The following is a 55,465-nucleotide window of genomic DNA, read 5'->3' on the forward strand; positions in this document are numbered from 1 at the left end:
CCCTTGAAATACCGCCCTTTTGTTTTTTGATATCTAACCGCGGCCCGTGATCCGGGTCCGGGACCCTGCATGGCGGGTAGTTTGACTGGGGCGGTCGCCTCCCAAAGAGTAACGGAGGCGCGCGAAGGTAGGCTCAAGCTGGACGGAAATCAGCTGACGAGTGCAATGGCATAAGCCTGCCTGACTGCGAGGCCGACAGGCCGAGCAGAGACGAAAGTCGGTCATAGTGATCCGGTGGTCCCGCGTGGAAGGGCCATCGCTCAACGGATAAAAGGTACGCCGGGGATAACAGGCTGATACTCCCCAAGAGTCCACATCGACGGGAGTGTTTGGCACCTCGATGTCGGCTCATCACATCCTGGGGCTGGAGCAGGTCCCAAGGGTTCGGCTGTTCGCCGATTAAAGTGGTACGTGAGCTGGGTTTAGAACGTCGTGAGACAGTTCGGTCCCTATCTGCCGTGGGTGTTCGAGACTTGAGAGGAGCTGTCCCTAGTACGAGAGGACCGGGATGGACGCACCTCTGGTGGACCTGTTGTCGCGCCAGCGGCACAGCAGGGTAGCTAAGTGCGGAAAGGATAACCGCTGAAGGCATCTAAGCGGGAAGCCCCCCTCGAAACCAGGTCTCGCCGAGAACCGTGGAAGACCACCACGTCGATAGGCCGGGTGTGGAAGCGTGGCAACATGTGAAGCTAACCGGTACTAATCGTTCGATCGGCTTGATACATAACTCATACAGAACCAAATACCGGACCGAAGGGCACTGCCCTTCGCCGAAAGCAGACATCCAACACGAACCCCGTTCCATTCTTCGCATCGATGACCTGGTGGTCATGGCGAGGGGCCCGCACCCGATCCCATTCCGAACTCGGCCGTGAAAACCCTCCGCGCCAATGGTACTTCGGCTTAAGCCGCGGGAGAGTAGGTCGCCGCCAGGTCATCTATGCGAAAAATAAAAAAGCTTAACCTCTTCGAACTGCAAAAAGCCCGTCCTCGTGACGGGCTTTTTGCATGTCTGAACGGGCATTCGGACCTGGCCTGACGGTCATACCCCCTGGCGGTCATACCATTGTGCGTACGCGGTTGAGGAAACCGCCGACGATCTCGCGCAGGGAGGCGGCCTGCCCGGAGAGGGTGGTTGCAGCGCCATTAACTTCTTCAGCGGTCCGACTTGTCTCCTGGGCGGAAGCAGTGACGGCGGAAATGTTTTCGGTCACCTCAGATGTCCCGGCCGATGCCTGCTCGATATTGCCGGCGATCTCTCGGGTCGCAGCCGATTGCTCTTCCACAGCCGCGGAAACCGCCGAATTGGCCTCGTTGATCGTGTTTACCTGCTTTTGAATGGCCCGGATGCCTTCGATCGTCTGCTGGCTGGCTTCCTCGATGCTGCGCACGAAGCCGTTGATCTCGTCGGTAGCGCCGGAGGTCTGGTTGGCCAGTGCCTTCACCTCGCTGGCGACGACCGCGAAGCCTTTTCCGGCTTCGCCCGCCCGCGCGGCCTCGATGGTCGCATTGAGAGCGAGCAGATTGGTCTGCTCGGCAATTTCGCTGATGATCTTAAGCGCTCCGACAATGTTGCCGGTCGCCTGTTCGAGATTCCCGACCCGGTCTGAGACCTGGCTGGTGAGAGCGGCGGCCTCGTTGGCGACAGTCGAGGCGTTGGAGACCTGGTGGCTGATTTCGGCAATTGACGCGGAGAGCTGCTCGGAGGCCGAGGCGACGGATTGCACATTGACGGAGGCCTCCTCCGCCGCGGCCGCGACAGAGGTAGCCCGCTCGCTCGTATCCGTGGCAATGCTTCTCATGGAATCGGAGGATGCGGTCAATTGACCGGAGGCGGCCGCGACTGCCTCGACGATCTGCTGTACGGAGGTTTCGAATTCCTCCGTTACACCGGAGAATTGTTGTACCCGGGTGTCGATCGCGGCGAGGGCGCCATTCACCTTGCGTGACGCTGCGAGGAAGTCGCCATGCATCCCGGTCTCGATGATTTTCCGGTAGTATTTGTTCTCGCTGACATGGGTCATGCAGGCGGCGGATTCCCGGATATAGGCATCGCAGCGATCGACGAGATCGTTGACCAGATGCAGAAGCTCCGCTGTTTCGGAGTTCCCGGAAATTTGGGTGATGCGTCTCTCGAAGTTGCCGCGGGCGAGCTCTCTCAGGATCGGGATCGCGGCTTTGATATCGGCCTTGCCGGAAGAAACGAACATCTCTCAAACCCCCAGTGCGAACATGAGTTCGTTGAAGGACATGCCTTTGGACTGCAGCAGTTCGTGAACTTGCCTTTCCCCGGCCGCAAGCGCGTCCTTCGGGCTTCCGCTCGTACGCTCGATCTCGAGCAGGGCGGCATAAAGCGGCTCGATATGCTCGTGGATCACGGTCTTGTTCGGCGCGCGCCGGTTGCTGTGGTACCCGACTATCTTTCCGGCTTCGTTCCAGCTTGGCGTCACGTGCGCGAAGACCCAGTAATTGTCGCCGTTCTTTGACCGGTTGTTAACGTAAGCGAAGACCTCGTCGCCGGTCTTGATCGTGTCCCACAGAAGCTTGAAGACCGTCCGCGGCATCGCCGGATGTCGGATGATATTGTGCTGGGTGCCGACGCATTCCGCCGGGCTGTAACCCGCGAATTTGTAGAAAGTCCTGTTGCCGTAGCGGATCTTGCCGGAGAGGTCGGTCTTGGTGACAATCAGTTCATCCGGGTCGAGCGACCGCTCGACATTCGTGAGGGAGAGGTCTTGCTTGCGCATAGGTTCACCTGTTGCCAGTCGGCATCAGGATTAGCCGCAAGCCGGGGTGCGTTTCAACTCCTTACATTCATGGCATTCGCCATGAAAAAATGATGTATTTCAATAAATTAACAGAAATCAACATGTTGCGATCAATGGCCTTGCATCCATTGCGGGATGAGCGTGCCTGCGACTCTTTGGCCTGACCGTCGCCAAGCGCGCTCCAAAACTACGGGAGCGGGGCTTGCCAGGCTCTTCGGGCGGATGCCGGATCTCAACCCCATGGCGATTGTGCCGCCGCGTTCCGTCCCGCGATTCGGCCGAAGCCGAGGCATTCCCCGATATTGCCGGTGCCTTGATAGAGATAGCTGAAAATCGAGCCAAGCTCGCCCGCGCTGTAGAGGCGGGGGATAGGGGTTCCGTCCGGCCGGAGAATTTCGGCCTGCTCGTTGCGCCGCGGCCCGCCCTGGGTGTTGATCATGGAGGGTGACAGTTCGACGGCATGGAAGGGCGGTTCGGCAAGTGGGGCCAGCATCAGCTTGCGGCCGAAATCGGGATCGCCGCCCGTGGAGACCTGGCCGTTCCAGCGTTCGACGGTGACCCTCAGGGCAGCGGGATCGAGGCCGACCGTCTCCGCCAGGGCCTCCAGCGTGTCCGCCCGCTTGATCCATCCCCTTTCCAGCTCGGCCGAATTGTCGTCGCTCCAGTCGTAGCGGTCGATCATCGCCGTCCAGCCGCGGTTCGGCTCCTTGTTGTAGAGGGGGCCGGCCTCCATCAGCGGGCGGTCGAAGATCATGTACATCGGGCACGGGACCTGCAGCGCCCGCCAGGTGCCGTTCGCTGGGACCTTGCCGTGGCGGGTCTTGAACTTCTCGTCGCCGAAGCGCCGGGCGTCCGGGCCGACGACGATCATCCCGCCGGGAAACTCCTTGGAGAAATGCAGCGGCTGCATCGAGAGCGTGGCCGGGAACTCCGGCACCTTGAGTGCCATGGACGGCCCGGCGAAGTTGTTCATATGCCAGAGATCGGCGCCGACCGCCTGGGCCATCGGGATGCCGTCGCCCTCGTTGTAGGGCGTGCCGGACGGGTAGCAGTAGGGCACGCCCGTCAGATAGGTGCGGATGAGCTCCTGGTTGTTCTCGAAGCCGCCGCAGGTGAGCACGACGCCGCGTCTCGCCTTCACGGTGAAGGGGCGACCGTCCTTCTCCGCCCTGACGCCGAGGATCTCCTTGCTCTCCGGGTGCTGTATCAACTCGCGCGCCGGAGCTTCGTAATGGACCTTGATGTCGCGCTCGTGGACGAAACTCTCGAAGCGCTGCCAGGTGAGGCCGTAACCCAGTTTCGGGCCGTCATGGAACTTGTGCGAGCTGAAGGCGCCCGGCAACTCCGGGAATTCGATGCCGGCCGGCGGGTGCTGGTGTTCCTGCGGATCGCCGCCGAGCCCGGCGAGCCATTCGTTGTTGCGGCACATCTCGTGCGCCCAGACCAGGACCATCTCCTCGGGGACCGGATAGCGGCCGCAGAGGGCGCGAAGATAGGTCGCCGCCTCCTCCTCCGAGGAGGAGTTGAGATAGCCTTGCGCCGCCACGCGGGTATTGCCGCCATGCAGACCCTCGGGTGCTTTCTCGAGGATCGTGACTTCCGCGCCGAGATCGAAAGCTGTGACGGCTGTTGCGACCCCCGCGCCGCCGAAGCCGATGACGACGACGTCGGTTTCCTCGTTCCAGGTCTCGGGAATCATGGCGGCGGTCCTTTCAAATGAATTCTGTCTGGTGACGGTCAGCCGAGAGGCCAGGGCAGGCGCACCATTTCCTGTAGCAGGCCGGGCGGAAAATCGCGGTTGAGAACGTACGCCATGATGCAGAGCAGGCCGATCCCGGCGCCGCTGAAGAGCAGGATCCGATGCCATCTGAGCCGAGCCCTGAAAGCGAAGAAGGCAACAAGGAAGATTCCCAGCGCCAGGATGAAGCCGATCAGCGAAGAGAGCAGGAGCAGGGCGCCGAACCAGGCAAGCGTGCCCCAGAGCCCGTGGGTCGCATGCGCGTCCTCGCCCGACTTCTCCCGGTCGGCGAAGACTGCATGGCTCTCCGGCGCGCGCATCATCTGGATCAGGAGGGCGAGGCAGCAGATCAGCGAGACCGACGAGATGGTCAGCGGGAAGATCTTGTCGCTCACGAGATCGATCTGCAGCGCATCGACCCAGGCGACCGCGAGATAGGCCGTAACCGCGAGCAGAAAGACCAGCGGCGCGCGCTTGCCACCGGTCTGCAGTTCGCCTTCGGGCAGAAGCTGTTTCGCCTGCCGGATTCCGATCACGACCGAGACTATTGTCATGGCGAGGATCACCAGGACGATCGGCGAGGCGATGTAGCTGAAGCCGGCCTCGAGACCGATGCGGAATTTCGCTCCAGCGACCTGGTTCGCCATGTTGGTGAAGTTCTCGGTCTGGTGCGAGAGCACGAAACCGATCAGGAAGGCGGGGCGCGACCAGTCGAAGCGCCGCAGGAAGATCCCGAGCAGGCCGACGGCGAAGAGAGAGACCAGGTCGCCGAGATCCTGGCGCGACTGGAAGGCCGCGAAGGCGATCATCATGAAGAGGAAAGGCGCCAGCAGCGTGAAGCGGATCGTGGTCAGCCTGGCGATGGTGCCGGAAAGCATGATGCAAAGACCCGCGCCGACCACATTGGCGATCGCGAGCGACCACATGATCGTATAGGTGATGTCGAGATCGTACTGGATCAGCTGCGGACCGGCATCGTAACCGAGCAGGCCGAGCCCGCCGAGAAAGACCGCCATCGAGCCGCTGCCGGGAATTCCGAAGATGATGGTCGGGACGAGGCCGCCGCCTTCCTTGGCATTGTTGGAGGATTCCGGGCCGATGACACCGCGGATGTCGCCGGAGCCGAAGCCGGACTTGTCCTTCGTCGACTGTACGGTGTGCCCGTAGGCGATCCAGTCGACCACCGCGCCGCCAAGGCCGGGAATGACGCCGACGATCACGCCGATCACCGAGCAGCGGACGGAGAGCCACTTGTTGCGCCACCAGTCCCGGACGCCGTGCGCCCAGCCGGCGCCGAGGCCGCCATCGGAGGAAATCGGGCGGGCGTGCCGGAGCAGGCCGACGATCTCCGGGATGGCAAAGATGCCGAGGCCGACAATGACGAGGCTTAGCCCGTCGATCAGGTAGGGGATGTCGTAGGTCGACATGCGGAGACTGCCCCCGGCTCCGGCCTCGCCGATGGTGCCGACCATGAGGCCCAGACCCGCAGCCGCAACGCCCTTCAGCGGCACTCGCCCGGCGAGGATCGCGACGACCGAAAGCCCGAGGACCGTGATCATCAGCATTTCCGGCAGCCCGAAAGCGAGCACGATCGGGCGGGCGATCAGGATGAAGACGGTGAGCACCGCAGCGCCGAGCAGGCCGCCGAAAAGGGAGGAGGCGAACGCGGCGGACAGCGCGCGCGCGGCTTCGCCCTTCTTGGCGAGCGGAAAGCCGTCGAGGACAGTCGCCTGGCTCGCCGAGGAGCCCGGAATGCCCATCAGCACGCTGGCGAAGGTGTCTGAGGTCGGAATGACCGCGATCAGGCCGACCATGAGGGCGAGACCGGAGACCGGATCCATGCCGAAGATGAACGGCAGAACCATTGAGAGTCCGGCAATGCCGCCAAGTCCCGGGAAAACGCCGACGGAAAGGCCGAGCACCACGCCGAGAAAGAGATAGCCGAGCTGCTCCGGCTGCAGAATCAGGGAAAACGCTTCGCCCAGGGCAGGAAGCGCCGTCGACAACAGGTCCATCGGTCGGTCCGTGATGCTTGAAAATGGACGCGCCCCCGAGCTTAACCGGCTCGGGGGCGTTTCCGAAGAAGGCTTAGTTGAGCTTCACGCCGTAGCGTTCGTTCAGCCAGGTCTTCACGAAGGTCTTCGCCTTCGCCGGAACCTGGGTGCCGAGCTTGAGCGTCGCATCGGCCTGCTTGCCGGTCAGCTGCGGATAGATCCCGAGCCGGGCGGCGGCCATTTCCTTGAAGTCCGGCCGTGCGATGACAGCCTCGAAGGCCTTCTTGTAGGTGTCCATCGCCTCCTGCGGCGCACCCTGCGGCAGGAAGACCATCTTCTGCGCCGGGAAGCCGGCGATGAAGAAGGCTTTCCAGGCATCCCAAACATCGCCGGACGTCTCGCAGGCCGCGGTCGCCTCGCAGACTTCCTTGAAGGTCGGCATGTCCGGGAAGGTCGGGTCGCGCACGATGTCGCCATTGGCGTCGAGCACGCCCCAGCTCATCATCGGTACGGCCTTGCCGCCTTCGACCAGCGGAACGACGGCCTTCAGATAGGCCGGCGATGTCTGGTAGTCGATATTGGCCTCGCCGCGTTCGAACATCAGGCGGCCGGCGCCGCGGCCCTTGATGCCGAAGACCGGTTCGACCTTCATGCCGAGCATCTCCCAGGCCAGCAGAGGGACGAGATCGAGACGGGTCGCGCCCTGGGAGCCCCAGATGAAGTCGATATCGCCGAGATCGTCCGCGTCGCCGTCGAATTTCTTGGCGATGTCCGGCGGCAGATAGGCAACGCCGCCGACGCCCGAGGCGAGCACCACGTTCCAGTCGTTGTATTCGTAGCGTACCCGCGGATCGTCCAGCATGTAGGGGAACTGGGTCGAGCCGGAAGAGCCGAAGATCAGCGTGCCGTCCTCGTATTTCTGCTTCTGGAACCAGTTGGCGCCTTTGGTGGACCCGGCACCGGGCATGTATTTCACCGCCACGGTCGGTTTGCCGGGCAGGGCCTCGCTCAGCAGAGGGGCGTAGAAGTTGGCCCATTTCGCGGAGCCGCCGGATTCCGAGAACGGAATGACGAAATCGACGGTCTTGCCGGAAAGATCGAGATCGGCGGCGGCCGGGCTCATAGCCCCGAAAGCGCAAATGCCGATAGTCGCCGCGCTGGCCGCAAGGCTGCGCACGCGTGAAATCAGTCTCATACCCTGAACCTCCCTGTCCTTCGGTATAGGTTTTTTGAAGCTGTATCAGCGCCGCATTCGCTCTGCTTCTCTGGCAGAATTCGGCCCACTGACTGGATGCGACGAACTTGCGGGGAGTTTTTATTGATGTCGGTCAGGCTTCAAATTCAATAGCGGCATACTCGTATAAGAATTATGCATCGCATTTCGGGGCGGGGTGTTTTGGAGCCGGGTCTGAAAGACCTCATTCGTCGCCATGCATCGGGAAACGGGCGAGGGGGCGAAAGCCGGAAAGTGGACGGGGTTTGTCACCTGCATGCAGCGCGTTTGCTAGCGCCTCGGCGAAGCCGCGCGATGAATTGGCCTCGGCGAGCTCTCTGGTATCGCTGGCTTTTCCAGAGGCTGCCGCACTGTTTGCCGCGCGGATCGCCGCGAGTTCGGTCTTGAGGGCGGTTGGTAGGGAGGCCTGCTTGAACGCCTCCGCCTGTTGAATGGTGGAATATCGGGCAATGCCGCTTCGATGCGTCGTGGGGGCTGCCATGCCTGCCTCCGGGGATCTGTGATACCCCCGTAACGCGCCCACCTCCGCGAGCCGTCGTGGCCACACGGGAAATTACCTAACTTTACAAACTGCCTCCCGAGCGCAGTCAGGGACTGTGCGATCTCGGGGTCTGCCCGTAGGTGCGCCGGAACGCCCGCGTGAAGGCGCTGGCGTCGCCATAGCCGCAACGGACCGCGATCTCGGCGATGGCGAGATCGCCCTCGCGCACGAGGCGCAGCGCTTCCGCCATCCGAAGCTGTTTATAGACGGTGCGCGGGACCGTGCCGAAGGCGCGGCGGAAGCGGGTCTCCAGATCGCGCTGGCGGCAGCCCGCGGCGCGGGCGATCTCCGCTATGGGAAGCGGCGCCTCGAGATTGTCGCGCATCAGGGCGACCGCGCGCTGCACCCGGCGGTCGCCGGCGGCAGTGCCCGCCAGGGTCCGGACGGTCTCCTCCCCCTGCATGAACAATCCGGCGATCTCGATCGAAACCGCGCTGCCGTGAGCGGCGGCGATGAGATGCTGCATGAGCTCGAACGCGGTCGTCGCGCCACCCGCGCTCATCCGGTCCCGGTCGATAATCCAGCGCTCCCGGCGGGCATTCACTTCGGGGAACTGCTCCGAGAACCGGTCGAATTCGTCAAAATGGATCGTGGCGGCATAGGCGTTCAGCAGCCCCGCCTCCGCGAGCAGCCAGCTGCCGGCGTCGAGGCCGACAAGCGTCTCGAAGCGGCGCGCGGCGGCCCTGAGCGCGCCAAGGCAGGCCGGGGTTCCAAGCTTCCTGTAGCCATAACTCGGCAGGACGAAGAGCGCGTCGCCGCCGGGCTCGTCAGCCAGCTTTCCGTCCGGCATCAGCCGGATGCCGCTGGAGGAGACGACCGGTGACCCGTCGAGGCTGACCAGACGCCAGCGATAGGCAGCCCCGCCGAGAAAATCGTTCGCCGCCCGCATCGGCTCGATGGTGTTGGCGAGGCAGTAGTTGGAGAAGCGGTCGAACAGAAGGACCGAGACCTCCTGGGTGCCGCCGCGCTGATTGATCCAAATCGGCATGCAAAGCAGCTAATTTGGCATGATGGCGTCTGTCAACGCATCTTAGGCTGACGCCGATCGATTGAATGACCGCCTTCGGGAGATTGGGATGCCTCTTGAGATGAACCGCGAAGTCTTCGTGACCTGTGCCGTGACCGGATCCGGAGGCACGCAGGACCGCAGCCCGCACGTACCGCGCAGCCCGCAGCAGATCGCCGAGAGCGCCATCGCCGCCGCCAAGGCCGGTGCCGCCGTTGTGCACTGTCATGTGCGCGATCCCGAGACCGGCACGCCCTCGCGCGACCTGAAATATTATCGAGAGGTAACCGACCGGATCCGCGACGCCGAGGTCGACGTGGTGCTCAACCTGACCTCCGGAATGGGGGGCGACCTGGTGTTCGGCAGCCCCTCGAAGCCGCTGCCGCTGGTCGAGGGCACGGACATGGTCTCGGCCGAGGAACGCGTCGCCCATATCGCCGAGTGCCTGCCGGAGATCTGCACGCTCGATTGCGGCACCATGAACTTCGCCGAAAAAGACTACGTCATGACCAACACGCCGGGCATGCTCGACGCGATGGGGTCGATGATGACCGAGCTCGGCGTGAAACCGGAGATCGAAGCCTTCGATACCGGGCATCTCTGGCTCGCGAAGAAGCTGGTCGAGGACGGTGTGCTGACCTCGCCGGCGCTGGTGCAGCTCTGCATGGGCGTTCCCTGGGGCGCGCCGGACGATCTCAACACCTTCATGGCGATGGTGAACAATGTCCCGGCGGACTGGACCTGGTCGGCCTTCGCGCTTGGCCGCAACCAGATGCCCTATGTCGCCGCTTCCGTACTGGCCGGCGGCAATGTCCGTGTCGGACTGGAGGACAATCTCTGGCTCGCCAAGGGACAGCTCGCGACAAACGCGCAGCTTGTCGAGAAGGCGGTCACCATCATCGAGAATCTCGGGGCGACGGTGATCGGGCCGCAAGCCGTCCGCGACAAGCTCGGCCTCGTGAAGCGGGCGCCGAAATGAGTTCCGCGAAAAAGACGGCCGCCATCATCGGCGGCGGCGTCATCGGCGGCGCCTGGGCGGCGCGCTTCCTGCTGAACGGCTGGGACGTGCGCCTGTTCGACCCCGATCCCGAGGCCGAGCGCAAGATGTCCGAAGTGCTTGGCAATGCCCGTCATGCCCTGCCGATGCTCTACGAAATCGCATTGCCCGAAGAAGGAACGCTGACCCATGTCGCGACGATCTCCGAGGCGGTTGCGGGCGCGGTCTATATCCAGGAGAGCGTGCCAGAGCGGCTGGACCTGAAACACAAGGTCTTCGCCAAGATCGAGGCCTCGGCCGCCATGAAGACGCCGGTCGGCTCGTCCACCTCAGGCTTCAAGCCGTCGGAGCTCTCCGAGGGCGCCAAGCATCCGGGCCGCATCTTCGTCGCCCATCCCTTCAACCCGGTCTACCTGTTGCCGCTGATCGAGGTGGTCCCCGGACCGGGCGCGGACGAGGCGGCCGTGGGCGCGGCGGAAGCTATTCTGAAATCGGTCGGGCTCTACCCCCTCCGCGTGCGCGCGGAGATCGACGCCCATATCGCCGACCGGTTCCTCGAGGCCGTCTGGCGCGAGGCGCTCTGGCTGGTGAAGGACGGCGTCGCGACAACGGAAGAGATCGACAACGCGATCCGCTACGGGTTCGGTCTCCGCTGGGCGCAGATGGGGCTGTTCGAGACCTACCGGATCGCCGGCGGCGAGGCCGGGATGGCGCATTTCATCGCCCAGTTCGGTCCGGCCTTGAAATGGCCCTGGACCAAGCTGATGGACGTGCCGGAGCTGACCGACGACCTCATCAAGCAGATCGCCGACCAGTCGGACACCCAGTCCGGCGCACTCACGATCCGCGAGCTGGAGCGGCTGCGCGACAACAATCTGGTCGCCATGATGCGGGCGCTGAAACAGCAGGGGGCGGCGGCCGGAAAGCTGATCGCCGAGCATGAGGAGACATTGGCCCGGCCGGCGGCCGAGGGCGCGCTGGTCCGCACCATCGACCGCACCGTGCCCGTCGACTGGACGGACTATAACGGGCACATGAACGAGAGCCGCTACGGTCAGGTCTTCTCGGACGCCGCCGACGCGATGATGCGTCTCGTCGGCGCCGATCCTGCTTATATCGAGAGCGGCAAGAGCTACTTCACCGTCGACAGCCGGATCCGCTATCTGAACGAGACCCTCGCCGGCCAGCGCATCCTGGTGGACAGCCAGGTGCTTGAAGGCAAGGGCAAGAAGTACCGCGTCTTCCACCGCATGAAGAACGAGGCGGGCGAGGAGCTGGCGACCGGCGAGCAGCTGATGATCCATGTTGATCTCACGACCCGCCGGTCCTCCGTGCCGGACGATGCGGTGCTGCAGAAGGTGGAGGCGCTCGCGGCGGCCCATGCCGTTCTCCCGCAACCGGACGAAAGGGAGCTGCTCTGATGCATTTCGGCTTGAGCGAAGAACAGGAGATGATCGTCTCGACCGTGCGCGAGTTCGTCGAGACCGAGATCTACCCGCACGAGGCCGAGGTCGAACGCACCGGCGAGGTCCGGCCCGAGCAGGCCGACGCGATCAAGCAGAAATGTCTCGATATCGGCTTCTATGCCTGCAATTTCCCCGAAGAGGTCGGCGGCGGCGGGCTTTCCCATCTCGATTTCGCGCTGGTCGAGCGCGAACTCGGCCGCGGCTCGATGGCGCTCAACCACTTCTTCGGCCGCCCGCAGAATATCCTGATGGCCTGCAAGGGCGACCAGATCGAGCGCTACCTGACGCCCGCGGTGAAGGGCGAGAAGATGGACGCGCTGGCGATGACCGAGCCCGGTGCCGGATCCGATGTGCGGGGCATGAGCTGCGCTGCGAAGCGCGACGGCGGCGACTGGGTGGTGAACGGCACCAAGCATTTCATCTCCGGCGCCGACCATGCGGATTTCATCATCGTCTTCATCGCGACCGGCGAGGAGGAGACGCCGCGCGGGCCGAAAAAGAAGATCACCGCTTTCCTCGTCGACCGGGGCACACCCGGCTTCACCATCCGCGACGGCTATAAGTCTGTCAGCCATCGCGGCTACAAGAACATGATCCTGGAATTCGACGATTGCCGACTGCCGGACGCGCAGGTGCTGGGCGAGGTCGATGGCGGCTTCGCGGTGATGAACGAGTGGCTCTACGCGACGCGCATCACGGTGGCGACCATGTCCGTCGGGCGGGCACGCCGTTGTTTCGACATGGGTCTTGCCTATGCGGCCGAGCGCAAGCAGTTCGGCCAGCAGATCGGCAAGTTCCAGGGCGTCAGCTTCCAGCTCGCCGACATGATCACCGAGATCGACGCCGCCGACTGGCTCACGCTCTACGCCGCCTGGCGGCTCGATCAGGGACTGCCGGCGAACCGCGAGATCGCAAGTGCCAAGGTCTATGCCTCGGAGATGCTGGCGCGGGTGACGGACGCCACCCTGCAGATCTATGGCGGCATGGGCCTGATGGACGATTTCCCGATCGAGCGCTTCTGGCGCGACGCGCGGGTCGAGCGGATCTGGGACGGTACCTCCGAGATCCAGCGCCACATCATCAGCCGGGAACTGCTCCGGCCACTCGGCGCCTGAGGCCATGCGTCCAGGGCTCGAACGCCTGTTCCGGCCGAAGTCTATTGCGGTCATCGGTGGCGGTGCCTGGTGCGCCAACGTGGTCTCCGAATGCGCCAAGATCGGTTTCGGGGGCGCGGTCTGGCCGGTGCATCCGAAGCGGTCCGAGGTCGCGGGGCGTACTGCCTATGCGTCCATCGAGGATCTGCCCGGAGCGCCGGACGCGACTTTCATTGGCATCAACCGTCATGCCACCGTCGAGGCGGTCCGGGCGCTCGCGGCGCGCGGTGCCGGTGGAGCTGTCTGTTTCGCCAGCGGCTTCAGCGAGGCGCTGGCGGAGACCGGCGACGGCGCCGACCTGCAGGCGGAGCTGATCGAAGCCGCGGGTGAGCTGGCGGTACTCGGGCCGAACTGCTACGGCATTCTCAACTACCTCGACGGCGTGGCGCTCTGGCCCGACCTGCATGGCGGCCGGCATGTAGAGCGCGGGGTCGCGATCGTCGCCCAGTCCTCCAACATCGCCATCAACCTCACCATGCAGCAGCGCGGCCTGCCAATCGCCTACATGGCGACGGTCGGCAACCAGGCGCAGACCAGTCTCGCGGAGATCGCCGAGGCGCTGCTGGCGGACGATCGGGTGACGGCGCTCGGTTTCTATATCGAAGGCGTGGGCGATCTCGCCGCCTTCGCCGCGATGGCGCGGAAAGCGGCGGAGCTTGGCAAGCCGCTCGTGGCGCTCAAGGTCGGGCGGTCCGAAGAGGCGCGCGCCGGAGCGGTTTCGCATACGGCATCGCTTTCCGGCGGGCACGCGGGTGCCTCCGCTCTGTTGCAACGCCTCGGGATTGCCGAGGTGCGCAGCCTGTCGGCGTTCCTTGAAACCCTGAAGCTGCTGCATGTCGCGGGGCCGCTCGCCTCCAACCGGATCGCCTCCATGTCCTGCTCCGGCGGCGAGGCGGGGATGATGGCGGACACCGCGCTCGGTTTCGATCTCGGCTATCCGCCGCTCATGGGGGACCAGATGCGGGACCTCGGCGAGGCGCTCGGCCCGAAGGTCGCGCTCGCCAATCCGCTCGACTATCACACCTATATCTGGGGCGACACGGACGCGACCGCGCGCACCTTCAGCGCGATGATGCGCGGCGCGGCGGATTTCGGCCTCGCCGTGCTCGATTTTCCGCGCGCCGGGCTCGGCAGCGTCGCCGACTGGGAGAAGGTGATCGACGCGGTCGAGATGACGGTGGCGGAAACCGGCAAGCCTATGGGGGTGCTTGCTTCCCTGCCGGAAAACCTGCCGGAAAAAATCGCGGAAAAGATCATGGCCCGCGGGATTGCTCCTCTGGCCGGGCTGGACGACGCGCTGGCAGCCGTGGAGGCGGCGGCTTTCGTCGGCCGGGCGCGGCTCGCCGATCACGCGCCGCTGCCGCCCTTGCCGCCGAAGGACAGCCGGGTCGTCGGTGAGGGTGACGCCAAGCGTCTGCTCGCCGGTTTCGGCGTGCCGGTACCGGGCTCTGTCGAAGCGGCTTGCGGCGGGCTTGCGACAGCGGCGGCCGAGGTCGGTTACCCGCTGGTGCTGAAAGGTCTCGGACTGGCGCATAAAAGTGAGGCGGGTGCCGTCGCACTCGGTATCGACGGCGAGGCGGCGCTGATGGACGCAGCGCGCGGGATGAGCGCGGATCGCTTTCTCGTCGAGCCGATGATCGGAGGCGCGGTGGCGGAGCTACTGGTTGGCGTCACGCTGGATCCGGCACACGGATATCTGCTGACGCTCGCCGCCGGCGGGACAAAGACGGAGATCCTCGACGACAGTACCTGCCTGCTATTGCCGGTGACCGCCGAGGATATTGATACCGCTTTGTCATGTTTGCGCATGGCGCCGCTGCTGGACGGCTATCGCGGCGCGTCCGCGGCCGACCGCGGAGCGATTGTCCGCGCGGTCCTCGCGGTGCAGGATTTCGTCACGGCGCATGCCGAACGGATCGAGGAAGTCGAAATCAACCCGTTGCTCTGCCTTGAGAACGGAGCGATGGCGGTGGACGCCCTGATCAGGATGGGAGATGAAGAATGAGCGAAGGCCCGATCAAGACCCGGCGGGACGGGCATGTCCTCGAGGTCACCCTCGACCGGCCGAAGGCGAACGCGATCGATCTCGCGACCAGCCAGATCATGGGCGATACCTTTGCCGCGTTCCGTGACGATCCGGAGCTTCGGGTCTGTATCGTCACCGGCGGCGGCGAGAAATTCTTCTGCCCGGGCTGGGACCTGAAGGCGGCGGCTGCCGGCGACGAGGTCGACGGGAACTACGGCGTCGGCGGGTTCGGCGGGTTGCAGGAGCTGCGGGGTCTCAACAAGCCGGTGATCGCGGCGGTGAACGGGATCTGTTGCGGCGGCGGACTCGAGCTCGCGCTTTCGGCCGACATCATCCTTGCCGCCGATCATGCGACCTTCTCCTTGCCGGAAATCCGCTCGGGCACCGTGGCGGACGCGGCGACGGTCAAGCTGCCGAAGCGCATTCCTTATCACATTGCGATGGAGATGCTCTTCACCGGCCGCTGGCTCGAGGCGGAGGAGGCGGCGCGCTGGGGCTTCGTGAACCGCATCCATCCGGCGGCCTCCCTGATGGAGGAGGCGCGCAAGCTGGCAAAGCATCTCGCCTCAGGTCCGCCGCTGGTCTTCGCCTGCATTAAGGAGATCGTCCGCGAGGCCGAGGACATGACCTTCCAGGACGCGATGAACCGGATCACCAAGAGGCAGTTCGAGACTGTCGACCGGCTCTACGATTCCGAGGACAATCGCGAAGGCTATACTGCGTTCGCGGAGGGGCGCGATCCGGTCTGGAAGGGACGCTAGGGGGCCTCGTCGCGCAGCCGGCTCTCCGCGATCTGCCCGGTCGATTCCAAAATCGGGTAGGCGACGGAGGTTATGTGGCTGTTGATCCGCTTCAGGTCGCGCAATACGTCCAGATGCAGGGAGGAACTACCGAGCGACTCCGCCTTGCCTTCCCTGATACGGGTGTAGTGTGCCTCCGAGAACCTCTGTTCAAGTTCGCGGATATGGACCTTCTGTTCCATCAGGCGCCGCGCCAATCGATGATCTCCGGTCATGAAAATACTGAGCGCGAGCTTCAGATTCGCGAGTACCTCGGCATGAAACGCCTCCAGTTCCTCGAGGCCGTCATGAGAGAACACCGCGCCGTCCTTGAGTTTCTTGGCGGCAAGCTCCATCAGGTTCTTATCTATGATGTCGCCGATATGCTCCAAGTTGGTGGTGAAGCTGAGAATCTCGACCACCCGCTGGCTCTCCGCCGGGTCGAGCTCCTGACGCGATAGCTTCGTCAGATAGAGTTTCACGGCCTCGTGCAATGCATCGACAACGTCGTCTTCGCGCTCGATTTCCTTGATCTGTTCGGGGGTTCCCCCGCGTAGCACGTCCATCGAGCGCAGGAGCATCGACTGAACCGTATCCCCCATGCGCAGGGTTTCCCGCGCCGCGGCCGAAAGCGCAACGGTCGGGGTGTCGAGACTTTCTTCTTCGAGATGCCGGGGGGCGAGAAGGTCCTCCGCTCCCGGGCGATCCGGGAGGATCCGAGTCACGAAACGGGCGATCCCCCCGATTACCGGCAGGAACACAAACGCGACGGCGAGGTTGAAGCCGGTATGGATGTTCGCGATCAGATGGGCGGAATCGACGGAATAGTCCGAGAAGGCCGGAACTATCCACGGAATGAAGGCGAACAGCGAGATGACGCCGGCCGTGCGCATCAAGAGATTGCCGACAGGCACGCGCCGCGCCGCCGGTTCCGCCCCCCAGTTCATGGCAACAGGTGTGATCGCGCTACCGATATTCGCGCCCAGTACAAGCATGATCGCGACCTGAAGTTCGACCACGTTGAGCGAGACCAGGGTCATGATCAGCACGATGACTGTCAGGCTGGAATGGGCCATCCAGGTCAGAAGCGCGGCGAAGAGGATGGCGAGCACCGGTTCGCTTCTCAGCGGGGCCAGCAGCATCGAGATCGTAGGACCTTCGCGCAAGGGAACGGACGCAAGCATCACGAGCTTGATGGCCAGCAGCATCAGGCCGAGCCCAATGAAAATCCGGGCGATGGCTTTGCGGCGCGAATTCTCCGACGAGAGGAACGTGGTGACCCCGATAAAGAGGAGGACCGGGGACATCCAGGTGACGTCGAATGCCAATACCTGAACCACAATCGTGCTGCCGACGTCGGCGCCCAGCATGATGGCGAGCCCAGCGCTGACCCCGATCATCTTCCGGCTGCCGAACGAACTGACAATCAGCGCGGTGGCCGTACTGCTCTGCAGGACAGCTGTGACGCCGAGGCCGGTGACGAAAGAACTCAGCCGGTTCCGTGTGGCGGCGGCGATCCCGCGCCGGATGCTGGATCCGAATGCCCTCGTAACACCGGTCCGCACCATACGTACGCCCCAGAGGAGCAGGGCAACCCCTCCAAGTATATTGATGAGAATTTCCATAGCCTCGATCGCGACCGCTGGTGGCCGCCGTCAGATGATGGCGTGCCGCACCTTGGCGGACACCCACTCGCTTACCAGAACGGTTATCAGAATAAGGATGAAGATCACCGTGACCTGGGGCCAGGCGAGAACATTCAGGGATTCTTGAAGACGAAGCCCGAGCCCTCCGGCGCCGACCAGTCCGAGCACGGTCGACTCCCGGATGTTGATGTCCCAGCGGAACACGGTGATCCCGGCGAAGGCCGGCAGGATTTGCGGTACGACCGCGTAATCCATGATTTGCGCCTTGCTCGCGCCGGTGGCGGAGACAGCCTCGACTTGGACCGCGTCGATCTCCTCAATGGCCTCGTAGAGCAGCTTGGCGACGAAGCCGATCGAGCGGAAGGCGATCGCGACGATCCCCGCCATCACGCCGGGCCCAATGATCGCGACCAGCAGCAGTGCCCAGATGAGGGAATTGATCGAGCGGCTCGAGACGATGATGAGCAAAGCGATCGGGCGCACGAACCGGGTGCTCGGCGTCGTGTTGCGGGCGGCCATGAAAGCTACCGGAACAGCCATGAAGAGCGCCATAAGCGTGCCGAGCGTGGCGATCGCGATGGTGTCCCAGAGCGGTTCCATCAGGCTCGGCAGATAGTCCCAGCGCGGCGGTACCATGCGCGAGCCGATATCCATCGCCTGTCGGGGCGCGTCGGAGACGAAGGCCCAGATTGTGTTCTTGTTCATCACCTCCCAGCAGAAGACGAAGAACGCGACGAGAGCCAGCCAGCCGAGCCAGAGCGCGAGTTCCTGTTTGCTTGTCCGCTTCCGCCAGGACTTGTCGAATTGGGTGTCACTCATTACTGGAGCCACTTCCGGACATAGCCAGAGGAATATTCCGCCGCCATCACGATCAGGATGATCAGGATCAGGATCGCCGCCGCCGAGTCGTATTCGTAACGGTCCATGGCGGTGTTCAGCGTGGCGCCGATGCCGCCCGCGCCGACGATGCCGATCACGGCGGACTCGCGGAAATTAATGTCGAGACGGTAGAGGCTGAGGCCGATCAGGCGCGGCATGACCTGCGGCTGGATCGCGTAATTGACGATCTGCCACCAGCCGGCGCCGGTGGCGCGCACCGCCTCGGCCTGGCTCTCGTCGATATCCTCGATGTCCTCGGCCAGCAGCTTGGCGAGGAAGCCGATGGTGGCGAAGGAGAGGGTCAGAAACCCGGCGAGCGGTCCGAAGCCGAACATCGCGACGAACAGGATGGCGACGATGATCTCCTGGAAGCTGCGCGAGAGGGCGATGATCGCCCGGCAGACGGCATAGATCGGCAGGGGAGCGATGTTACGCGCGGCGCCGATGCCGATCGGGACCGAGATCGCGACGCCGACCACTGTCGATGCAACGGTCATTGTCAGGCTTTCTTCCATGCCGATGAGGATGTCTTCCCAGCGGCTGGTGAAGTCGGGCACGAGGAAGCCCTCGATGAAGCGCAGACCGCGGTCGAGGCCTTCCCAGACGCGCACCCAGTTCACCTCTACCGACCCGACCGAGAGGATCAAATAGGCGAGCGCGCCGAGATAGAGCGTCCAGCGCAGCCAGGCGCGCTTCACGAAAGGTGGGCGCGACCAGGTTCGCAGATAGGAGGTTGCGCCGCTTGCGCTCATGTCAGGCCCGCCATGCGCTCGCGGTCGAGTGCGGCGACATGTTCTTCCGAACCCGCATCGTCGTCTTCACCATCCTCCTCGCCGTCTTCATCGACCTTGCGGATGGTCGCGGACCAGTCCTCTTCGCCGTAGATCCGGGTGAGGACGTCCGCATCGAGTTCGTCCGGGCTACCGTCGAACACGACCTTGCCGGCCTGCAGCCCGATGATCCGGCGCACGAATTGCTGCGCCAGAGCGACGTCGTGGATGTTGATTATCGCGGGCAGTCCGCGCTCGTCGCAGATCTCGACGATCAGGCGCATGATCTGCCGCGAGGTCTTGGGATCGAGCGAGGCGGTGGGCTCGTCGATCAGCAGCAGGTCCGGGTCCTGCTCAAGCGCGCGGGCGATACCGACGCGCTGGCGCTGGCCGCCGGAAAGCGCATCCGCGCGCTTGTTCACATGCGCGCTGAGCCCGACCCGGTCGAGCAGCCGGTAGGCGTTCTCGATCGCCTCGGGCGGAAACTTGCGGAAGAAACTGCGCCAGAAGCCGACATAGCCGAGGCGTCCGGAGAGCACGTTCTCCATCACGGTCAGGCGCTCGACCAGCGCATATTCCTGGAAGATCATGCCGATCCGCCGGCGGGCCTGACGCAGGCCGCCCCGGCTGAGACCGGTGATCTCGAGATCGCCCAGGAAGATCTTCCCGGACGTGGGTTCAACAAGCCGATTCACGCACCGGATCAGAGTGGATTTTCCGGCTCCCGACGGCCCGATCAGGCCGATGACCTGACCGGGTTCGACGGAAAGACTAACGTCGGTGAGCGCCCGATCGCCTGTCCCGTAAACTTTCGACAGACCTTCAAGTCGCAACATGCAGGCGCTCCTCAACTCTTGTTTTTTGATCGCGTCTGGCGATCACGTCGTTTGAACGGTGGTTCGTTTTACTTGCAGGCGTAGGAAACGCCGTTGGCGGCGTCGATCTTCCGGATCACGTCCCAGTATTCCTGGTAGGTGATCGGAATGAACTGTTCCTCGCCGGAGCGCGCGAACTCCTCCTTCAGGGCAGAGCCCTCCCAGTCGAAGGAGAAAAAGGCTTCCTTGATCTTCTCCTGAAGTTCCGGTTTCAGGTTGTAGGCATAGCCGAATCCGGTCGTCGGGAAGGTCTGGGATTTGTAGATGGAAATGATCTGACCGTCCTTGACCACGCCGCGGGCGAGCATCCGGTGCCAGACCGAGTTGGCAATGGCCGCCGCCGGATAGTCCTTGTTGGCGACGCCCAGAATGGAGTTGTCGTGCTTCCCGGAGAAGACCGGCTCGAAATCGCGGCCGGGGATCATGTCGTAATCGGCCTTGAGGATCGCTGATGGCGCCTTGAAGCCGGAGTTCGATGTCTGCGAGGTAAAGGCCATCTTCTTGCCCTTGATGTCCTCGACCTTTTCGATTCCGCTGCCCGGGTAAGTGATGATTTCCATGTTGTAGCCGAACTCGCCCGCCTTGTTCGCCATCATGGCGAAGGAGACGAACCCTGCGCAGTTGACAGCGAGCGGGTTGGAGCCGGTATTGAAGCCGGCGACATGCAGGCGGCCGGCACGCATCGCCTCGATCTGGGCGGCGTTCGACTGCACCGGGAAGAACTGGACCTTCTTGCCGGTTACCTTCTCCATGTGGCGCAGGAACCCGTCCCATACTTTCGCATATACGGCAGGGTCCTCGACTGGTGTGTAGGCGAAGATGATGGTGCCCGGATCGACCTGCTGCGACGGATCGGTCGGCGTGTCGGCGACCAGATCGCCATTCTTGTCCTGAAAGCGGGAATCAAGTGCATGCGATGCGCCCGTCCACGCCAGGGTGACAATCCCGGCAGCTGCTGCCGCCAAGCCTAAGATCTTGCGTCTGTTCATGTTGGTACCTCCCTGCTTTTGAGTCTCTGCGCATTGAACCGTCGCCGGGTTTCAAGTGAAGATTTTCTCTTTCATTCGAAAGCAGACTTTTCGACAGTTCGAGCGGAATGTCGAGTGCTACCGGACACATCGGTGAAATTAGTCGCCCGTTTCGATGCAACCGAGGCTGTTCTCTTTTGAGCGCGCGGTCCTTAATCAGGGCGAAACAATGGGGAGCCGATAGGCGGAGGATTTCGATCAGGTTGAGGAAGCCCCGGACGTGTCCCCACCGGAATGAGCGCTGTTAGGCTTCGCGGTCCAGCGCGCCGATATCGAGCACCGGGGAGGCGTCGATCTCCTCGGCATCGAGCATCGAGGCGACCCGCTCAAGGTTCGCCATCAGCATCATCTGCTCCCAGTCTTCCAATTTCTCGAAGCGCCGACTGAAAAGATCCTGAAGGCTGTCCGGCGCATCGGCAAGTTTCTGCCGTCCCGTATCGCTCAGCGTGAGCCAGACTTTGCGCCGGTCAGTGTCGCCGCGCTTGCGGGTGATCAGTCCCTTGGCTTCCAGTTTCTGTACCAGCGATGTCGTGGTCGCCTGGGTGATGCCGAGCCGCGCCGCGATGGTGCCGGCGGTGCATTCGCCTTCGTCTTCCAGAGTCTGAAGCAGCAGCAATTGCGAGGCTGTCAGTCCGGACTCGCGCGAAAGCTTGCGGGCGCGGTTTTCCGTTGCCCGCAGGATTTGGCGCAGGACGATCAGGGCATGCTGTGAGCGGTTTTCCGTCATCTTGAGATCCTCGGTAGACGGTTTGTCGGCGGGCGCCAAGCGCGAAAAACGAAATTAGTTGGATAATCTAAGTAAAATAAATTCTGACTTGCGATGTTTTTCGGATGCAAAAATTTGTCCGGAGGCCCGGCGTTAGCTTTTAATGCGCTCATTCTGAGGAAAATTATTTTATTCCTGATGCTTTTTCGGCGCGGCAAGCCGAGAAAAATTTCGAATGTTATGGAACCTTTGTTGACTTTATTAGTTTGTCTAACTAACTAATTGCCGACTTTTTGCAGCGAGGGCAAAGATGCAAATCGAGATTTCCAAGAAAGCGGCGCCGGGGCCGGCCATGTCCGGCGGCGTGCGATTCCGAAAACCGACCTCCGAGGACGGAGCGTCTGTCTGGCGCCTGATCGGCGAACTCGACGCCCTCGACGACAATTCGATGTATTGCAACCTGCTGCAGTGCACGCACTTTGCCGACACCTGCATCGTCGCCGAACGCGACGATGAAGTTGTCGGCTGGGTGTCTGCCTATCTGCCGCCCGCCAAGCAGGGCACGCTCTTTGTCTGGCAGGTCGCCGTCGCGCCGAAAATGCGCGGCCGCGGTCTCGCGAAGAAGATGCTGAAGGCGCTGCTGGACCGCGAAGTCTGCGAGGATGTCTCCCATATCGAGAGCACCATCACCCGCGACAACGACGCTTCCTGGGGGCTGTTCCGCTCGATCGCGTCGGAATTCGACGGCGATCTGACCGAACGTCCCCATTTCCGCCGCGACGATCATTTCGATGGCGAGCATGCGACGGAATATCTCTGCCGGATCGGCCCGATCGAGACCGGGGACATGGCCAGCGCCGCCTGATCCGCTCCGCCATCCATTTCTCAGAGCCGACTTTCACAGCCAAGACATGACGTCGAAAGGACTCATCATGACTGCTGACCTCTCCGTTTACGAAAATACCGAATCCAACGTGCGCAGCTATTGCCGCTCGTTCCCGACGACCTTCACGTCCGCCTCCGGCGCCGAGATCACGGCCGCCGACGGCAAGACCTATATCGATTTTCTCGCCGGCTGCTCCTCTCTGAACTACGGGCATAACGACCCGGACATGAAGCAGGCGCTGGTGGACTACATCGCCGGCGACGGCATCGCCCACGGGTTGGATTTCCATACCGAGGCGAAGGGGGCCTTCCTGCAAGCCTTCAGCGACCACATCCTGAAGCCGCGGGAAATGAATTACCGCGTCCAGTTCACCGGCCCGACCGGTGCGAACGCGGTCGAGGCGGCTCTGAAACTCGCCCGCAAGGTGACCGGCCGTGACCGCATCATCGCCTTCACCAACGGCTTCCACGGCGTCACGCTCGGCGCGCTCGCCTGCACTGGTAACGGCTATCACCGCAAGGGCGCCTCCCGTCCGCTCGAGGGCGTCGACCGTATGCCCTACGACCGGGCGTTCGGTGACGATATCGACAGCGGCAAGGTGCTGGAGGAGTTGCTGAACAACCCCTCCAGCGGCTACGAGCCGCCGGCGGCCTTCATCCTGGAGACGGTTCAGGGCGAGGGCGGCCTCAACGAGGCCAGCGCCGAATGGCTTCAGACCGTCGAGCGGGTTGCCCGCGAGCACGGCTCGCTGCTGATCGTCGACGACATCCAGGCCGGCTGCGGCCGGACCGGCACCTTCTTCTCCTTCGAGAAACTCGGTATCTGCCCGGATATCGTCACCATGGCGAAATCGCTCTCGGGCATGGGCCTGCCTTTCGCCATGACCCTGCTGCATCCGGATCTCGATATCTGGAGCCCGGCGGAGCACAACGGCACTTTCCGCGGCAACAATCATGCCTTCGTCACCGCCCGCGTCGCGCTGGAGAAGTTCTGGTCCGACAGCAGCTTCTCCCAGAAGATCGAGGTGAAGGCGGAGTTCCTGGAAGAGCGCCTGGTCGCGCTCGCGGCGAAGCATGGCGGAACGGTCAAGGGCCGCGGCATGTTCCGCGGCATCGATGTCGGCTCCGGCGAACTGGCGGACGAGATCTGTGCCAAGTGCTTCAAGCGCGGCCTGATCATCGAGACCTCCGGCGCCCATGGCGAGGTGGTCAAGGTTCTGGCCCCGCTGACCATCGAGCTGACGCAGTTCGAGAAGGGCCTCGACATCCTCGCGGAGTCCATGGCCTCCGTCATCGCCAGCAAGAGCGCCGACGCCGCGTAATTGCCGCGCCGCGCCAAAGACACACTAACTCATTGGAAAGACAAATGATTGTTCGTACTTACGAAGATTGCCGCGATACCGACCGTCATGTGGTGACCGAGGGCTGGGAAAGCGTCCGGATGCTGCTGAAGGACGACAAGATGGGCTTCAGCTTCCACATCACGACGATCTTCCCGAACTCGACCCATGAGTTCGAATACAAGAACCATTTCGAGTCGGTCTATTGCGTTTCCGGCGGTGGTTCGATCACCGATATCGCGACCGGCGAGACCCACGAGATCAAGCCGGGCACGATGTATGCGCTCGACCAGCATGACCGTCACATCCTGCGCGGCGGCCCCGAGGGCATGATCGTCGCCTGCTGCTTCAATCCTCCGGTTTCCGGCCGTGAGGTGCATGACGAGACCGGCGCCTATGCCGCCGACGTGGAGGACGCGGCCTGAAAAGGCCGCGACCCGCGTCTCGCTCGATTGTTCATTGGAGAAACCATGCTTGAGCCAGTCTCGCCCCGCCATACGGTGGAGAAGATCGGCGGCACGTCGATCGCCAATACAGACGCCGTCCTGAAGAACGTGTTCCTCAGGGCGCATACCGATGCCGATCCGTACAACCGGATCTTCGTGGTGTCGGCCTATGCCGGGATGACCGACAAGCTTCTGGAGCACAAGAAAACCGGCGCGCCCGGTGTGTTCGCGCAATATGCCGGCGCCGAGTCGGACTGGGCCTGGGGCGATGCGCTCACCAGGCTCGCCGACGACATGATCGCGAAGAACGCGGACGTGCTCGCGGACCCGGCTTCCCGCCGGCTTGCCGACGGCTTCGTGCGCGACCGCATAGAGGGCATGCGGAACTGCCTGCTCGACCTGCAGCGGCTCTGCACGCATGGCCATTTCCGTCTCGACCGGCACCTGGAAACCGTGCGCGAGATGCTGGCCGGGCTCGGCGAGGCGCACAGCGCCTTCAACACCTCGCTCCTGCTTAAGGACAACGGTATCAACGCCGTCTTTGTCGACCTCACCGGCTGGCGCGACGACAGCGAGCCCTGCCTTGACGAGCGGATCGCCCGCGCGCTCGACGGGATCGATTTTGCGAAGGAACTGCCGATCGTCACCGGCTACGCCCATTGCAATGACGGCATGGTCCGCCGCTTCGACCGCGGCTATACCGAGGTTACGTTCTCGCGCCTTGCGGTGGTGACCGAGGCGCGCGAGGCGGTGATCCACAAGGAGTTCCATCTCTCCAGCGCCGACCCGAAGCTGGTGGGCGAGGGAAGCGTGCGGACCATCGGCCAGACCAACTACGATGTCGCCGACCAGCTCTCCAACATGGGCATGGAAGCGGTGCATCCGAACGCGGCCAAGGGCCTCCGCCAGGCCGGCATTCCGCTCCGCGTGCGCAATACCTTCGATCCGGCCGATCCGGGGACGATGTTCCGCGAGGACTACGTTTCGGAAGATCCGCGGGTCGAGATCGTGACCGGCATCAAGGACCTGCACATGCTCGAATTCTTCGAGCAGGAGATGGTCGGCGTGAAGGGCTACGACACCGGAATTCTGGAAGCGTTGAAGCGGCACAATGTCCGCATCGTCACCAAGTCCTCCAACGCGAACACCATCACGCATTATCTCGCCGGTTCGCCGAAAGCGGTGAAACGCGTCATCGCGGATCTGAGCGAGGCCTTCCCGACGGCGGAAATCGCGACCCGCAAGGTGGCACTGGTGTCCGCGATCGGGAGCGACATGTCGGTGCCGGAGCTCGAAGCGACGGCCCTGACGGCCCTCGCGGAGGCCGGCATCGAGCTTCTCGGCGTGCAGCGGCTCTCCCGCAAGGTGGACATGATGTTCATCCTGGAGGAGGACCGGTTCGAGGAGGCGGTGAAGGCTTTGCACGGTGCGCTTGTCGAGACCGCCGAGAACCGGGATGCGGACCGGAAGGCTGCCTGACACAATTCGGATCCCGCTTTCATAACCCTGTAGTCTCACGGGGGTAGAAAGACCGCTTCTTCAAAGGAGCGATCGATGAGCGGGATCCGGTACCAGAACATTTCCAAGAGTTTCGGCGAGGTCGAGGTGATCAGAAGCCTCGATCTGGAAATCGCCGAGGGCGAATTCGTCGTCTATGTCGGACCCAGCGGCTGCGGTAAGACCACGCTGCTCCGCATGCTTGCGGGGCTTGAGCCCGTGTCCGACGGGCGGATCTTCATCGGCGATCGCGACGTGACCGATGTGTCGCCCAAGGAACGGAACATCTCCATGGTGTTCCAGAATTACGCGCTCTATCCGCATATGACGGTGGCCGAGAATATCGGCTTCGGGCTGCGCCTGCAGGGCGTCGCCCGGGCCGAACGCGATGCCGCCGTGCGCGAGACCGCGGAGATGCTGGGCCTGGGTGGTCTGCTTGAGCGCAAGCCCCGGGCGCTCTCCGGCGGCCAGCGCCAGCGCGTCGCCATGGGGCGCGCGATCATCCGCCAGCCCGACGCCTTCCTGATGGACGAGCCGCTCTCCAATCTCGACGCCCAGCTGCGCAATCACATGCGGACCGAGATCAAGGCGCTGCAGTCCCGCCTCGGCACGACGACGATCTACGTCACCCACGACCAGGTCGAGGCGATGACCATGGCGGACCGGATCGTGGTGCTGAATGGCGGCGTGATCCAGCAGATAGGTACGCCGGACGAGCTCTATTCCCGGCCCGCCAACCGCTTCGTGGCCGGCTTCATCGGCGCTCCGGTGATGAATTTCCTGCCGGCCAAAAAATTCAACACCGCCTTGCCGGCGGAAGGCGCTGCCGAGATCGGCATCCGCCCGGACGATCTCAAGCTCTGTCAGAAAGAGGGACCGATGCCGGTTCAATGGCCTGCCCGTGTCGAGCTTGTGGAGCCGCTCGGCGGCGAGGCGCTGGTGCATGTCGCCTTCGGCGATCAGCGGGCCTGCCTGAAGCATCGCGACGGCGTCCGTCCGGCGTCCGGAGAGGAAATCGAGATCGGTTTCGAGCCCGGCGATGCGCATTTCTTCGCGGCGGACGGGACGGCACATGCGATACGCGATGTAACACCGGTGGCCGCCAGTTGACGGTGGCGGACTGGCGGTCTCTCTCCCCACTTTGATATGCTCTTCAGCAGGTGGAGCCGGTCCGGTTCGCACCGCTCAGCTCAAGGGACGCAAGGATGAGAAAACGCGCGATCGTGCCGCCGGCGCTCCGTGCCGCCGCGGAACAGCTGAAGATGTCCCCGGCTATCCTTTCCGGCGGTCATCTCTTTCTGACCGGATCGACCGGCGGCAATGCCGACGGAACCATGCCCGGCGATGCCGCGATCCAGATGCGGAATGCGCTCGGAAAGATCGGCGCGATCCTGGCTGAAGCGGGCGTCGGTTTCGACGCGGTGGTTGAGATGACGACCTACCATGTCGGTCTCCGGGAGCATTTCGAGGCCATCGACCGGGTTCGCCTGGAGCATTTCAGCGAGCCCTTTCCGGCATGGACGGCGGTCGAGGTCGCCGGGTTGCGGCGCGACGGGGCGGTCATCGAGATCCGCGTGATCGCCGAAATGGATACGTCCGACTAGAGAATTGTCCGCTTCATCGCCGTGATCTGCTTCGCGTTATCGACGGAGTAGCGATCGGAGACGGTTTTGCAGGTCGCGCTCCACCAGCGCAGCGGCCCCGGCGACTGCGAGCTGAAATCTGGCAATCCCATGCACATATAGAGCCGATCTGCCTTATCGGACATTTCAATTTTGTGCTCTCCAATCAGGAAAGACCGGCCATGTCACATCCCATTGTCCGCCTGAACCCGTCCACGCTGCCGAACGCCGCCGAGATTGGCTATTCGCAGATCTCCATCGTCGAGCCCGGCCGGATGGCCTTCATCTCCGGGCAGGTGGCATGGAGTCCGGACGGCGCGGCGGTTCCGGGCGATCTTGCGGAGCAGATGAAACTGGTCGCCGCGAATGCGAAGGCGGCACTGGATGCGGTCGGAGCAAGCTTTGCCGACGTCGTCATGGCTCGGATCTATGTGGTCGATCTGACACCGGAACGGCTCGAAGCCCTGATGCCGGAATTCCTCTCCGCCTTCGACGGCGTGCAGCCGAGCGTTACCGGGGTCGGCGTCGCCGCGCTCGCGGCACCGGACCTGCAGGTCGAGATGGAACTGATCGTCAGAGTGCCGGACTGAGGCGGCGCTTCCGCAGCCTCCTCTCACGCCTCCATATTCGGTTTGACAGAACGTCAAAACGGGTCACAGATCATGGAAACACAACTCCCGTGACGTGCCCACAAGAGGCCCAAGTGTCCGTCGACAATCTGAACCACCTGCTGCAGGAATACCCGGAAATCGAATCCGTTTTCGCCTGCGTCTGCGACCTGAACGGAACCATGCGCGGCAAGCGCCTGCCGATCGAGCAGGCGGCGAAGATCCTCGGCGGCGGATTGCGCATGCCGCTCTCGGTTCTCAGCGTCGATGTCTGGGGCGAGGATGTCGAGGGCAGCGAGCTCGTCTTCGAGACCGGCGATTCAGACGGGATCTGCGATTTTACCGGCCGGCCGATCGTCCTGATCAACTGGACCAACCGCCCCTCGGCCCTCGCCATGCTCTGGATGCGGGAGGAGGACGGCACGCCCTTTTCCGGCGACCCGCGCCGGGCGCTGGCGCAGGTGGTCCAGCGTTACGCGGAGCGTGGCCTGACACCCGTCGTCGCCACGGAACTTGAGTTCTATCTCTACGATCCGAGCGGCACCCAGCCGCAGCCGCCCTGCTCGCCGGTCACCGAGAAACGGCTCGGCTCGGACGGGGCACTTTCGCTCGACGAGCTGCAGCATTTCGACGAGTTCCTGGACGACGTCTACGATGCCTGCGCGGAGCAGGGCATCCCCGCCGACGCCGCGATCTCCGAGAACGGCGCCGGCCAGTTCGAGATCAACCTGATGCATGTTGCCGACGCCCTCAAGGCGGCCGACGATGCGGTGCTGTTCAAGCGGCTGGTCCGCGGCATCGCCCGCAAGCACGGGTTTGCCGCGACCTTCATGGCCAAGCCCTACGGCGAGCGCGCCGGGAGCGGCTTCCATGTCCATTTCTCGCTCGAGAACAAGGCCGGCGAGAACCTGTTCGACAATGGCGGCGAGGAAGGCTCTCCGCTGATGCTGAACGCGGTGGCCGGCTTGCTGGCGACAATGCCGGAAAACACCCTCGTCTTCGCGCCGCACGAGAATTCTTACCGCCGCCTGCTGCCCGGAGCGCACGCGCCGACCAGTGTTGCCTGGGGTTACGAGAACCGGACGGCTGCGATCCGGATTCCGGGCGGCCACCACAAGGCCCGCCGGATCGAGCACCGGGTCGCGGGTGCGGACACCAATCCCTATCTGGTCCTCGCCAGCATCCTGGGCGGGGCGCTGATCGGCATCGAAGCTGAAATGGAACCGGAAAATCCGATCAGCGGCGATGCCTACAGCATGAAACTGGAGCATCTGCCGCTGGATTGGGCGACCTCGATCGAGGCCTTCCGGCGTGGCGCCCAGGTGCAGAAGATTTACTCGAAACGTCTGCAGACCATGCTGGTCGAAAGCAAGATGCAGGAGCTGAAACGCTTCGCCCGGCAGGTGACGGATTTCGAGTATGACACCTATCTGGAAGTCGTCTGATGATCCCCTGGGCAAAAGCCGGCCACGGTGCCGTCGCTCATACCACGAGCTATTACGCCGCAAGTGCCAACCCGTCGCCTGAACGTTCTTCGCTCAAGGGCGATATCGAGATCGACATCCTGATTGTCGGCGCGGGCTATAGCGGGCTCTCCACCGGGCTGCATCTGGTCGAGAAAGGCTACAAGGTCGCGATCGTCGAGGCGGCCCGGGTCGGCTGGGGCGCTTCGGGACGCAACGGCGGCCAGATCGTCAACGGGCTGAATGCCAGCCTGCAGACGATCCGGAAGCGCTACGGGGCGGACACCGCGAATTTCGTCGCCGGGCTGGTGCAGGAGGGCGGCGAGATCATTCGCGAGCGGGTGAAGACCTACGGCATCCAGTGCGACCTGAAGGACGGCAACGTCTTCACCGCATATACCGGCGCCCATATGCGCGAGCTGGAAGAGCGCCTCAAGCTTTGGGCGAGCTACGGCATCGAGAACCAGGAGATGCTCGACAGGGCCGCGCTCCGCAAGCACGTCAACTCGGACGTCTATGCCGGCGGCATGATCGACCGGTCCGGCGGCCATATGCACCCGCTGAACCTCGCGCTCGGCGAGGCGGCGGCCTTCGAGAAACTTGGTGGGAAGATCTACGAGCAGACGCCCGTCGTGCATGTCGACACCAATGCGGCGAAGCCGGTGGTGAAGACCGAGGGCGGCTCGATCACCTGCAAGACGCTGGTGCTCTGCGGCAACGCCTATCTCGGGCATGTCGTGCCGACGCTGACACCCCGCGTCATGCCGGTCTCGACCCAGGTGATGGCGACCGAGCCGCTCGGCGAGGAGCGGGCGAAGGAGCTGATCCCGACCGATGTCTGCGTCGAGGACGTGCGCTACATCCTCGACTATTTCCGCCTTTCCGCCGACAAGCGCATGCTGTTCGGCGGCGGCACGGTCTATGGCGGCACCGATCCGAGCGATATCCGCGCCAAGCTGCTGCCGAACATGCTGAAGGTTTACCCGCAGCTGAAGGATGCGAAGATCGAATTCGCCTGGAGCGGCAACTTCGCCCTCTCCTTCAGCCGTGTGCCGCAGATGGGCCGGATCGGCAACAACACCTATTTCGCGCACGGCTATAGCGGCCACGGCGTCACCGGCTCGCACACCTTCGGCCGCATCCTCGCGGAGGCGATCGACGGCGACCGTTCCCGCTTCGACATTTTCGAGAACGTGCCCTGGTACCCGTTCCCGGGCGGCAGGCTGTTCCGGATGCCTTACTCGGTCGCCGGCTCCTGGTGGTACACGCTTCGCGACAAGCTGGGGATCTGAACGGCCGTCTGGCCCGGACGGCTATTCCTTGAGCCGGGAACGCGCGGAGCCTGAATGGCGCTCCAGTCCGTCTTCGATATGCAGCCAGGACAGGCAATTGTCGTGGTGCGAGTGGAGCTCCGGCGGGAAATCGCCGGCCTGGTCGATCAGGCCGAGAGCGACATAGACCTTGCCGGGCAGGTAGTCGTAACGGCCCGTCAGCGGGGAGCCGCAGGTCTCGCAGAAGCTGCGCGTGACGCCGGGATTTGCGCTGACCGTCCGGCCTTCGTTCGGCGAAAAGCTGATGGCCTCTTCCCTGAACGACGCGAAGGCCGCGACGGGGGCGCCGGTGACCCTGCGGCAATCGCCGCAGTGACAGTAGGAGACGGTTGTCGGCGCCTCGGACGCCCGGAAACGTGTGGTGCCGCAGTAGCACCTGCCGGTGATGGGGCGAGATGAGGCGATTTCGGTCATTCCCGGCCTCCCTGGTAAGTCAGTACATCGCGCGACCCTAGAGCGGGTCCGTTCGGCGGTCCAGATCCAGTGCCCCCGAACAGGAAAAGCCCCGCCGTTTCCGGCGGGGCTTCCCCGATAGGGCTGTCTGCGATTACTGCAGCGACAGCGCCGTCTGTTCCGCATAGGGCGCCAGCACCTTGTCGGCGTTCTCCTGGGCGCGGGCGGCCGCTTCGCGGAAGGTCAGTTCCGGATCGGAGAGCAGGGCCTGCATCTCGTCCTCGACGGCCTTGCGGACGGCGACAGTGTTGTAGGTCGCGATCCACGGGCCGGCATAGGCGAGCTGCTCGACGGCGCGCAGCGCGTCCGGATGCTCGGAGACGAACTTCTTCATTTCCGGCAGGTCGTAGGCGGTTTTGCGCGGGGCGAAATAGCCCGTGAAGCGAGACCAGTGGCCGATCTTCTCGGCCGAGGTCAGCCAGGAGATGAAGGACCAGGCGGCCTTCTTCTGGGTGTTGGTGGTGCCCTTGAAGGAGACCAGGGAGGCGCCGCCGATCGGAACCGAGTTGCGGATGTTGCGCGGCATGAAAGCGACGTCGTAGTCGAACTTCGCGTTCTCGCGCACGAAGGTGAGCGCGCCGGTGGAGAGCACGATCATCGAGGCCTTGCCGGAGAAGAAGGCGGTGGAGACCTGCTTGGAGTTGGTCACGCCCGTCGGCATCGCCTTGTGCTGATGCGCGAAGTCGCGCCAGAACTTGAGCGCGCCCTGGGTCGAGGCGTGGTCGTAGAAGATCTCGCCCGGATAGACGTTGTTGTAGAACTGACCGCCATTGGCCATGGTCAGGGCCTGCACCAGCCAGCCGTTATAGTCGTAGTTGGACGGCATCATGATGCCCCAGCGCTCGCCGTCGGCCTTGGTCAGCTTCTTGGCGGCATCGACCCATTCGGCCCAGGTTTCCGGCGCCTTGGAGATGCCGGCTTCGGCGAAATGTTCCTTGTTGTAATAGAGGATCGGCGTCGAGTTCTGGAACGGGATCGAATAGACCTTGCCCGCGAAATGCGCGTTCGGGCGTACGGCCGGCCAGAACTCTTCCATCATGGCGCCGAGATCGGTATCGCCGGCGAGCTGTTCCATCGGAACGATGAGGTCGTTCATGGCGAGCTCGGTGGCGAAGTTGGCGCTCATCAGCACGACCGCCGGCGGCTTGCCGGCTTCGGCGGCGGCCTGCGACTTCACCTTGGTTTCATCGTAGCTGCCGGTGAAGACACCGACGACCTCGACATCGCTCTGGGAGGAATTGAACTCCTTCACCAGCTTCTGCATTTCCCGGGACAGCTTGCCCTGGACTGGGGCCGGGAACATGAATTCGATACGTTCGGCCGCAACGGCGGACGAGGCGATCAGACCGGCGCAGAGGGCGCCAACCGCAGACCTGAAGAACATCGTAAAGCTCCTTATTTCACGCCCGAGGACATGAAACTGTTGACGAACTGCCGCTGGAACGCCGTGAAGGCGATGAAGAGCGGCGCCATGATGAAGAGCGTCCCGGCGGCGATCAGCCCCCAGTCCGACGCTCCCTCCGCGCCTTGCGCGAAGCTGACGAGGCCCACGGTCAGAACCATCTTGTCCGGATCGTTGATGACCATCAGGGGCCAGAGAAACTCGTTCCAGTGATAGACCACCGAAACGATGGAAAAGGCGGTGAGCCCCGGGATCGAGAGCGGCAGCAGCACGTGACGGAGCACCTGCCACCAGGAGGCGCCGTCGATGATGGCGGCCTCCTCGAAATCCTTCGGGATCGTGCGGAAGGTCTGCCGCATCAGGAAGGTGCCGAAGGCCGAGCCCCAGTAGGGCGCCATGACGCCGAGCAGCGTGTCGTAGAGACCGAGATGCACCAGCGTGGTGAGGTTCGGCACGATCAGCACCGGCGGGGCCAGCATGAGCTGCAGCAGGAAGAGGTAGAAAAGCGCGTCCTTGCCGGGAAAACGGATCCGCGCGAAGGCGTAGCCGGCGAGACTGATTGTGACGAGCTGAACCGCGAGCGTGCCGGTCACCAGGATGGCGGAATTCATGAACCAGAGCGGCCAGTCGCCGTCCTCGACCGCGTAATGGTAGCTCTTCAGCGTCGGCACGAAATCGGGAAAGAGCGAGGCCATGCCGAGCCCGCCGAAACCGTCCGGCCGGAAACTCGCGACGATCATCCAGAGGAACGGCGTCGACCAGAGGAAGACCACGGCGCACATGATCGCGGCGAGTAAAGCGCCGAGCGAGAGGTATCCGCTGCGCTCAGGTTTCATAATGCACCTTCCGCTCCATGGTCCTGAGCGACAGGAAGGAGAGCGTAAGCAGTAGGATGAGGGTGACCACGGTGGCCGCCGTGGCCTTGCCCAGGTCGTAAAACTCGTGCGCCTGCTGGTAGATGTAATAGAGCAGCAGATTGGTCGCGTTGTTCGGCCCGCCCTCGGTCATGACGATGACGTGATCGACCTGGCTGACGGCGCTGATGAGCGCGATCACGACGACGAAGGCGAAGGTCGGGCCGAGCATCGGCACGATCACGAAATAGACCCGCTGCAGCCAGTTCGCGCCTTCGATCTTCGCGGCCTCCTCCGCGTCCTGCGGCACGCCCTGCAGTCCGGCGAGGAAGAACAGCATGTAGTAGCCGGCATTCTTCCAGGTGGTCAGCGCCATCAGCGAGATCAGCGCAAGGTCCGGATCGCCAAGCCAGTTGGTGGCGGAGAGGCCGAGCTTGGCGAGGTAGTAATCCAGCAGCCCGATATCCGGCATGAAGACGAAGATGAAGATCGCCGCCGCGCCGACCAGCGGCACCAGGGTCGGGAAGAAGAGGGCGGAGCGCAGGATTGCGGACAGGTTCGTCGTCTCGCGCAGCGCCAGCGCGAAGAGGAAGCCGAAAACGACGCTCGGGATCACCGTCCCGGCGGCATAGAGCGCGTTGTTCGCAAGCGCGCCGAGGAAGTCGGCTTCGGTGAAGATCGTCCGGTAATTGCCGATACCGATGAAATCTCCGGCATCGCCCGCCCGCTTCTTGTCCGTGAGCGAGGCGAGGAACACCTGCAGCATCGGCCAGTAGGTGAAGGCCGCAAGGCAGAGAAAGGCCGGCAGCAGCAGCAGGTAAGGCCGCAGCGGGATCCGGTGACGCGTGATGGTCTTAGAAGGTGTGTCCACGAGGTCCGACACTCCCCAACGCAGGAAGAGCCATCGGATATCAGGATCGTTCGAACGTTCGTGTCACCGGCATGTGAAAGTTCGGCGAACGATTGATGGCGGAATGAAGATAATACGCTGAGTTCATTCGAATATTACGTTGTTCGTTTCCCTTTCCGCCCGTGCATCAGACCCGTCCCGCACGGCACCTATACACAGTTCCGGCAAGCACTTACGATCCGGTGCACATCCTTTTCGGGAGCGTGGATGATGGAACCGGCGAGCGCCGAATCCCCGGAGAAGAAACACGTGATCGTCGTCGGTGCCGGCATCGTCGGCGTCTCGACCGCGATCTGGCTGAAGCGCGACGGTCATGAGGTGACCCTGGTCGACCGGGAAGGGCCGGCGGGCGGGACGAGCTACGGCAATGCCGGGTTGCTCGCCTCAGGTTCGATCGTGCCGGTCACCGGTCCGGGGCTGATCGCCAAGGCGCCGAAGATGCTGTTCGATCCGGACCAGCCGCTGTTCCTGCGCTGGTCCTACCTGCCGAAAATGCTGCCCTGGCTGCTGCGCTATCTCTCCCATGCGAATGCGGAGGACACGCAGCGGATCGCCAAGGCGCTGGTGCCGATCGTCGGCGATTGCGTCAACGATCACCAGGCGCTCGCGGCCGGCACCGGGGCGGAAAAATACATCCATCCCTCGGACTATCTCGTCGCCTATGACGACAAGGCGCATTTCGAGGGCGACGCCTTCGCCTGGTCGATCCGCAAGGCGCACGGCTTCCGTTTCGAGGAGCTTGATACGGAAGCGGTCCGGACGCGGGAGCCTGTTTTCGGCGAGCGGTTCGGCTACGGTGTGCGGTTCCTCGACCATGGACGGATTTCCGACCCGGGCGCTTATGTGAAGGCGCTGGCCGCGCATCTGGAGGCCGAAGGCGGCAAACTGGTCAAGGCGGAGGTCTCGGGGATCGTCCGCGACAACGGACGCGCGACAGGTGTCAGGGCGGGCGGCGAGACGATCGCGGGCGACGCGGTGGTGGTTGCACTCGGCGCCTGGTCCGGACGCCTGCTCGGCGGGCTTGGGCTTGAGATGCCGATGGAGAGCGAGCGCGGCTATCACCTCGAGTTCTGGGAACCCTCGGCGATGCCGTCGACACCGGTCGCGGTTGCCTCCGGTAAGTTCCTGCTGACCCCGATGGACGGGCGGCTCCGGGCCGCGGGTGTGGTCGAGTTCGGCGGGCTGGAGGCGGGTCCTTCCGAGGCCCCTCTGGAACTGCTGCGCCGGTCCGTTCGGCTGGCCTTGCCGAACCTGACCTTCAAGGAAGAGACCACCTGGATGGGGCACCGCCCGGCTCCGACGGACTCGATCCCGGTGATCGGCGAGATCCCGTCGCTGAAGGGCGCCTGGCTCGGGTTCGGGCATCAGCATGTCGGCCTGACGGGCGGACCGAAGACGGGACGGATCCTGGCCCAGCTGATTTCCGGGAAACGCCCCAATCTGGATCTCGCGCCTTACGCACCGGATCGTTTCGGCCGCAAGAGCCGGACGTGAATCGAAGCTGCCCGGACGGGCAGGGAGGAAAATGACATGGAATTCTCAACGCCGCCGCATATCGCGGAACTCGCAGACAAGGCCCGGAGCTTCATCCGGGAAAAAGTGATCCCCTTCGAGAAGGACCCGCGCTGGACCGAGCACGGTCCGACGGAGGAGCTGCGCCGCGAGCTGACCGATCTCGGCCGCGCGTCCGGCGTCTTCGCGCCGCATGCCCCCAAGGAGTTCGGCGGCCTCGGGCTCGGGCATCTGGAGCGGGCTTTTGTTTTCGAGGAGGCGGGTTATTCGCTGCTCGGCCCGACCGCGCTCCATTGCGGGGCGCCGGACGAGGGCAACACGCATCTCCTGGAGGTCGCCGCCAGCCCGACCCAGCGCGAACAGTTCCTGGCACCGCTGGCGAAGGGCGCGCGCTCCTGTTTCGCGATGACCGAGCCGGACGGCGCCGGTGCGGACCCGTCGCTGTTGGCGACGACGGCAAAGGTGGATGGCAACGGCTATGTCATCAACGGCCGGAAATGGTTCATCACCGGGGCCGAGGGCGCCGAGTTCACCATCATCATGGCGAAGATCGAGGGCGGCCCGGAAGACGGCAAGGCGACCATGTTCATCGTTCCGAGCGACCGCGCCGGCATCAAGCTCGTGCGCCAGATGGACACGCTCGACACCGCCTTCGCCGGCGGGCACTGGGAAATGGAATTCGAGGATCTGAAGGTCGACCAGTCGGACGTTCTGGGGGCAGCTGGGCAGGGCTTCAAGCAGGCCCAGGTGCGGCTCGCCCCGGCGCGGCTGACCCACTGCATGCGCTGGCTCGGCGCCGCCCGCCGGGCGCACGACACCGCGCTCGCCTATGCCAACAAGCGTGTCGTCTTCGGCCAGCCGCTCGGCAAGCACGAGGGCGTCGGCTTCATGCTGGCGGACAACGAGATGGATATCCGCACCGCCCGGCTCTCTCTGATGCAGGCGGCATGGCTGCTGGATCAGGGCGAGACCGCGGCCGAGGAAAGCTCCATGGCCAAGGTGCAATGCTCTGAAGCGATCTGGCGCATCGTCGACAACGCCGTGCAGATCCTCGGCGGCATCGGCACCAGCTCGGACGCGCCGGTGGAGCGGATTTTCCGCGAGGTTCGCGGCTTCCGCATCTATGACGGTCCGTCGGAGGTGCACCGCTGGTCGCTCGCCCGCAAGGCCCTCAAGCGGGCGGCAACCGGCGACGTCTGAGCCCTAGCCCTTCAGCTTCGGCGGCGTCAGGCCGCCCAGCTTGCACTGGGCGTGCAGCAGGCCGGAGAAATCCTTCTCGCCCATGCCGAGCCCGGTGGTGGCGATGGTGAGGGATTCCTTTGCCGCGGCCCCCATCATCATTGGCAGCTTCTTGCTCTTGGCCGCCTCCATGATGAGGGAGAGATCCTTCAGCGCGAGGTCGATCTTGAAGCCCGGCTCGATATCGCCCTTCAGCACCTTGTTCGGCCAGCCGAGGGTCAGCGAGCCGTTCGTCGCGGTGGTCCCGTTCACTACCGTCAGGGTCTGTTCCAGCTCGAGTCCGAGGGCGGTGGCGAGGGCGATCGCCTCTGCGCTGAGCTGGTTCTGCGAGATGGCGAGGAAGTTGTTCACCAGCTTGGTGCGGATCCCGGTGCCCGGGCCGCCGCAATGATGGATCACCGAGCCCATGCCTTCGAGCGACGGCTTCACCCGGCCGAAATCGTTGCTGCTGGCGCCGACCATGAAGAGCGACTCGCCACGTTCGGCGAACTCGACGGTGGGCCGATCGGCGAGTCGACGAAGGCGAGGCCGGCCTCGACCAGCTTTTTCGAGAGCTCGTCCGTGGTCTCGGGATCGATGGTGCTCATGTCCATCACCAGCGTGCCGGGCTTGGCATTTTCCAGCACGCCGCCGGGACCGAGCACCACTTCGCGCACATGCGGGGAGGCCGGCAATACGGTGATGACGATGTCAGCGGCCTTCGCCACCTCGGCAACGGAGCCGGCGGCCTCCGCGCCCTTGGCTGCCAGCGCCGCAACGGCCTTCGGATTGATGTCATAGACGATCATGTCCGCGCCGGAGGCCTTTAGGTTGCGGGCGAGCGGCCCGCCCATGTCGCCGAGGCCGATGAATCCGATCTTTTCCATGTCTGTGAGCGTCCTTCCCTGGATGTTTGTTCTTATTGCGGCAAGCCTAGCGGCAATGCCCGCCCGGCGGGAAGGCGGCCGGGCGGGCATTCAGTATGGCGCGGAGGGCATGGATGCCAGCGGACTAGGATCAGGCGGCCAAGGCTCCGTCGCCGAAGGAGAAGGCGGACATGCTGATTGAGCTGTGGCTGAAGCTCCGGTGCAGGCGCGTTCCGTGATCCGTATCTCCGGCGCCGGCGGCGACGAAAAACGGCAGGAAATGTTCCGGCGTCGGATGTGCGAGACGCGCACTATCCGGGGCATCGGGAAAGTGCATGAGATCGTCCCAATCTCCGGACTCAGTGCCGAAGGCGACGAAATCGTCGAACGCGGTCGCCCAGACCGGAGGCGGGGTCCCCTCCGGACCGAGAGCGCGCAGATTGTGCGTGACCGAGCCGGAGCCGACGATCAGAACGCCCTCCGCACGGAGCGGCGCAAGTGCCCGGCCGATCTCGAAATGCTGCCGGGCGGTACCGCCTGCGAGCAGCGAGAGCTGCACGACAGGGATATCGGCTTCCGGAAAGGCCAGCAGCAGCGGCACCCAGGCGCCGTGGTCGAAACCGCGGGCGCCGTCGGCCTCCGCGGCGTAGCCGAGATCGGCGAGCAGTTCGATTGTCCGGCGGCTCAGGCCCGCATCCGTCCTTGCAGGGTAACGGTACTCATAGAGTTCCGCCGGGAAGCCGTAGAAATCGTGCACGGTTTCCGGTGTGCTGGCGGTGGTCAGGGCAAGGCGCGGGCTTTCCCAGTGCGCCGAGATGACAAGGATAGCCTCCGGCCGGCCGACCCGGCTGCCGAGCTCCGCGAGAAAGCGTTTCGCGGGATGCTCCGTCAGCAGCAGGTCGGGCGCGCCGTGCGGCAGGAAAAGGCTGGGTTGCTTGGTCATGTCGCTGAGCCTACTCGCTCGCGCTGGCCGGCGTGAGGGCGAGCAGGCGAGGGGTCTTGACCGCATAGGCACCGTCGCCGAGCAGGGCCTGGACGATCAGGGCCACGGCCCAGAACGCCGGGAATTCCCAGCCGCCGTTCGGGTTGCTGTAGAGCCAGCCGTTGGCCCCGTGCACCAGGAAGATCGCGCCGAGCAGGATTGGCAGGGTGGCAATGGAGACGAGGCGGGTCGCGAAACCGGCGATCAGCGCGGCGCCGCCGCCGATCTCGGCGAGGATGGTGAGATAGGCGAAGATGGCGGGCAGGCCGAGGCTCCCGAAAAAGCCGACTGTGCCGGCTGGCGTGAAGACGAAGAGCTTGAGCGCGCCGTGCGCGATGAAGAGCACGCCGAGGGAGAGACGAAGCAGGAGCGCGGCATAATCCGCATTCGAGGTGTTGGTCATCGGGGCATCCTTTCTGTTTCCGGAGCGGCATCGCGCGCCGTCGATGACTCGAGAATTAATTATGGCGGAAATTAGTTATAAGAGCGTCTTTTATTGAATGATAATAAACATTATGTTGCAAATATGGATTCGATCGAGCAGATGCGCATGTTCGCGGCGGTGGCGGCCACCATGTCCTTTTCCAGGGCGGCGGACCGGCTCGGTACCAGCGCCCAGAATGTCAGCAAGAACATTCGCGCTCTGGAGGACGAACTCGGCGTTCTCTTGCTTCACCGTACGACGCGGGTTGTTACCCTGACGGAAAGCGGACGCGCCTATCTGCCGCGCTGCAACCGTCTCGTGGAGGATTTCGACGAAATTCGCGCCGCCATGCGGGACGAAGGCGGGACGCCGAGCGGCAATCTCGTGGTCACAGCACCGCTGACCTTCGGCGAGGTTCACCTGTTGGGAGCGGTCGAGAAGTTTCTTGCCGCAAACCCGCAGGTCACGCTCGATCTCCGTCTGACCGACCAGCATCTCTCGCTGATCGACGAAGGGATAGACCTCTCGATCCGCATCGGACAATTGCAGGATTCCACCCTGATCTCACGCAAGCTTGGAGAAACACGGCTGATCGCCTGCGCGACACCCGCCTATCTGGACGCCCACGGCACTCCCGCGCATCCGACGGATCTGACGGCCCATCGCTGCATCTTCGATACCAACCGGCGCGCATCCGCGCAGTGGAGCTTCCGCGACGGCGCGGAGGCCCTGAGCGTTCCGGTCAATCATCGGGTCCGGGTCAACGGGGCGTCCGCCGTCCGGCAATTGATCCTCTCCGGTGAGGGGATCGGGATCGTGCCAAGCTACATTGTGGACGGCAATATCCGGGCGGGCGACCTTGTGCCTGTGCTTGAGCGCTACGAAGGAGACCGTTTGCCGATTTCCATCCTCTACCTCGCAAACCGCCACCTCTCCCGCAAGGTGCGTGCTTTCATCGATATTGCCGAGGCCGAAATCCGGGCCTGCCCGGATTGGAACGCGGTCTGACACCGAATCGGGTCGCGACTGCAACCTTACCGTCATCAAACGGTCAATCTAATCCTGTAGAGTCCCGCGACTTAACAGGTGAGCGGCTCCATCTTCAGGGGCCGGGCCAGCTATTGACCGAATTGGATAGAGCGATGCGACAGGCGTTCAAGCGTGCGATGTCTACCGCCGCCGCGCTCGGCGTGGTTGCGGGGCTGATGCTCTCCGGACAGGCTCCGGCCGCGGAAAGTCTGAAGATCGGTATCCTCGGCGGGATGGCCGTCGAAAACGGATTTGAGGCGCAAGAATGCCTGATGCGCGACCTTGCGGACCGGCTGGGGCTGCCGGTGACGGTGAATGCCTTCGCGTCCGGCAAGGCCTTGCATGATGCCTTGATCGCCGGTGAGGTCGATGTCGCTTCGCTTTCGCCACGTGCTTATAGCGCGCTCTGGCGGGCGAGCGCGGCTGCGGTTCAGCCGGTCCTGGCACCGAGCGGTCGGGGCGGCTCCAAAGGCTACCGTGCGGTCGCCCTGTCGCTGCCGCAATCGGACATCACGACGCTCGACGCTCTCAAGGGCAGGGAAATCGGCTTTGCCGATCACAGATCCCTGCCGGGATACTTCGTGCCGTCCGTGGCGCTCGAGCGGGACGGTTTCAAGACCGAGAACGAGGTCCGTACCGTGCAGTTCAGCGGCGGTCATCACGCCAATCTGACCGCGCTGGAAAGCGGCGCGATCGATGCGGCCTTCACTTGGGTGACGGACAGCGGCAAAGCGGCGTCCGATCCGCTGCAGAGCTTCAAGTCCGGGACAGAGGGGTCTCCCTTCGTCGAAGTCTGGCGCTCCTCCCTGATGCCAAACGGTCCGATTGTGCTCCGCAAGGCGCTCGCCGAGGACGTCAAGCAGGTCGTGACTGACCGGATGGCCCATATCGGCGAGACCGCGCCTGATTGCCTCGCCGCTGCTTTCGGGCGCCCGATCACCGGTCTTTTCCCGGTCGACCATGCCGACTACGAGACCTTCATCGAGGCCGATCTCAAGCGGATCTCGCTTTCCGTAGCCAGCAACTGAGCGTCGCCGCCGCCTCTGCGGGCTTCATGAAACTGAAGCAAAAGCGTCACGCAAACGACCCTCTCGATTGATACCAACGCCGAAGTCGGTTCTCGCGCGGTGTGATCTTTCCCTGCCGTTTGTCCGAAATTCCGGCCTCTCACGGGGGCGGCCCCGGAGGGCTTCAGCAAAGCCCCGCACGGCGCGAGATTCAGGAGTGGGCATGATCGAGTTCAAAAACGTTACCAAAGCCTTCGGAAACATGGTCGCGGTCGATTCCGTGACCTTCACGGTCGACAAGCCGCAGATGATCGGAGTGATCGGACGGTCCGGCGCGGGCAAGTCGACCTTCCTCCGTCTCTTCAACCGTCTGACACCCGCGACCTCGGGGCAGATCCTGGTCGAGGGAACGGACGTGCTCAGTCTGAAAGGCAATGCCAAGCGGCGTTGGCAGAAGGACTGCGCGATGATCTTCCAGCAGTTCAATCTGGTTCCGCGCCTCGACGTCGTCACCAATGTGATGCTCGGCCGGCTGAACCAGCACGGCACGCTGCGGTCCATGTTCAAGATCTTCTCGCAGCGCGATATCGACGATGCGCTTGCGGCACTCGACCGGCTCGGTCTTGCCGAGCGGGCGCTACAGCGGGTGGAAACCCTTTCCGGCGGACAGCAGCAGCGCGTCGCCATCGCGCGCGGTCTGATGCAGGAGCCGAAAATCATCCTCGCCGATGAGCCGATCGCCTCGCTGGATCCGCTGAGCGCCGAGGTGGTGATGGGCTCGCTCCGGGAAATCCACGACCGCGACGGCATCACCGTGATGTGCAACCTGCATACACTCGACACGGCGCGCGCCTATTGCGACCGGGTCATCGGCATGGCGCAGGGCAAGGTCGTGTTCGACGGCCCGGCGGACGCGCTGACGCCGGAGGCCGCGCGCGAGATCTACGGCGCCGAAGAGGGCCTCAACGAGTCTGTGACCTCGACCAGCATTTCCAGCGGCGCGCCGGTGCGCGCCAGATCCAATCCCTCAGCGGCGGGCCAGGGGGCCCAGGTTGCTGAGGCGAATGCCGCCACGGCGTGATCCCGGCCGAGAGCTGAGTCCGTGCGGCAAATGCAACCTAGGGAGTTATTAGGGATGAAGTTCGTTCGCAATTTCGCGATGGCGGCTGCCGTCGCCATGACGGCGTTCGGCGCTGCCGACGTCCATGCTGAAGACAAGATCTCCGAGTTCCGCATCGGCGTGCTCGGCGGTGAAAACCAGTCCGACCGTCTGCGCTCCAACGAGTGCGTGCGTTCCAAGGTCGAGGCGCTGCTCGGCGTTCCGACGAAGATCTTCGCGCCGGCCGACTATAACGGCGTCATCGAAGGCCTGATCGGCCGTAACCTCGATATGGCCTGGCTCGGTGCTTCGGGCTACGCCAAGACCTACATCACCGATCCGGAAGCGGTCGAGCCGGTCCTGGTCAAGATCAATGCCGACGGTTCCATGGGGTATCATTCCATCGGTTTCGCCCGCGTCGACAGCAACATCAAGTCGCTCGACGACATGAAGGGCAAGAAGTTCGGCTTCGGCGATCCGAACTCCACCTCCGGCTACCTGATCCCGTCCATTGAAATCCCGGCGGCCGGCTTCCCGATGGAAAGCGGCGACTATTTCGGTGAGGTCGTTTTCACCGGCGGTCACGAGCAGACCATCGTCGCGGTTGCCAACGGCGACATCGACGCCGGCGTGACCTGGGCCGACGGCCTCGGCGAGTGGGAAGAAGGCTACAACAGCGGCGCGCTGCGCAAGGCCGCCGACGCCGGTCTCGTCGACATGACCCAGCTGGTGCAGATCTGGAAGTCCAAGGTCATTCCGGAAGGCCCGGTCGTGCTCCGCAAGGACCTGCCGTCCGACGTCAAGCTGAAGGTTACCGGCCTGATCGCCGGCCTCGCTTCGCTCGATCCGGAATGCGCCTACAGCTTCATGGCCGGTGAAATCAAGGGCATGGCCCCGGTTTCCCACGAGACCTATGAAGTCATCATCGAAGCGCGCAAGCGTAAGATGAAGTAAGGAACGCGCAGGCGTTTCCTCAAACGATACGGTTCGGGACCGCGCCTTTGAGCGCGGTCCCGACCGGATCCCGGGGACAAGGTCTCCGCTCCGTTTCTCAAGCAGGATATTCCCTATGGTCGATGTGATGCGCCAGGACTTGCTCGCGCTCGAAGGCCGCCGCCGGCTCTATACCGGGCTCTCGGTGGTGCTTCTGATCGCCGTCGTGGCCGCGGGTTATCGCGAAGCATCAGCGCTGAATTCCGGCGGATTCCTTCAGGGGCTGCTGAAATTCTTCGACTATCCGTCGCAGATTGTGATGCAGGCTTGGGATCAAGGCTGGGAATTCTGGTCTCTGTTTCCAAAGTTTCTGCCTGCCCTGATCGAGACCATCAATATTGCGGCCGTTGCGACCATCATCGGGGCGGTCTTCGCCACCGTCCTGTCTCTCGCCTCGAGCCGGAACCTTGAGGTCCCGGCAGCGATCATCCCGGTCGTGCGCCGTATCATGGACATCATGCGCGCCTTTCCGGAGCTGATCATTGCTCTTTTCCTGATCTTCGTGCTCGGCGCCAGCCCGGTTCCGGCCGCCATAGCCGTCGCCTTTCATACCTCGGGAGCGCTCGGCAAGCTGTTCTCCGAAGTGAACGAGAATATCGACGTGAAGCCGCTCGAGGGGCTGAAGGCGACCGGCAGCAACTGGCTGCAGCGGGTCCGCTTCGGGGTCATTCCGCAGGTGCTGCCGAACTACAGCAGCTATTTCCTCCTGCGCTTCGAAATCAACGTGCGAGCCTCCGCAATTCTTGGTTTCGTCGGCGCCGGCGGTATCGGCACCGAGCTCAGCCGTGCGATCGGATGGGGGGCCGGCTCCGAGGTCGCTGCGCTTTTCCTGATGCTGTTCCTGTCGATCGTCGCGATCGACCAGTTGTCCTCCTATCTCCGCCGCCACTTCGTCGGCGCCGAGAATTTCAGCTAAGCGGAGGGACACATGGTCGCCGCAACAGAGCAAAGCACCGCCCTTATGGCCGAGACCGTCCGTGTTTCCGTCAGGAAGGCATCTACCGTACCCATGCTGTTGTTGGTGGGGGTGGCGCTTTACCTGATCTACGCCTGGAACGCCTTCGACATTACGGCGCTGCTGGAGCGTGCGCAGCTCTCCAAGGGGGCGTTGCTGATCTCCGACTCGGTCGCCTACAAGACCCATGTGACGAAGAATCTCCGGCGCGGCGATTTCGAGGTCGCGATCGAGGGCGAGCGCCACGCGACCTACAAGGACCTGCCGGACTGGGTGCGGGGCGATGCCGACAAGTTCTCCGTCGATCTCGGCGACGGCTATGTCGTCCGGGTGGAGGACAAGAGCCTCGCATTCGAAGTGCCGGGCTACGGCACGATCCGCTCGGAACTCGTCGGCAAGAAGATCGTGACCGAGCTCCCCGAGGGTCCGGTGCCGGACTGGCTGAAGGCGCGGGATGTGAAGCTCGACGCCCGCCCGACCTTCTCCCGCCGGGTGCAGATGTCCCGGGCGAAGATCGAGATCCACAAGTTCGACTATGGCTGGGAGAATTTCTGGTTCCCCTTCACCTCGGTGCTGCACGGAAAATCGTTCGGTGAGCTGCTGGAGATTGCCGGCTCTCCCGAGCGCCTGGATGCGGACATGCCGAACTGGCGGTTCATTCTCTCAAGCTTCTGGGGCAACCCGGAATGGCAGCACGGTATTGTGGCCGTCGCTCTGTTCGAGACCATCCTGATGGCCGTACTCGGCACCGTCACGGCAGCCGCCTGCGGCCTCCCGCTCGCCTTCGTCGCCGCTTCGAACTTCAACCCGAACGGCACCTTGCGTTTCGTCGTGCGGCGGATCTTCGATTTCGTGCGCGGCATCGACATGCTGATCTGGTCGCTGATCTTCATCCGGGCCTTCGGGCTCGGCCCGCTGACCGGCTCGCTTGCCATCGCCTTCACCGATACCGGCTCGCTCGGCAAACTGTTCTCGGAGGCGCTGGAGAATATTGATCGCAAGCAGGTCGAAGGCGTCGAATCCACCGGCGCCAACCGCTGGCAGCGTTACCGTTTCGGAGTCATTCCGCAGATCCTGCCGGTCTTCACCTCGCAGTTTCTCTACTACGTTGAGTCAAACACCCGCTCCGCGACGGTGATCGGCGCGCTCGGCGCCGGCGGTATCGGGCTTGTCTTGGTAGAGACAATGCGGACCCAGCGGGATTGGGAGAACACCTTCTATATTATCGGTCTGATCATTGTGATGGTGTTCATCATGGACAGTTCATCAAGCTGGCTCCGGAGGAAGCTGATCGCTGGCGGGGAGAAGCGCTGAGTGCTGATCAGTGGGCAGCGGCGTTTCGCTCTGTGAGCCAGCCCGTGATCTGCTCCAGCGGCATTGGGCGTCCGATAACAAAGCCCTGACCTTCTTCGCAGCCAAGGTTCCGGACCTCGTCGAGGGTCGCATCGTCCTCGATGCCCTCGGCAACCACCGTTAGGCCGAGCTTGTGCGCCAAGGCAATCGTAACTTCGGTCACCGATCGGCATTCGGGATATTTCAGCAGACCCCTGACGAACTTCTGGTCGAGCTTCAATTCGGAGAACGGGATCCGCACCAGTTGCTCCATCGAGGAGTAGCCGATGCCAAAATCATCGATCGAGAGATGAAAACCTTTCATTCGCAGCCGTGTCAGGATGTCGATCGACGCTGCGGCATCCGCCATGACGGCTGTTTCCGTGAGTTCCAGGGCGACATGGCCAGGCTCGATACGGTGCCTTCCGAAAAAATTATAGAGCTTTTCCGGAAGTTCCAGATCGTAGATCGATGCGGCGGAAAGATTGATAGACATACGGGGCGAAAATCCATTCTCCCTCAATTCTGACAGATCTCCGCACGCTTGGGATATCACGTACTCGGTCAGTGGGCCGATCAGGTTGGACTGTTCCGCCTGCGGGATGAAGTTGGCGGGGTTTACAAGTCCGTGTTGTGGATGATTCCAGCGGAGAAGTGCCTCGACGCCGGACGGCGTTTCATCCGCAAGGGAAATCTGCGGTTGATAGAACAGCACGAATTCATCCTCTTCCAGCCCGCGTCTGATCTCGTCGGCGCTGTGTGCAGAGACGGGTTGCCGGCTTGCACGCGCTACGGTGCCTTGTTTGCGAGAACGTCCGAAATCGAATCCAGCTGGATGGGTTTGTGCAGGACACCAAGCACAGAAATGCCGCGCTCCTGCGCGATCTCTCGACCGGCTTTCAGTAAGGCCTCGTCTCCACCGCTCATCAGCACGACCGAGCTTCTCGAGCCGTTTTCGGAAAGGAATCTCAATACTTCGATGCCGTCCATGTCCGGCATGAAAAGGTCGAGAAAGATCACGTCCGTCTCGTTCGAATAGGCGGAGGCAAACTCCTTCGGTGTCGTCGCGAGTTCCGGGGCGTGTCCAAGTTCCTCGACCGCGTCCGCGACGAATGCCGCGAAGTCGGGTTCATCGTCGACCACCAGAATTTTGAGCGTCATGACGAGATTTCCTCGTCAAGGGCGGCTCTGACCGCTGTCGCGAGGGTGCGGTTCGAATAGGGTTTGGCAATCAGCTTGGCTGCCCAGTGCTGCGCCTCTTCGGGATTGAAGGCATGGCCGGTGAAGCCCGAGGTCAGCAGCTTTTTCACCCGTGGCCGGATTTCGGCGGCCTTTTCGATCAGCTCGATGCCGTTCATTTCCCCGGCCATGATGAAGTCGGAGAAGATAAGGTCGATTTCACCGTCCCCATTGAGAATCTCAAGGGCCGCTGCCGGTGAGACGGCGGTCCGGACCGAATAGCCGCGTTCTTCGAGAACGCTCCTGGCGATATCCAGCAGGCCCTCTTCGTCGTCGACGACCAGGATTGTCTCCGTGCCTCCCCGAATTGTTTCTGTGTCGTCGGCACGGTCTCCGATCCGCGAGCCGGTTCCTGTGCCCGTATGAGACGGGAGGTACAGCTTAAAGCTGGAGCCGGTGCCTTGCTCCGAATAAGCGAGGATGTGACCGCCGGAGCGCTTTGCGAAGGCGTAGACCATTGGCAGGCCGAGCCCGGTGCCTTTTCCGGCGGGCTTTGTGGTGAAGAACGGATCGAATATTTGGTCGAGTGTCTCCCTGGACATTCCGCTTCCGGAGTCCGAGATGTCGATTTGGGTATATTGTCCGGGGGCGAGCCCGGCCAAAGCCAGCCTTTCACCCGGCTCAACGGTTCGCGCGGAATTCGCAATTCTTATGCGACCGCCCTTTGGCATTGCGTCCTTCGCGTTCATGACGAGGTTGATGATGGCGTCTTCGAGGTCGGAGCGGTCGCATTCGACTGGCGGGGCGTCTTCCGTGAGGTCCGTTTTGACTTCGATATTCGCGCTGAGGGAGCGACCGATCAGATCCTCCAGGCCAGAGATGATTTCGGTCGTATCGACGATGTCGAGCTGCTGGGCTTCCGGTGCCTGGCGCGAGAAGTCCAGCAGCTTGCGGGTGAGCCCCGCGCCGCGCTTTGCGGCGCCGATGGCCTTTTCGACCTGCTGGAAGAGGCGGCTGTCCGGCTCGAGTTTTCTCTGAATCAGTTCGAGATTGCCGAGGACGATGCCGAGCAGGTTATTGAAGTCATGTGCGATACCGCCGGAAAGCTGCCCGATGGCATCGAGCTTGGTGGACCGGCGCAGCATGGTTTCGAGGCTTTTCTGGGTGCTCAGGTCCGTCAGGGAGCCGATGAAACGCTGCTCGTTTCCGACATTCATTTCCGCGACGCCGAGATGGATCGGGATTTCGTCTCCGTTCTTGGTCAGCCCGCTGACTTCGCGTCCGGTGCCGATGATCTTCTTTTCGCCGGTCTCGACAAAGTGCTTGATAAATCCGTCATGGTCGCGTGCATACCGTTGCGGCATCAACATCGAGACGTTCTTGCCCAAAACTTCCTCGGCACGATATCCGAACATTTGCTCGGCCTTCGGGTTGAAGGCCTCGATGCCGCCATGGCGGGAGATTTCGATGACACCGACGGTCATGCTATCGAAGGCGACCCGGGTTCGTTCCTCCGCATCGGCCAGTTTTTGAGCTCTGTCGAGGCGCTCGGTCACATCCGTCGCGGTCCCTCGATATCCCCGGAACCGGCCACTATTGTCGAAGACTGGAACGCCGCTCGCCGAGAGGGCTACCCGTTCTCCATCTTTTGACCGGGCCCTGTATACGAAGTTCTTGAACGGCTCGCGGTTTTTAAGCTTTTCCCGGAGCTGTAGCCATTTCTCGGTGCTTGTGCTTTCGTCGGCGGAGTCCTCGCGTCGCATGCCAAGGACCTGCTCCACGCGCAGCTGGGTGTGCGGCCTCGCGCTGTCGTCGACGCTGACATACCGAAAGTTCTCGTCCTGGACCCAGAGCCAGTCGGAAGCGGAATCCGCGAAGTCCTTCAGCTTCTTCCGCTCGGAATCTAGCGCATCGACCACGTTCACGGCTTCTCTCCGTGCAACGACCGTTCCGAGCAAGCCGACAACGGTCGCGATCAATATCACTATCAAGATGGTCTGGATGAAAGGCGCATTGACGTCCGAGACGCGGACCTCCGCAACGGTCAGGAGATCCGTACCCTTGACCGGCGCGTAAGCGATCAGAATGTCTTCGCCGATTCTGCTTTGGAAACGCGCTGTTCCGGTTGCGCCTTGAAAGCCCTTTGCAAGGGCCTCTCCATATGGCGTCCCAAGGAAGACCTCTTCGTCGTGTTCGCGCGCTTCTCTGCGCCCGTCTATGTTCTGGTGGACGATTGCTACAAAGCGGTCGCCGGAGGCCCTGCGGAAGAGAATGAGCTCTCCCGCCGCGCTCAGTCCGTCTTGGGAGTCAAAGGCCTCTCGCGTCTGGTCCAGCGTTGCGGCCAACGCGCCATCCGGATGGTCACTTGCACTGAACTTCCGGTCGAATGCCGCGACGGAGGCGATCAGGTTGGAGACAATGCGGACTTCGTCCTGCAAGTGGTCTCGTTCCCGCTGGAGATGCGTCTCGTGCAACAGGTAAATGCTGGAGCCGGTCGAGACGCCGCCGACTGCGAGAAGCGCAAGGACGATCCGACCTACGATGCCAACCTTGGGGCTCATTCGGAACGATCCTTCTCAGAGGGCTGACTTGTCTCCTAAAGATTTGGCCTGAGTTAGTTAAAATAGATTTAATTTGGAGAATATTTTGATAAAATTATAATGTATAATTGTAGTTCCGCTCAGATGAATTGACCTGCTCAATAACCAAATTTGATAGATGGGACCGATAGTTTTTTTCGCTGGACCAAGCCTTTAGGCATCGATCTGACATTTGGAAACTCGGAGAGGCCAAGAAGATTTTTTTTGGAAAAATTGTGTCGCCATATGATGCAGTTTTCTGATTGAGATTAATTTTTTGTTAGGAAAACAAGTTTTAGATGCATCTGTTTAGTGCTCTGCGGTTGGGGCGGAGCATATGCGGCTCTCTCAAATTGGGGACGACTTTTGAATAGGGCGTCACGCCTTGGTGAGGCGTGTCGTTTCGGCGCCATTAAGGGAGCGTGAGTTGATGAGGTCACCGACGGGTAGACGATCATTCTGCAGGTTCGTCGCGGCATGCTTCCTGTTTGCTATTTCGAGCACCTGTGTCCTTGCAGCGGACACCCAAGCACGCAAGCCGCTTTTTCTCGGCAATCACAGCATTCCACCATTGATTTATCATGTGAACGGAGAGGCGCGTGGCCTCGTCGTCGATGTCATGCGAGAGCTCGCCGGGATCAGTGCGGAGCCACTCGCGTTCGACACTGACGATTGGAGTCGCGCCCAGGATAGGGTCAAGGAAGGAGAAGCGCAGGGCCTCGTCCAGCTCAACAAAAACGCTGAGCGTGAAGAGTTTCTCCTTTTTTCCAAGCCACTTGTGACATCGGAATTCACGATCTTCCGGCGGCATGACCGGTCCGACATTCGAGATCTACCCTCATTGTACGGAAAAACAGTTGGTGCCGAAGCCGGCGGATTCCCCCGTTCGATACTGGCGCGTCATCCACAGATCTTTGTCGATAGAATTGACTCTTGGGCAGAAGGTTTCCGGAGGGTACAGCGGGGAGAGTTGGATGCCGTGCTCGTCGACCGCTGGGTCGGCGAGTTCATTCTCGCGGAGGAAAAGATCTCCGGCGTCACTGTCGTCGACCCTCCGGTAGAGACACTCGAATCGCACATCGCCGTAAGGCGCGATTTGCCCGAACTTCTCGCTGCGGTCAACGACGGGTTGGACCGCCTGCGTGCGAACGGCACCATGGACCAAATCCTATCCCGCTGGCGCGGCGAGAGGGTGATCTATGTGACCGAAAGCGAGTATTTTCTCTCTAAGATTGTGTACGCTCTGTTTGCCTTGCTTTGCGTGATGGCGTTCGGGCTTGTTTGGGCCTTGTCGGAACGCCAAAGGGCTTTTGATCGACTGCGCGGGCAAAGGGACCTGCTCGAAGCGAGGGTGCAGCAAAGAACCTCAGAACTCCGAACTGAAAAGGAACGGGCCGAGGCCGCGGTCGAATCCAAATCCCAGTTCCTGGCCAATATGAGCCATGAACTCAGGACGCCGCTGAATGCGGTGATTGGATTTGCCGAGCTTATTGAATCCAAACTCGAGGTCGGCGATGCACATGGAACGGTTCGAGGCTATGCGGGTCATATTGGTATATCGGGCCGGAACCTGCTGCGTCTCATTAACGATCTTCTGGATTTCTCGAAAATCGAGTCCGGCCGGCTTGAGATAGTTGAGGAGCCTTTTGTCCTCAATGACCAGATAGAGGCGATCCAAGCGACTTTCGAGATGAAAGCGAGGGAACAGCAGGTAACGCTGACCGTTCATGCGCCCGAGACACGGTGCGTGTTGGTGGGGGACGAGGGACGCTTCAAGCAGATCGTCTGCAATCTTGTCGACAACGCCATCAAGTTTGCGCCGGGTGGAGAGGTCTCGATGACAGTATCGGTGCATCCCGAAGCGGACGGCTATTCCATGATCGAAATTGTTGTCGAGGACAATGGCATCGGTATTCCGGAAGCTAAGGCCGATGCCGTTTTTGCACCCTTCTCACAAGCGGATGCGTCGATCACCCGGCAGTATGGCGGTTCCGGGCTTGGTTTGCCGATCTCGCGGCGGCTCGCGCGGATCATGGGCGGCGACATCACGGTGGACAGCAGATACGGGGCGGGAAGCCGCTTTGAGTTCACTTTACGGCTCACCGACGTGAGTCATCTATACACGTCTTTCGAAAGTCTCAAGGAGTCCGCGAACCGAAAGGACGGAGCCAGTCTTGGATTGTCCGTCCTGATCGTCGATGACGTGGAGTCGAACCTTGCTGTCACGGAATGCTATCTAAAGGAGCTCAGGTGCGAGGCGCACAAGGCCCGGTCCGGTGAGCAGGCGATCCACTGGGCCAGAGTGCGCTGCCCCGACGTCGTCTTGATGGATATCAACATGCCGGGCATGGACGGGATTTCCGCAGCACGCGCAATCCGCGATATTCCCGGTCGCGAACGGCTGCCGATCATCGCCTGGACGGCCGATGTGACTTGCCGAAGCAAGCTCGATCAGTCGGGTATCGATTGGGCTGGAACGATTTTCAAGCCGGCGACGAGAGACATCCTCTTGCGCCAGCTCCGATCCATTCCGACTCAATCCAGCTCGTCAAGCGGCTTCGTATGATTGGCCGCTGCTTCGTTTGGGTGAGGGGGCGGTGAAGGAGGCCTAACGCCCGGTTTTTGCGCGCCAGGCGGTGAAATCCGCCTTCGCCTTTTCGGTCGTGGCCGGATAGAGCCCGATCACAGCCTCTCCCTCGAAGACGCGCTCGGTGACGAAATCCTCGAAGGCCGTCATCTCGGTCGCTTCGGCGGCGATCGCGTCGGCGAGATGCAAAGGGATCACGACAACACCCTCGCCGTCGCCGACCATCACGTCTCCGGGAAACACCGCAACGTCGCCGCAGCCGATCGGGCCGTTCAGTTCGATCGCCTGGTGCCGGGTGAGATTGGTCGGAGCCGAGGGGCGGTTGTGGTAGGCGGGCATGTCCAGCCCGGCGATCTCGGGTGCGTCCCGGAAGCCGCCGTCCGTTACGATGCCGGCGCAGCCCCGTTTCATCAGCCGTGTGACGAGGATGGAGCCCGCGGAGGCTGCCCGCGGGTCCTTCCGGCTGTCGATGACCATTACATAACCCTCGGGGCATTCCTCGACGCCGACACGCTGCGGGTGGGCCGGGTCCTGGAAGACCGAGATCGGGTTCAGATCCTCTCGTGCCGGGATGTAGCGCAGAGTGTAGGCCTGCCCGACCATGTTCCGCCCCGTGAAACCGAGCGGCAGCACGTCCTGGATGAACTGGTTCTTCAGCCCGACCTTGAAGAGCGCGGTGCAGATCGTCGCCGTGCTCACTTTCATCAGTTTCTCGCGCGTTTCGGCGCTGAGGCTCTTGTTGGACATGCTCTGTGCTCCGGGATCAGAAGATGGCGGGTTCGTCGACGGGGGCGCCGAAATCGGTTTCGAGGTAGTCGAAGTCGCAGCCGGAATCGGCCTGCAGGATGTGCTGGGAGAACATCCAGCCGTAGCCGCGCTCGTAGCGCGGCGCGAGGGGCTTCCACGCCGCCCGGCGCCGTTCCAGTTCCGCGTCGTCGACTTCCATCTGGATCAGGCGTTTCTCGACATCGACGGTGATCATGTCGCCCGTCTGCACCAGCGCGAGCGGTCCGCCGATATAGGCCTCCGGCGCGACATGCAGGATGCAGGCGCCGTAGCTGGTGCCGCTCATGCGCGCGTCCGACATGCGCAGCATGTCGCGCACGCCCTGTTTCACCAACTTGGTCGGGACCGGCAGCATGCCCCATTCCGGCATGCCCGGCCCGCCTTTCGGCCCGGCATTGCGCAAGATCAGGACCGTGTCCTCCGTCGCGTCCAGGTTCTCGTCGGCAATGGCGGCTTTCATCGCGGGGTAGTCGTCGAACACCAATGCCGGGCCGGTATGTTTCAGGAACCGGCTGTCCATGGCCGAGACCTTCATCACGCAGCCGTCGGGCGCGAGATTGCCTTTCAGCACGACGAGGGCGCCGCTCTCGTAGATCGGATTGTCGAGCGGGCGGATGACGTCGCTGTCATAGACCTGCGCGCTCGCGATGTTTTCGCCGATACTCCTGCCGGTAACGGTCAGCGCGTCGCTCTTCAGGTGCGGCTCGATGGTCTTGAGCATCGCCTTCAGACCGCCCGCGTAATAGAAATCCTCCATCAGGTAGGTATCGCCGTTCGGCCGGATATTGGCGACGACTGGCACGTCGCGGCCGATCCGGTCGAAATCCTCCAGCCCGATATCGAAGCCGGCCCGCCGGCCCATCGCCACCACATGGATGATGGCGTTGGTCGAGCAGCCCATGGCCATGGCGGCCGCGATACAGTTCTCGAAGGAATCGCGGGTCAGGATGTCGCTCGGCTTCAGATCCTCCCAGGCCATCTCTACGATCCGCCGGCCGCACTGGGCGGCGAGCCGGATATGGTTGGAATCGGGGGCCGGGATCGAGGCGCCGCCCGGTAGGACGAAGCCGAGCGCCTCGGCGATCGAAGTCATTGTGCTCGCCGTGCCCATGGTCATGCAGTGGCCGAAGGAGCGCGCGATGCCTTCCTCGACCTCGTTCCAGTCCTGCTGGGTGATCTTTCCGGCCCTGAGGTCGTCGTAGTATTTCCAGGTATCGGACCCGCTGCCGAGCTTCACGCCCTTCCAGTTGCCGCGCAGCATCGGGCCGGCCGGGAAGAAGATCGTCGGCAGATCCATCGAGATCGCGCCCATCAGCAGGCCCGGCGTGGTCTTGTCGCAGCCGCCCATGAGGACGACGGCGTCCACGGGGTGCGAGCGGATCAGCTCCTCGGTCTCGATGGCGAGCAGGTTGCGGTAGAGCATGGTGGTTGGCTTCACCAGCGGCTCGGAGAGCGAGATCGCCGGCAGTTCGATCGGAAAGCCGCCCGCCTGAAGCACGCCGCGTTTCACATCGGCGACGCGCTCCTTGAAATGCACATGGCACTGGTTGATGTCCGACCAGGTATTGATGATCCCGATCACCGGCTTGCCGGTCCAGTCCTCCGCGTCGTAGCCCATCTGCATGGTGCGCGAGCGGTGCCCGAAGGCGCGCAGGTCCTGGACGCCGTACCAGCGGTGGCTGCGCAGGTCCTCGGGTTTCTTCTTGTGGTCACTCATGGTCAGGCAAATCCGTCGGCTAGGGCGAACATGAAGGCGATGAGGGCGAGCCCGATCAGAACGCCGATCACCGTGGGCGAGGCGCCATAGGAACCGGCGATGGCGTTCTCGTCGTCTTCATGCTGGTCATACATCGACATTGGCTGTCTCCGATCAATTCAGCAGCTGCGGCATCCAGAGCGCGATCTGCGGGAAGAACATGACCAGCAGCATGCCGATGATCTGCAGGCCGATGAAGGGAATAACGCTGACGAAGATTTCCTGCAGCGTGACGTCCCGCGGCGCGACCGATTTCAGCCAGAAACAGGCCGGGCCGAAGGGCGGGCTGAGGAAGTAGATCTGGATGTTCATCACGAACAGGATGCCGAACCAGACCGCGGCCCATTCCGGATCCATGCCGAGTTCCGGCGCCAGGTCCCTCACCACCGGGGCGAAGACGGGCACGGTGATGAAAATGATCGCGATCCACTCCATGAAAGTGCCGAGAATGACCAGGATCGCCATCATCACGAAGATCGTGCCCAGCGCGCCGAGACCGGCGCCCTTGATCAGATCGCGCATGAAGTCCGCGCCGCCGATCAGGTTGTAGAGCCCGACGAAGGCGACGGCGCCGAGGATCAGCCAGATGATTGTGCCGACCACCGACATGGTGTTGGCGAGGCAGTCCCGGATCAGCGGGTAGTTGAACTGGAACCGCACGGCCGCGACCACGATGGCGCCGAAGACACCGACCGCGGCGGCCTCTGTTACACTGGTGATGCCGCCATAGATCGAGCCCATGA

Annotated in this window: 52 protein-coding genes and 2 rRNA genes (2 of these 54 only partly in view); 25 read left to right on the top strand and 29 right to left on the bottom strand. The window is 62.9% G+C overall.

Annotated features, from left to right (window positions below):
- Together NUH88_RS15585 and rrf are read left to right on the top strand one after the other, a co-directional pair.
- Nucleotides 1-724 (top strand): 23S ribosomal RNA (locus NUH88_RS15585) (it extends 2,019 nt beyond the left edge of the window).
- Nucleotides 725-820: 96 nt separating this feature from the next.
- Nucleotides 821-935: ribosomal RNA gene (rrf, locus tag NUH88_RS15590) — 5S ribosomal RNA — on the top strand.
- 123 nt (nucleotides 936-1,058) lie between these two features.
- Here the strand turns inward: rrf and NUH88_RS15595 are convergent.
- The 7 genes from NUH88_RS15595 to NUH88_RS15625 form a co-directional block, all read right to left on the bottom strand.
- Nucleotides 1,059-2,210 carry a methyl-accepting chemotaxis protein gene (locus tag NUH88_RS15595; RefSeq protein ID WP_257767321.1) on the bottom strand — a complete coding sequence of 384 codons (1,152 nt, stop codon included), beginning with the start codon at nucleotides 2,208-2,210 and terminating at the stop codon, nucleotides 1,059-1,061.
- Between the two features lie 3 nt (nucleotides 2,211-2,213).
- A complete protein-coding gene (locus tag NUH88_RS15600) occupies nucleotides 2,214-2,747 on the bottom strand; it encodes a PAS domain-containing protein (protein WP_257767322.1) in 534 nt (177 codons plus the stop codon).
- 253 nt (nucleotides 2,748-3,000) lie between these two features.
- Nucleotides 3,001-4,467, bottom strand: coding sequence for an FAD-dependent oxidoreductase (locus NUH88_RS15605; RefSeq protein ID WP_257767323.1), 1,467 nt, complete (start codon nucleotides 4,465-4,467; stop codon nucleotides 3,001-3,003).
- 38 nt (nucleotides 4,468-4,505) lie between these two features.
- Entirely contained in the window at nucleotides 4,506-6,521 is a 2,016-nt protein-coding gene (locus NUH88_RS15610) for a tripartite tricarboxylate transporter permease (protein ID WP_257767324.1), read from the bottom strand.
- A gap of 73 nt (nucleotides 6,522-6,594) precedes the next feature.
- Nucleotides 6,595-7,695, bottom strand: a complete 1,101-nt coding sequence (locus NUH88_RS15615; RefSeq protein ID WP_257767325.1) for a type 2 periplasmic-binding domain-containing protein — start codon at nucleotides 7,693-7,695, stop codon at nucleotides 6,595-6,597.
- Nucleotides 7,696-7,918: 223 nt separating this feature from the next.
- Complete coding sequence (locus NUH88_RS15620; RefSeq protein WP_257767326.1) at nucleotides 7,919-8,215, bottom strand: hypothetical protein; 297 nt, start codon at nucleotides 8,213-8,215, stop codon at nucleotides 7,919-7,921.
- Nucleotides 8,216-8,321: 106 nt separating this feature from the next.
- Nucleotides 8,322-9,263: a GlxA family transcriptional regulator gene (locus NUH88_RS15625; protein ID WP_257767327.1), complete on the bottom strand. Its 942-nt coding sequence runs from the start codon at nucleotides 9,261-9,263 to the stop codon at nucleotides 8,322-8,324.
- A gap of 88 nt (nucleotides 9,264-9,351) precedes the next feature.
- On the opposite strand from NUH88_RS15625, the gene bcoG reads away from it, so the two are divergent.
- Genes bcoG through NUH88_RS15650 form a run of 5 tightly spaced genes read left to right on the top strand, consistent with a single transcriptional unit; the run spans nucleotide 9,352 to nucleotide 15,685 of the window.
- Entirely contained in the window at nucleotides 9,352-10,260 is a 909-nt protein-coding gene (gene bcoG / locus NUH88_RS15630; protein ID WP_257767328.1) for a 3-dehydrocarnitine:acetyl-CoA trimethylamine transferase BcoG, read from the top strand.
- Nucleotides 10,257-11,699: a carnitine 3-dehydrogenase gene (locus tag NUH88_RS15635; RefSeq protein ID WP_257767329.1), complete on the top strand. Its 1,443-nt coding sequence runs from the start codon at nucleotides 10,257-10,259 to the stop codon at nucleotides 11,697-11,699. The genes bcoG and NUH88_RS15635 overlap by 4 nt, the downstream gene beginning before the upstream one ends.
- Nucleotides 11,699-12,859 (top strand): acyl-CoA dehydrogenase family protein, encoded by a 1,161-nt coding sequence (locus NUH88_RS15640; RefSeq protein ID WP_257767330.1) that lies wholly within the window; start codon nucleotides 11,699-11,701, stop codon nucleotides 12,857-12,859. The genes NUH88_RS15635 and NUH88_RS15640 overlap by 1 nt, the downstream gene beginning before the upstream one ends.
- A 4-nt stretch (nucleotides 12,860-12,863) precedes the next feature.
- A complete protein-coding gene (locus NUH88_RS15645) occupies nucleotides 12,864-14,903 on the top strand; it encodes an acetate--CoA ligase family protein (protein ID WP_257767331.1) in 2,040 nt (679 codons plus the stop codon).
- Entirely contained in the window at nucleotides 14,900-15,685 is a 786-nt protein-coding gene (locus tag NUH88_RS15650; RefSeq protein ID WP_257767332.1) for a carnitinyl-CoA dehydratase, read from the top strand. Before NUH88_RS15645 ends, NUH88_RS15650 begins: the two co-directional genes overlap by 4 nt.
- On the opposite strand, the gene NUH88_RS15655 is transcribed toward NUH88_RS15650, so the two are convergent.
- From NUH88_RS15655 to NUH88_RS15680, 6 genes are all read right to left on the bottom strand, one after another.
- Entirely contained in the window at nucleotides 15,682-17,328 is a 1,647-nt protein-coding gene (locus tag NUH88_RS15655) for a Na/Pi cotransporter family protein (protein ID WP_257767333.1), read from the bottom strand. The two genes, NUH88_RS15650 and NUH88_RS15655, sit on opposite strands and share 4 nt — an antisense overlap.
- A gap of 30 nt (nucleotides 17,329-17,358) precedes the next feature.
- Entirely contained in the window at nucleotides 17,359-18,168 is an 810-nt protein-coding gene (gene phnE / locus NUH88_RS15660; protein WP_257767334.1) for a phosphonate ABC transporter, permease protein PhnE, read from the bottom strand.
- Nucleotides 18,168-18,980 (bottom strand): phosphonate ABC transporter, permease protein PhnE, encoded by an 813-nt coding sequence (phnE, locus tag NUH88_RS15665; RefSeq protein ID WP_257767335.1) that lies wholly within the window; start codon nucleotides 18,978-18,980, stop codon nucleotides 18,168-18,170. The genes phnE (NUH88_RS15660) and phnE (NUH88_RS15665) overlap by 1 nt, the downstream gene beginning before the upstream one ends.
- Nucleotides 18,977-19,834: a phosphonate ABC transporter ATP-binding protein gene (gene phnC, locus NUH88_RS15670; protein ID WP_257767336.1), complete on the bottom strand. Its 858-nt coding sequence runs from the start codon at nucleotides 19,832-19,834 to the stop codon at nucleotides 18,977-18,979. Before phnC (NUH88_RS15670) ends, phnE (NUH88_RS15665) begins: the two co-directional genes overlap by 4 nt.
- A 68-nt stretch (nucleotides 19,835-19,902) precedes the next feature.
- Nucleotides 19,903-20,862, bottom strand: coding sequence for a phosphate/phosphite/phosphonate ABC transporter substrate-binding protein (gene phnD, locus NUH88_RS15675; RefSeq protein ID WP_257767337.1), 960 nt, complete (start codon nucleotides 20,860-20,862; stop codon nucleotides 19,903-19,905).
- A gap of 283 nt (nucleotides 20,863-21,145) precedes the next feature.
- The gene (locus NUH88_RS15680; protein ID WP_257767338.1) at nucleotides 21,146-21,628 is read right to left on the bottom strand and encodes a MarR family winged helix-turn-helix transcriptional regulator; all 483 of its coding nucleotides are present in this window, start codon (nucleotides 21,626-21,628) and stop codon (nucleotides 21,146-21,148) included.
- Between the two features lie 289 nt (nucleotides 21,629-21,917).
- Between NUH88_RS15680 and ectA the strand changes: the two genes are divergently transcribed.
- The 6 genes from ectA (at nucleotide 21,918) to NUH88_RS15710 (ending at nucleotide 27,379) form a co-directional block, all read left to right on the top strand.
- Complete coding sequence (ectA, locus tag NUH88_RS15685; RefSeq protein ID WP_257767339.1) at nucleotides 21,918-22,472, top strand: diaminobutyrate acetyltransferase; 555 nt, start codon at nucleotides 21,918-21,920, stop codon at nucleotides 22,470-22,472.
- 67 nt (nucleotides 22,473-22,539) lie between these two features.
- A complete protein-coding gene (gene ectB, locus NUH88_RS15690; RefSeq protein WP_257767340.1) occupies nucleotides 22,540-23,814 on the top strand; it encodes a diaminobutyrate--2-oxoglutarate transaminase in 1,275 nt (424 codons plus the stop codon).
- A 44-nt stretch (nucleotides 23,815-23,858) separates the two neighbouring features.
- Nucleotides 23,859-24,257: an ectoine synthase gene (locus NUH88_RS15695; protein WP_257767341.1), complete on the top strand. Its 399-nt coding sequence runs from the start codon at nucleotides 23,859-23,861 to the stop codon at nucleotides 24,255-24,257.
- 45 nt (nucleotides 24,258-24,302) lie between these two features.
- Complete coding sequence (locus tag NUH88_RS15700) at nucleotides 24,303-25,757, top strand: aspartate kinase (protein ID WP_257767342.1); 1,455 nt, start codon at nucleotides 24,303-24,305, stop codon at nucleotides 25,755-25,757.
- Between the two features lie 75 nt (nucleotides 25,758-25,832).
- Entirely contained in the window at nucleotides 25,833-26,885 is a 1,053-nt protein-coding gene (locus NUH88_RS15705) for an ABC transporter ATP-binding protein (RefSeq protein ID WP_257767343.1), read from the top strand.
- A 95-nt stretch (nucleotides 26,886-26,980) separates the two neighbouring features.
- Nucleotides 26,981-27,379 (top strand): RidA family protein, encoded by a 399-nt coding sequence (locus tag NUH88_RS15710; protein WP_257767344.1) that lies wholly within the window; start codon nucleotides 26,981-26,983, stop codon nucleotides 27,377-27,379.
- On the opposite strand, the gene NUH88_RS15715 is transcribed toward NUH88_RS15710, so the two are convergent.
- Nucleotides 27,376-27,543 carry a hypothetical protein gene (locus NUH88_RS15715; RefSeq protein ID WP_257767345.1) on the bottom strand — a complete coding sequence of 56 codons (168 nt, stop codon included), beginning with the start codon at nucleotides 27,541-27,543 and terminating at the stop codon, nucleotides 27,376-27,378. The two genes, NUH88_RS15710 and NUH88_RS15715, sit on opposite strands and share 4 nt — an antisense overlap.
- A gap of 36 nt (nucleotides 27,544-27,579) precedes the next feature.
- Between NUH88_RS15715 and NUH88_RS15720 the strand changes: the two genes are divergently transcribed.
- From NUH88_RS15720 to NUH88_RS15730, 3 genes are all read left to right on the top strand, one after another.
- A complete protein-coding gene (locus NUH88_RS15720; protein ID WP_257767346.1) occupies nucleotides 27,580-27,987 on the top strand; it encodes a RidA family protein in 408 nt (135 codons plus the stop codon).
- A 113-nt stretch (nucleotides 27,988-28,100) separates the two neighbouring features.
- On the top strand, nucleotides 28,101-29,450 hold the full coding sequence (locus NUH88_RS15725; RefSeq protein WP_257767347.1) for a glutamine synthetase family protein: 1,350 nt from the start codon (nucleotides 28,101-28,103) through the stop codon (nucleotides 29,448-29,450).
- Entirely contained in the window at nucleotides 29,450-30,760 is a 1,311-nt protein-coding gene (locus NUH88_RS15730; protein WP_257767348.1) for an NAD(P)/FAD-dependent oxidoreductase, read from the top strand. The genes NUH88_RS15725 and NUH88_RS15730 overlap by 1 nt, the downstream gene beginning before the upstream one ends.
- A 21-nt stretch (nucleotides 30,761-30,781) precedes the next feature.
- Here NUH88_RS15730 and NUH88_RS15735 read toward each other — a convergent pair whose 3' ends face one another.
- The 4 genes from NUH88_RS15735 to NUH88_RS15750 form a co-directional block, all read right to left on the bottom strand.
- Nucleotides 30,782-31,213: a GFA family protein gene (locus NUH88_RS15735; RefSeq protein WP_257767349.1), complete on the bottom strand. Its 432-nt coding sequence runs from the start codon at nucleotides 31,211-31,213 to the stop codon at nucleotides 30,782-30,784.
- Between the two features lie 133 nt (nucleotides 31,214-31,346).
- Nucleotides 31,347-32,636: an ABC transporter substrate-binding protein gene (locus tag NUH88_RS15740; RefSeq protein WP_257767350.1), complete on the bottom strand. Its 1,290-nt coding sequence runs from the start codon at nucleotides 32,634-32,636 to the stop codon at nucleotides 31,347-31,349.
- A gap of 11 nt (nucleotides 32,637-32,647) precedes the next feature.
- Entirely contained in the window at nucleotides 32,648-33,490 is an 843-nt protein-coding gene (locus tag NUH88_RS15745; RefSeq protein WP_257767351.1) for a carbohydrate ABC transporter permease, read from the bottom strand.
- A complete protein-coding gene (locus NUH88_RS15750) occupies nucleotides 33,480-34,379 on the bottom strand; it encodes a carbohydrate ABC transporter permease (protein ID WP_257767352.1) in 900 nt (299 codons plus the stop codon). The genes NUH88_RS15745 and NUH88_RS15750 overlap by 11 nt, the downstream gene beginning before the upstream one ends.
- Before the next feature lie 246 nt (nucleotides 34,380-34,625).
- On the opposite strand from NUH88_RS15750, the gene NUH88_RS15755 reads away from it, so the two are divergent.
- A complete protein-coding gene (locus tag NUH88_RS15755; RefSeq protein WP_257767353.1) occupies nucleotides 34,626-35,912 on the top strand; it encodes an NAD(P)/FAD-dependent oxidoreductase in 1,287 nt (428 codons plus the stop codon).
- Nucleotides 35,913-35,948: 36 nt separating this feature from the next.
- Nucleotides 35,949-37,130 carry an acyl-CoA dehydrogenase family protein gene (locus NUH88_RS15760; protein ID WP_257767354.1) on the top strand — a complete coding sequence of 394 codons (1,182 nt, stop codon included), beginning with the start codon at nucleotides 35,949-35,951 and terminating at the stop codon, nucleotides 37,128-37,130.
- 3 nt (nucleotides 37,131-37,133) lie between these two features.
- Here NUH88_RS15760 and NUH88_RS15765 read toward each other — a convergent pair whose 3' ends face one another.
- Genes NUH88_RS15765 through NUH88_RS15780 form a run of 4 tightly spaced genes read right to left on the bottom strand, consistent with a single transcriptional unit; the run spans nucleotide 37,134 to nucleotide 39,399 of the window.
- A complete protein-coding gene (locus NUH88_RS15765) occupies nucleotides 37,134-37,631 on the bottom strand; it encodes an NAD-binding protein (protein WP_257767355.1) in 498 nt (165 codons plus the stop codon).
- Nucleotides 37,595-38,125 (bottom strand): NAD(P)-dependent oxidoreductase, encoded by a 531-nt coding sequence (locus tag NUH88_RS15770; protein WP_444329680.1) that lies wholly within the window; start codon nucleotides 38,123-38,125, stop codon nucleotides 37,595-37,597. The genes NUH88_RS15765 and NUH88_RS15770 overlap by 37 nt, the downstream gene beginning before the upstream one ends.
- A gap of 40 nt (nucleotides 38,126-38,165) precedes the next feature.
- Nucleotides 38,166-38,957, bottom strand: a complete 792-nt coding sequence (locus NUH88_RS15775; RefSeq protein ID WP_257767357.1) for a DODA-type extradiol aromatic ring-opening family dioxygenase — start codon at nucleotides 38,955-38,957, stop codon at nucleotides 38,166-38,168.
- 10 nt (nucleotides 38,958-38,967) lie between these two features.
- Entirely contained in the window at nucleotides 38,968-39,399 is a 432-nt protein-coding gene (locus NUH88_RS15780; protein ID WP_257767358.1) for a DoxX family protein, read from the bottom strand.
- Nucleotides 39,400-39,522: 123 nt separating this feature from the next.
- On the opposite strand from NUH88_RS15780, the gene NUH88_RS15785 reads away from it, so the two are divergent.
- From NUH88_RS15785 to phnE (NUH88_RS15810), 6 genes are all read left to right on the top strand, one after another.
- Nucleotides 39,523-40,428 (top strand): LysR family transcriptional regulator, encoded by a 906-nt coding sequence (locus tag NUH88_RS15785; protein ID WP_257767359.1) that lies wholly within the window; start codon nucleotides 39,523-39,525, stop codon nucleotides 40,426-40,428.
- Between the two features lie 134 nt (nucleotides 40,429-40,562).
- On the top strand, nucleotides 40,563-41,477 hold the full coding sequence (phnD, locus tag NUH88_RS15790; protein WP_257767360.1) for a phosphate/phosphite/phosphonate ABC transporter substrate-binding protein: 915 nt from the start codon (nucleotides 40,563-40,565) through the stop codon (nucleotides 41,475-41,477).
- A 202-nt stretch (nucleotides 41,478-41,679) separates the two neighbouring features.
- Nucleotides 41,680-42,537, top strand: coding sequence for a phosphonate ABC transporter ATP-binding protein (gene phnC, locus NUH88_RS15795; protein ID WP_257767361.1), 858 nt, complete (start codon nucleotides 41,680-41,682; stop codon nucleotides 42,535-42,537).
- 54 nt (nucleotides 42,538-42,591) lie between these two features.
- Nucleotides 42,592-43,509: a phosphonate ABC transporter substrate-binding protein gene (phnD, locus tag NUH88_RS15800; RefSeq protein WP_257767362.1), complete on the top strand. Its 918-nt coding sequence runs from the start codon at nucleotides 42,592-42,594 to the stop codon at nucleotides 43,507-43,509.
- Nucleotides 43,510-43,624: 115 nt separating this feature from the next.
- Nucleotides 43,625-44,464 carry a phosphonate ABC transporter, permease protein PhnE gene (phnE, locus tag NUH88_RS15805; protein ID WP_257767363.1) on the top strand — a complete coding sequence of 280 codons (840 nt, stop codon included), beginning with the start codon at nucleotides 43,625-43,627 and terminating at the stop codon, nucleotides 44,462-44,464.
- A gap of 12 nt (nucleotides 44,465-44,476) precedes the next feature.
- On the top strand, nucleotides 44,477-45,817 hold the full coding sequence (gene phnE, locus NUH88_RS15810; protein WP_257767364.1) for a phosphonate ABC transporter, permease protein PhnE: 1,341 nt from the start codon (nucleotides 44,477-44,479) through the stop codon (nucleotides 45,815-45,817).
- Nucleotides 45,818-45,824: 7 nt separating this feature from the next.
- On the opposite strand, the gene NUH88_RS15815 is transcribed toward phnE (NUH88_RS15810), so the two are convergent.
- The 3 genes from NUH88_RS15815 to NUH88_RS15825 are packed head-to-tail and all read right to left on the bottom strand — an operon-like array spanning nucleotide 45,825 to nucleotide 49,575.
- Nucleotides 45,825-46,580 (bottom strand): putative bifunctional diguanylate cyclase/phosphodiesterase, encoded by a 756-nt coding sequence (locus NUH88_RS15815; protein WP_257772234.1) that lies wholly within the window; start codon nucleotides 46,578-46,580, stop codon nucleotides 45,825-45,827.
- Between the two features lie 44 nt (nucleotides 46,581-46,624).
- On the bottom strand, nucleotides 46,625-46,996 hold the full coding sequence (locus NUH88_RS15820; protein ID WP_257767365.1) for a response regulator: 372 nt from the start codon (nucleotides 46,994-46,996) through the stop codon (nucleotides 46,625-46,627).
- Complete coding sequence (locus NUH88_RS15825; RefSeq protein ID WP_257767366.1) at nucleotides 46,993-49,575, bottom strand: hybrid sensor histidine kinase/response regulator; 2,583 nt, start codon at nucleotides 49,573-49,575, stop codon at nucleotides 46,993-46,995. Before NUH88_RS15825 ends, NUH88_RS15820 begins: the two co-directional genes overlap by 4 nt.
- 448 nt (nucleotides 49,576-50,023) lie before the next feature.
- Between NUH88_RS15825 and NUH88_RS15830 the strand changes: the two genes are divergently transcribed.
- Nucleotides 50,024-52,159, top strand: coding sequence for an ATP-binding protein (locus NUH88_RS15830; RefSeq protein WP_257767367.1), 2,136 nt, complete (start codon nucleotides 50,024-50,026; stop codon nucleotides 52,157-52,159).
- Between the two features lie 42 nt (nucleotides 52,160-52,201).
- Here the strand turns inward: NUH88_RS15830 and NUH88_RS15835 are convergent, their stop codons facing one another.
- The 4 genes in view from NUH88_RS15835 to NUH88_RS15850 are tightly spaced (at most 16 nt apart) and all read right to left on the bottom strand, a layout consistent with a single transcriptional unit that may run on beyond the window.
- The gene (locus NUH88_RS15835; RefSeq protein WP_257767368.1) at nucleotides 52,202-52,927 is read right to left on the bottom strand and encodes a ribonuclease activity regulator RraA; all 726 of its coding nucleotides are present in this window, start codon (nucleotides 52,925-52,927) and stop codon (nucleotides 52,202-52,204) included.
- Nucleotides 52,928-52,943: 16 nt separating this feature from the next.
- Nucleotides 52,944-54,683, bottom strand: coding sequence for an L-arabinonate dehydratase (gene araD / locus NUH88_RS15840; protein WP_257767369.1), 1,740 nt, complete (start codon nucleotides 54,681-54,683; stop codon nucleotides 52,944-52,946).
- A 2-nt stretch (nucleotides 54,684-54,685) separates the two neighbouring features.
- A complete protein-coding gene (locus NUH88_RS15845; protein ID WP_257767370.1) occupies nucleotides 54,686-54,823 on the bottom strand; it encodes a hypothetical protein in 138 nt (45 codons plus the stop codon).
- A 13-nt stretch (nucleotides 54,824-54,836) separates the two neighbouring features.
- On the bottom strand, nucleotides 54,837-55,465 hold the 3' end of the coding sequence (locus NUH88_RS15850) for a TRAP transporter large permease subunit (protein ID WP_257767371.1). It continues 1,405 nt past the right edge of the window; the window shows 629 of its 2,034 coding nt (coding positions 1,406-2,034); the start codon falls outside the window, past its right edge; its stop codon occupies nucleotides 54,837-54,839.

Origin of the sequence: Nisaea acidiphila (genome assembly GCF_024662015.1) — a bacterium.
In the GTDB taxonomy this organism is placed as follows: Bacteria; Pseudomonadota; Alphaproteobacteria; order Thalassobaculales; family Thalassobaculaceae; genus Nisaea; species Nisaea acidiphila.

Excerpts from the sequence above, each read along its gene's own strand:
- NUH88_RS15595 (WP_257767321.1), bottom strand. The coding sequence starts at position 2,210 with ATGTTCGTTTCTTCCGGCAAGGCCGATATCAAAGCCGCGATCCCGATC.
- NUH88_RS15600 (WP_257767322.1), bottom strand. The coding sequence starts at position 2,747 with ATGCGCAAGCAAGACCTCTCCCTCACGAATGTCGAGCGGTCGCTCGAC.
- NUH88_RS15605 (WP_257767323.1), bottom strand. The coding sequence starts at position 4,467 with ATGATTCCCGAGACCTGGAACGAGGAAACCGACGTCGTCGTCATCGGC.
- NUH88_RS15610 (WP_257767324.1), bottom strand. The coding sequence starts at position 6,521 with ATGGACCTGTTGTCGACGGCGCTTCCTGCCCTGGGCGAAGCGTTTTCC.
- NUH88_RS15615 (WP_257767325.1), bottom strand. The coding sequence starts at position 7,695 with ATGAGACTGATTTCACGCGTGCGCAGCCTTGCGGCCAGCGCGGCGACT.
- NUH88_RS15620 (WP_257767326.1), bottom strand. The coding sequence starts at position 8,215 with ATGGCAGCCCCCACGACGCATCGAAGCGGCATTGCCCGATATTCCACC.
- NUH88_RS15625 (WP_257767327.1), bottom strand. The coding sequence starts at position 9,263 with ATGCCGATTTGGATCAATCAGCGCGGCGGCACCCAGGAGGTCTCGGTC.
- bcoG (WP_257767328.1), top strand. The coding sequence starts at position 9,352 with ATGCCTCTTGAGATGAACCGCGAAGTCTTCGTGACCTGTGCCGTGACC.
- NUH88_RS15635 (WP_257767329.1), top strand. The coding sequence starts at position 10,257 with ATGAGTTCCGCGAAAAAGACGGCCGCCATCATCGGCGGCGGCGTCATC.
- NUH88_RS15640 (WP_257767330.1), top strand. The coding sequence starts at position 11,699 with ATGCATTTCGGCTTGAGCGAAGAACAGGAGATGATCGTCTCGACCGTG.
- NUH88_RS15645 (WP_257767331.1), top strand. The coding sequence starts at position 12,864 with ATGCGTCCAGGGCTCGAACGCCTGTTCCGGCCGAAGTCTATTGCGGTC.
- NUH88_RS15650 (WP_257767332.1), top strand. The coding sequence starts at position 14,900 with ATGAGCGAAGGCCCGATCAAGACCCGGCGGGACGGGCATGTCCTCGAG.
- NUH88_RS15655 (WP_257767333.1), bottom strand. The coding sequence starts at position 17,328 with ATGGAAATTCTCATCAATATACTTGGAGGGGTTGCCCTGCTCCTCTGG.
- phnE (WP_257767334.1), bottom strand. The coding sequence starts at position 18,168 with ATGAGTGACACCCAATTCGACAAGTCCTGGCGGAAGCGGACAAGCAAA.
- phnE (WP_257767335.1), bottom strand. The coding sequence starts at position 18,980 with ATGAGCGCAAGCGGCGCAACCTCCTATCTGCGAACCTGGTCGCGCCCA.
- phnC (WP_257767336.1), bottom strand. The coding sequence starts at position 19,834 with ATGTTGCGACTTGAAGGTCTGTCGAAAGTTTACGGGACAGGCGATCGG.
- phnD (WP_257767337.1), bottom strand. The coding sequence starts at position 20,862 with ATGAACAGACGCAAGATCTTAGGCTTGGCGGCAGCAGCTGCCGGGATT.
- NUH88_RS15680 (WP_257767338.1), bottom strand. The coding sequence starts at position 21,628 with ATGACGGAAAACCGCTCACAGCATGCCCTGATCGTCCTGCGCCAAATC.
- ectA (WP_257767339.1), top strand. The coding sequence starts at position 21,918 with ATGCAAATCGAGATTTCCAAGAAAGCGGCGCCGGGGCCGGCCATGTCC.
- ectB (WP_257767340.1), top strand. The coding sequence starts at position 22,540 with ATGACTGCTGACCTCTCCGTTTACGAAAATACCGAATCCAACGTGCGC.
- NUH88_RS15695 (WP_257767341.1), top strand. The coding sequence starts at position 23,859 with ATGATTGTTCGTACTTACGAAGATTGCCGCGATACCGACCGTCATGTG.
- NUH88_RS15700 (WP_257767342.1), top strand. The coding sequence starts at position 24,303 with ATGCTTGAGCCAGTCTCGCCCCGCCATACGGTGGAGAAGATCGGCGGC.
- NUH88_RS15705 (WP_257767343.1), top strand. The coding sequence starts at position 25,833 with ATGAGCGGGATCCGGTACCAGAACATTTCCAAGAGTTTCGGCGAGGTC.
- NUH88_RS15710 (WP_257767344.1), top strand. The coding sequence starts at position 26,981 with ATGAGAAAACGCGCGATCGTGCCGCCGGCGCTCCGTGCCGCCGCGGAA.
- NUH88_RS15715 (WP_257767345.1), bottom strand. The coding sequence starts at position 27,543 with ATGTCCGATAAGGCAGATCGGCTCTATATGTGCATGGGATTGCCAGAT.
- NUH88_RS15720 (WP_257767346.1), top strand. The coding sequence starts at position 27,580 with ATGTCACATCCCATTGTCCGCCTGAACCCGTCCACGCTGCCGAACGCC.
- NUH88_RS15730 (WP_257767348.1), top strand. The coding sequence starts at position 29,450 with ATGATCCCCTGGGCAAAAGCCGGCCACGGTGCCGTCGCTCATACCACG.
- NUH88_RS15735 (WP_257767349.1), bottom strand. The coding sequence starts at position 31,213 with ATGACCGAAATCGCCTCATCTCGCCCCATCACCGGCAGGTGCTACTGC.
- NUH88_RS15740 (WP_257767350.1), bottom strand. The coding sequence starts at position 32,636 with ATGTTCTTCAGGTCTGCGGTTGGCGCCCTCTGCGCCGGTCTGATCGCC.
- NUH88_RS15745 (WP_257767351.1), bottom strand. The coding sequence starts at position 33,490 with ATGAAACCTGAGCGCAGCGGATACCTCTCGCTCGGCGCTTTACTCGCC.
- NUH88_RS15755 (WP_257767353.1), top strand. The coding sequence starts at position 34,626 with ATGATGGAACCGGCGAGCGCCGAATCCCCGGAGAAGAAACACGTGATC.
- NUH88_RS15760 (WP_257767354.1), top strand. The coding sequence starts at position 35,949 with ATGGAATTCTCAACGCCGCCGCATATCGCGGAACTCGCAGACAAGGCC.
- NUH88_RS15765 (WP_257767355.1), bottom strand. The coding sequence starts at position 37,631 with ATGGTCGGCGCCAGCAGCAACGATTTCGGCCGGGTGAAGCCGTCGCTC.
- NUH88_RS15770 (WP_444329680.1), bottom strand. The coding sequence starts at position 38,125 with ATGCCCGCCCGGCCGCCTTCCCGCCGGGCGGGCATTGCCGCTAGGCTT.
- NUH88_RS15775 (WP_257767357.1), bottom strand. The coding sequence starts at position 38,957 with ATGACCAAGCAACCCAGCCTTTTCCTGCCGCACGGCGCGCCCGACCTG.
- NUH88_RS15780 (WP_257767358.1), bottom strand. The coding sequence starts at position 39,399 with ATGACCAACACCTCGAATGCGGATTATGCCGCGCTCCTGCTTCGTCTC.
- NUH88_RS15785 (WP_257767359.1), top strand. The coding sequence starts at position 39,523 with ATGGATTCGATCGAGCAGATGCGCATGTTCGCGGCGGTGGCGGCCACC.
- phnD (WP_257767360.1), top strand. The coding sequence starts at position 40,563 with ATGCGACAGGCGTTCAAGCGTGCGATGTCTACCGCCGCCGCGCTCGGC.
- phnC (WP_257767361.1), top strand. The coding sequence starts at position 41,680 with ATGATCGAGTTCAAAAACGTTACCAAAGCCTTCGGAAACATGGTCGCG.
- phnD (WP_257767362.1), top strand. The coding sequence starts at position 42,592 with ATGAAGTTCGTTCGCAATTTCGCGATGGCGGCTGCCGTCGCCATGACG.
- phnE (WP_257767363.1), top strand. The coding sequence starts at position 43,625 with ATGGTCGATGTGATGCGCCAGGACTTGCTCGCGCTCGAAGGCCGCCGC.
- phnE (WP_257767364.1), top strand. The coding sequence starts at position 44,477 with ATGGTCGCCGCAACAGAGCAAAGCACCGCCCTTATGGCCGAGACCGTC.
- NUH88_RS15820 (WP_257767365.1), bottom strand. The coding sequence starts at position 46,996 with ATGACGCTCAAAATTCTGGTGGTCGACGATGAACCCGACTTCGCGGCA.
- NUH88_RS15825 (WP_257767366.1), bottom strand. The coding sequence starts at position 49,575 with ATGAGCCCCAAGGTTGGCATCGTAGGTCGGATCGTCCTTGCGCTTCTC.
- NUH88_RS15830 (WP_257767367.1), top strand. The coding sequence starts at position 50,024 with ATGAGGTCACCGACGGGTAGACGATCATTCTGCAGGTTCGTCGCGGCA.
- NUH88_RS15835 (WP_257767368.1), bottom strand. The coding sequence starts at position 52,927 with ATGTCCAACAAGAGCCTCAGCGCCGAAACGCGCGAGAAACTGATGAAA.
- araD (WP_257767369.1), bottom strand. The coding sequence starts at position 54,683 with ATGAGTGACCACAAGAAGAAACCCGAGGACCTGCGCAGCCACCGCTGG.
- NUH88_RS15845 (WP_257767370.1), bottom strand. The coding sequence starts at position 54,823 with ATGTCGATGTATGACCAGCATGAAGACGACGAGAACGCCATCGCCGGT.